Below are 56,527 nucleotides of genomic sequence, written 5' to 3'. Positions count from 1 at the left end.
TTTTGCCGTGGTTGCCGGTGAGGTACGTAACCTGGCAAGCCGCAGCGCGCAGGCGGCCAAAGAGATCAAAGGCCTGATTGAAGACTCGGTTAGCCGCGTCGATATGGGCTCGGTGCTGGTGGAAAGCGCCGGTGAAACCATGGGCGATATCGTCAATGCCGTCACCCGTGTCACCGACATCATGGGTGAAATTGCTTCGGCCTCCGACGAGCAGAGCCGTGGTATCGATCAGGTTGGCCAGGCGGTTGCCGAAATGGATCGCGTCACCCAACAGAACGCCTCTTTGGTCGAAGAATCGGCCTCTGCAGCGGCAGCTCTGGAAGAGCAGGCCAGCCGCTTGACCCAGTCCGTCGCGGTATTCCGACTGAAAGCGGAAGGTCAACACGAGTTCAAGTCATCAGCCAACAGTAAAGTCGTTACCCCGGTAATCAATCATAAAAAAATGAACGCCAGCGATCCGCAGGAGAACTGGGAAACGTTCTAACCGGCATTGGGCTGCGTTCTTCTCGCGAGATCGTGGCCCTTTTTTCCGTCCTAAGTCGTGTTAACCCGCGGCTACCTGGAGGTTTATCGTGTTTAACCGAGTCCGTATCTCTACCAGTCTGTTTTTATTACTGCTGACCTTTTGCCTGATGCAACTGGTTAGCACTGGCTTGTCGTATACCGCTTCCCGCTCCGATAACCACAATCTTAATCTGATTAGTCTGGGTAGCCAGCAGCGTGATGCCCTCAGCCTGAGCTGGGTTTCCCTGCTACAGGCACGCAACACCTTGAACCGGGCCGGCACCCGTGCAGCGCTGAAAGTGCCGCAAGAACAGGTCGACGCCCTGATGGGCAACGCCCACAGTTCCTTGCAGAAAGCCGATCTCTATTTTAATCAGTTCCTGGCCGTCTCGCGTAACAGCGACCAGGAGCAGCAACTGACAGAAACCACCGCAGCCAGCTATGAGCGGCTACGCGGTGCGTTGCGTGAGCTGGTCGTCTTCCTGGAGGGCGGCAACCTGCAGGGCTTTATGGCTCAACCTACGCAGAAAATGCAGGACCTGTTTGAAGCCGACTTCGTCCAGTACCTGCAGTTGGTCAACGAAAATATCGCCCAGGCCAATGCGGCCAACCAGCGATCCTTCACGCTGGCCGGTTGGCTGGTGTGCGGCGCGGTACTGATGCTGATCCTGGTGACCGCCAGCGCCATGTGGTGGTTGCGTAATATGCTGGTTCAGCCGCTGAATATTATGCGCAGCCACTTTGACCGTATCGCCGACGGCGACCTGGCCACGCCGATCCAGGTGTATGGCCGCAACGAAATCAGCAAGCTGTTTGCCAGCCTGCACCGTATGCAGCACTCGTTGATTGGCACCGTTGGCGCGGTGCGCGAAGGTGCCGAGTCGATCCTGCTCGGGCTACAGGAGATCTCGGAAGGTAATAACGATCTCTCGTCCCGCACCGAACAGCAGGCCGCCTCGCTGGAAGAGTCCGCCGCCAGCATGGAGCAGTTGACCGCCACGGTGAAACAGAACGCCGACAATGCCCGCCAGGCCTCAAAGCTGGCGCGTGATGCCTCTGTCACCGCTGCCAAGGGCGGGGAAATGGCCGACGATGTGGTCACCACCATGCACGATATTGCCAGTAGCTCGCAGAAAATTGGCGCCATTACCAGCGTGATCGACGGTATTGCCTTCCAGACCAATATCCTGGCATTGAACGCGGCGGTTGAAGCGGCGCGCGCGGGTGAACAAGGGCGTGGCTTTGCCGTGGTGGCCGCTGAGGTGCGCAATCTGGCACAGCGTAGCGCCCAGGCAGCGAAAGAAATCAAAATGCTGATCGATGAGTCGGTTAGCCGTGTTAAGCAGGGGTCGGTGCTGGTCGAAGACTCCGGTGCCACCATGAAGGATATCGTGCGTTCAGTGACCCGCGTTACTGACATCATGGGCGAAATTTCTTCGGCCTCCGATGAGCAAAGCCGTGGTATCGAGCAGGTTACTCAAGCCGTGACCCAGATGGATCAGGTGACGCAACAGAACGCCGCGTTGGTGGAACAGGCCGCCTCGGCTGCGGCGGCATTGGAAGAACAGGCTATTACGCTGGCCGATGCGGTAGCGGTATTCCGCCTGGCGGACGACAACATCACCTTGTCAGAAAGTCTTAACAACGGAGTTTTATCAGTGGCTAAGGAAGCAACTAGTGACAAATTATACAGAGTGTAACAGCGAATTGGGTGAAGGGTTATGAGTAGCTCATCCTCACCCACCAAAAAAGAGCCTGCGTCTTTGCTGACACAGATGGTGCAACGGCTGCCTTTGTCGGATGTGCATTTCCGACGGATCAGCCAGTTGATCTACCAACGTGCCGGGATTGTGCTGGCCGAGCACAAACGCGAGATGGTTTACAACCGTCTGGTACGTCGCCTGCGTCTGCTGGGGATAGCTGATTTTGGTAGCTATTTGGTGCTACTGGAAAGCGACCCCAACAGCGCCGAGTGGCAGGCATTCGTCAACGCGCTGACCACCAACCTGACGGCGTTTTTCCGTGAGGCGCACCATTTCCCGATCCTGGCGGAACATGCGCGCTCGCGGCCCAACGGTTACTGCGTGTGGAGTACTGCCGCCTCGACCGGTGAAGAGCCTTACTCGATCGCCATTACCTTGAATGAGGCTCTGGGGCAGCGGGCGACGGGGACCCAGGTATGGGCCAGCGATATCGATACTCAGGTATTGGAAAAGGCCGAAGCGGGAGTGTATCGCCAGGAAGATCTGCGCACTCTGGCACCGGCGCAGATGCAGCGTTATTTCCTGCGGGGTACCGGGCCTCACCATGGTCTGGTAAGGGTTCGGCCAGAACTGGCGGCACAGGTGCATTTCCAGCCGCTCAATCTGCTGGCCCCTGAATGGGCGTTGCCGGGGCAATTTGATGCGATATTTTGCCGTAACGTCATGATCTATTTCGACAAAGAAACACAAGAGCGCATTTTGCGGCGCTTTGTGCCGCTGCTTAAACCTGGGGGCCTGATGTTTGCCGGCCATTCCGAAAACTTTAGCCAGCTCAGCCGGGATTTCTACTTGCGTGGGCAGACCGTGTATGGCCTGACCAAGGAGAGGTAATGAATAAAATCAGCGTATTAAGCGTAGACGACTCTGCCCTGATGCGGCAGTTGATGACCGAGATTGTCAATAGCCATCCCGATATGGAGATGGTGGCGACCGCCCCTGATCCACTGGTGGCGCGCGATCTGATCAAAAAATTCAACCCGCAGGTGCTGACACTGGACGTCGAAATGCCGCGTATGGACGGGCTGGATTTTCTGGAAAAACTGATGCGCCTGCGGCCTATGCCGGTAGTGATGGTGTCGTCGCTGACCGGACAGGGCTCGGAGATCACCCTGCGGGCGCTGGAGCTGGGCGCGGTGGACTTTGTCACCAAGCCGCAACTGGGGATCCGCGAAGGCATGCTGGCCTACAGCGAGCTGATTGCCGAAAAGATCCGCACGGCGGCCAAGGCGCGCCTGCCACAGCGTTCAACGGCACCAGCGCCGGAGATCCTCAGCCATACGCCGTTGTTGAGCAGTGAGAAGTTGATCGCTATTGGGGCGTCTACCGGCGGTACCGAGGCAATCCGTCATGTCTTGCAGCCGTTACCGGCTACCAGCCCGGCGTTATTGATCACTCAGCATATGCCGCCAGGTTTTACCCGTTCGTTTGCCGAGCGGCTTAACAAGCTGTGCCAGATCACGGTGAAAGAGGCGGAAGACGGCGAGCGTGTATTGCCGGGCCATGCCTATATCGCGCCGGGAGATCGTCATCTGGAGCTGGCACGTAGCGGCGCCAACTATCAGGTTCGGCTGCATGATGGCCCGCCGGTGAACCGGCATCGTCCTTCGGTCGATGTGCTGTTCCGTTCGGTGGCCCAGTTTGCCGGGCGCAATGCGGTAGGGGTGATCCTCACCGGTATGGGGAATGACGGTGCGGCAGGAATGCTGGAAATGCACCGTGCCGGGGCGTATACCCTGGCGCAGAACGAAGCCAGCTGTGTAGTGTTTGGTATGCCGCGTGAGGCTATTGCCACTGGCGGAGTGAATGAAGTCGTGGAGTTGGAGCGCATGAGCCAACGCATGTTGGCGCAGATCGCGGGTGGTCAGGCGCTGCGTATTTGATGTTATGCCCCGAACCACGGGGCAAAAACGATTAACCTTAGGAGTAATAATGGCAGACAAAAACCTTAAATTTCTGGTGGTGGATGATTTTTCCACCATGCGCCGCATCGTCAGAAATTTGCTGAAAGAATTGGGTTTTAACAACGTCGAGGAGGCGGAAGACGGGGCAGATGCGTTGAACAAACTGCGTGTCGGCGACTTCGATTTCGTGGTATCGGACTGGAATATGCCGAACATGGATGGCCTTGAACTGCTGCAAACCATCCGCGCCGACGGCGCGCTGGCGTCAATGCCGGTGCTGATGGTGACGGCAGAAGCCAAGAAAGAGAACATCATTGCTGCCGCTCAGGCGGGGGCCAGCGGCTACGTAGTGAAACCCTTCACGGCGGCGACGCTGGAAGAGAAGCTCAACAAGATCTTTGAAAAACTGGGCATGTAAAAAAGGAGAGGGCGATGAGAGATATTCCAATGCCTGTCAGCGATGCAGCGACAGCGGGTGAGATCATCTCCCGCATCGGTCAACTGACCCGCATGTTGCGTGACAGCATGCGTGAGCTGGGGCTAGATCAGGCTATCGCTCAGGCTGCCGAAGCGATCCCGGACGCACGTGACCGTCTTGATTATGTTGTCACCATGACGGCGCAGGCGGCGGAACGGGCACTCAACTGCGTGGAGGCGGCACAGCCTCGCCAGGCGGAGTTGGAGTCGCAGGCCAATACGCTAAAAGGGCGCTGGGACGAGTGGTTTGCCAACCCGATCGAGTTGGCAGATGCCCGTTCACTGGTGACGGATACCCGCCAGTATCTGGATCGGGTGCCGGAGTATACCGCATTCACCAACGCCCAGTTGCTGGAGATCATGATGGCGCAGGATTTCCAGGATCTCACCGGTCAGGTGATCAAGCGTATGATGGACGTGGTGCAGGAGATCGAAAAACAGTTGCTGATGGTGCTGATGGAAAACATCCCGGATCAGCCGGCCAAAGAGAAAAAACCGAACGACAGTCTGCTCAATGGCCCGCAGCTGGATCAGAATGGGGTTGGCGTGATCGCCAATCAGGCCCAGGTGGACGATCTGCTCGACAGCCTGGGTTTTTGATCTTATCAGGGCGCACTCCCTTGCACCCTATACCCGTCGTCTTTCGAGCTGTAGCGTTGTTACCTGTATCTAGGCATGTCGTACAGGGATGTACAAATGCCGCAAGCGCATGGATGCGCAGGAGCGGCCAGCTCGAAATCCAGAGGGTAGAAACTCTAATTACTTTGTTATTGGACATGATATCGCTGTCCATCCCCGAAATAACCGACCTTTTTCGCCGTTGTTCCCGCAATGAAATCTGCATTTTTTTGGCATGCTGACGCCAATTCTATTCTTCGCATGCAATGGGAACCCTCGCCTTGGCCGAAGACAGTGATATGGAAAAAACTGAGGCCCCCACACCCCACCGGCTGGAAAAGGCGCGTGAAGAGGGCCAGATTGCGCGCTCGCGCGAGCTGACTTCGATCCTGATGCTGATCGCCGGGTTATCGATCTTGTGGGGCGCGGGTGGCCATATGGCGCAGCAATTGGCGAGGATGTTATCGGAAGGGCTGCATTTCGATCACAACATGGTCAGCAACGATAAGCAGATGCTGCGTCAGTTTGCCATGCTGCTGCGTCAAGCGGTGTGGGCGCTGATGCCGATCCTGGCCGGATTGGTGCTGGTGGCGCTGGCGGCCCCGATGCTGCTGGGCGGTGTGGCCTTCAGCCTCAAGTTTGATGCCAAGCGCATGAACCCGATCTCCGGATTAAAACGGATGTTCTCCACCCAGGTACTGGCAGAATTGCTGAAGGCCATCCTCAAAGCGACGCTGGTGGGCTGGGTGGCCGGTCTGTACCTGTGGCACAACTGGGCGGCGATGCTGCATCTGGTCACGCAGCAGCCGCAGGACGCACTGCGCAATGCGCTACAGATCGTGATCTTCTGCGGCATGCTGATCGTTCTTGGGCTGGTGCCGATGGTGGCCTTCGACGTGTTTTATCAGCTATGGAGCCACTTCAAGAAATTGAAGATGACCAAGCAGGAAATCCGCGACGAACATAAGCAACAGGAGGGCGATCCCCATGTCAAGGGGCGTATTCGCCAGCAACAGCGGGCCATCTCTCGCCGCCGCATGATGGCCGACGTACCGAAGGCCGACGTGATCGTCACCAACCCGACGCATTACGCCGTGGCATTGCAGTACAACGACAAGAACATGAGTGCGCCAAAAGTCCTTGCCAAAGGAGCAGGGGAGATTGCCCTGCGTATTCGTGAGTTGGCGAACGAACACCGTATCCCAACCCTGGAAGCTCCGCCGCTGGCGCGGGCGCTATACCGTCACAGTGAGATTGGGCAACACATTCCGACGACCTTGTATGCCGCCGTGGCCGAGGTCCTGGCCTGGGTCTATCAACTTCGTCGTTGGCAGCGCGAGGGCGGCCTGATCCCGAAAAAACCTCAACGTTTACCGGTGCCGGAAGCACTGGACTTTGCTGGAGAGAATAACTCAGATGGCTAATTTGGCCTCCCTGCTTCGTTTGCCGGGTAATTTTAAAGATACGCAGTGGCAGGTGCTGGCTGGCCCGATACTGATCCTGATGATCCTGTCGATGATGGTGCTGCCGTTGCCGGCATTTATCCTCGACCTGCTGTTTACCTTCAATATTGCCTTGTCGATCATGGTGCTGTTGGTGGCGATGTTTACCCAGCGTACGCTGGAGTTCGCGGCCTTCCCGACCATTCTGCTGTTCTCAACCCTGCTGCGCCTATCGCTGAACGTGGCCTCCACCAGGATCATCCTGCTGGAGGGGCATACCGGTCCGGAGGCTGCGGGACGGGTGGTGGAGGCGTTCGGCCACTTTCTGGTGGGCGGCAACTTCGCCATTGGTATCGTGGTGTTTATCATTCTGGTGCTGATCAACTTTATGGTGATCACCAAGGGGGCCGGGCGTATTGCCGAAGTCGGCGCCCGCTTTGTCCTTGATGGGATGCCGGGCAAGCAGATGGCGATCGATGCCGATCTGAACGCCGGGTTGATCGGCGAAGACGAGGCTAAAAAGCGCCGTTCCGAAGTGACGCAGGAAGCGGATTTTTACGGTTCGATGGACGGTGCCAGCAAGTTTGTGCGCGGTGACGCGGTGGCAGGCTTGATGATCATGGCGATTAACGTGGTAGGCGGCCTGTTGGTGGGTGTGATCCAGCACGGCATGGAGTTGGGTACTGCAGCGGAAACTTATACCCTGCTGACCATCGGTGATGGTCTGGTCGCCCAGATCCCAGCGTTGGTGATCTCGACGGCGGCCGGCGTGATCGTCACCCGCGTTGCTACCGATCAGGACGTTGGCGAGCAGATGGTAGGCCAGTTGTTCAACAACCCGCGCGTGATGGTATTGAGTGCTGCGGTGTTGGGGTTGTTGGGGATGGTTCCCGGCATGCCAAACCTGGTGTTCCTGCTGTTTACGGCGGCGCTGCTGGCGTTGGCCTGGTGGCTGCGCGGGCGCGAACAGCAACCGCCGAAAGTCAAAGAGCAGCCGTTGCCACAGGAAACCCCGCAGGCGGTAGAGGCCAGTTGGTCGGATGTGCAACTGGAAGATCCGTTGGGCATGGAGGTGGGCTACCGCCTGATCCCCATGGTGGACTTTCAACAAAACGGCGAACTGCTGGGGCGTATCCGTGGCATCCGTAAAAAATTCGCTCAGGATACGGGTTATCTGCCGCCGGTGGTACATATTCGCGACAACCTCGAACTGTCGGCGGCCAGTTACCGCATTCTGATGAAAGGGGTGGAGATCGGTAGCGGTGAGGCACATCCGGGTCGCTGGCTGGCGATTAATCCGGGCAATGCCGTGGGTGAGTTGGCCGGTGACAAAACCGTCGATCCGGCCTTCGGGCTCGAGGCGGTGTGGATCGATAGCGCATTGCGTGAACAGGCGCAGATCCAGGGGTTCACGGTGGTGGAAGCCAGCACCGTAGTCGCTACTCATCTCAACCATTTGCTTAGTCAGTTTGCCAGCGAGCTGTTTGGCCGCCAGGAAACCCAGCAGCTGTTGGATCGTGTCTCGCAGGAGATGCCGAAGCTGACGGAGGATTTTGTGCCAGGCGTTGTTTCGCTGACCACGTTGCACAAGGTGCTACAGAATCTGCTGGCCGAGCGAGTGTCGATTCGCGATATGCGCACCATTATAGAAACGCTGGCGGAACATGCGCCAACGCAAAGCGATCCTTTCGAATTGACCTCCGTGGTGCGCGTGGCTCTTGGGCGGGCTATCACCCAGCAGTGGTTCCCGGGTAACGGTGAGATCCAGGTTATTGGTCTGGATACGCCGCTTGAGCGCCTGTTGTTGCAGGCGCTGCAAGGGGGAGGCGGCCTTGAACCGGGGCTGGCCGACCGTTTGCTGGATCAGGCCAGACAGGCGCTGCAACGCCAGGAAATGCTCAGCGCACCGCCGGTGCTGCTGGTAAACCATGCGTTACGTGCCCTGTTGGCGCGCTTCCTGCGCCGCACCTTGCCGCAGTTGGTGGTGTTGTCGAATCTGGAAATCAACGATGAGCGTCAAATCCGCATGACCTCAACCATTGGAGCCGCCTGATGAAAGCTTTCTTTCCTTTGTTGGTGTTGTTCTCTCCGCTGGCAGCGCAGGCGGTGTCTGGCTCTTGGGCTGCCGATGCCAACGGCGTCACGCTGGAAACGGGGAGCGTGCGTGATATCTCCCCCAGCCTGCGGCCGGCTAATCCGCCGGCGGTCGATGCCCGGGTGACCAGCGTAAGCTGGCGTTATCAACTGCTGGCAGGTGCGCCTGCCGGATTGCAGGTGCAGCTTTGTACCTCCTCACGCTGCCTACCGCTCGGCGCGGGCAGCGGCCGAAGTGAGGCGTTCAACGGTATTCCCGCGGACAGCGAGTTCCGCTTCATTTATTACGTGCAGTCTCGCGGCGCGTTAAATCCTCCGCTGCGGGCGATCTCTAATCAGGTGATTGTGAATTATGAGTGAGGGGGATAAGTCATCCCTGGCGTTATTTGCCTTAACAGCCAGTCACGCAACGCAATGATATCCGGGCGTTGCGCGTTTTCTTCCGTGGTAACCAGGTAATAGCGGGCACCGGGTAATGACATCTCGAACGGCGCGGTTATTGTAACAAATCTCGCGCCAGCAACTGGCTGGCAACCACGATAAAGCGATCCTCGTACAGTTAGGTACAGGAGCCAATTCCAGCTGGCGCTAGCTCAGGTGCAAATGAAATTGTGGGAATGGTATGAAATGCAGACTCAGTAGCAGAGTTGTGGCACGTTCTGTCCCCTCTCCTTTTGGGAGAGGGCTAGGGTGAGGGGCCGTGCTCAAACCCCAATCTTACGGCCCAGCAGGCTCCCTGCGCGGGACTGACCATCGGGGCCGTACAGCGATTTATTCTGCTTGTTTAAAATTGCCAGCGCCTGCGTATTGTGCTCAATATGATGATTGAGCAGCATGCCGTTATGGTGATTCTGTTCGCGTAGCTGCAGGCTCAACTGTTGCACTTGCTGCCAACAGGCTGCCAACTGCGGCTGGCCTTCATATGGCGCTTGGCAATGTTGCAGTCGCTCCATCTCCAGCCGCTGTTGGTCCAGATAGTTGACCGTCGCCAGCAGTTGGCTTTTAGCATCGGTCACACGTTGCAAGGCCACGCCTGCCAAGGTATTCGAGCACAGTAATGTGTGCTCTTCCGTTTGCACCGTGCCTAATGCCTGCAAGGTTTCCAGCAGCTTATCCAGCAGTTGTGCCAGGTTTTGCATATCAATGACTCACCCTTAGTGTTAACCCCGATCGGCGCCGGACATCCATTCGCTTTGCACGTCTTGTAACAAGGCGTCGGCAATCTTGCCGGTATCCATCTTCAATTCGCCGTTGCGGATCGCCTGCTTGATGCTTTCCACCCGCTCCAGATCGATATCCTGGCTACCCGGCTGCATCAGGCGCGCCTGTGCCTCGCTCAGCTTAACCTGGGTGCCGTTGACCGTGCTTTCAGAAGATACTTTTTTACGCGCCTGAACTGCGCTTTCTGCCTGTGTTTCTCGCGGTTGCACCGTAGGAACGGGTTGCAACCGTTGGGTACGATCGATACTCATGTTCAATCTCCATCTATATCACCGCCGCCCTGGCAACGGGGGATGTAACGTCTATGACATTCTTATCGGCAAGCTGCGGCAAAGCTTTATTTTTTTATAATGTAATACGAATTGTGCCATCGTCATTGGCAATGCCGCTAACAATCTGCCCGGAGGCCATGCGTACGCGCACGCTGTCTTCGGCAGCGGCGTTGTTCATTGCTTTCCCCGCACCGCTGATATTAAATCCGTCGCCCTGCGCCATCACCTGTACCGCTTGCCCGGCCTTGATCGCCCAGGCCCGTCTTAGCATGATCGGATTCAATGGTTGCCCTGGGCTGATATTGCGCAGGCTGACGGCGCCGATTGCCTTGCCGCTTTCAGTCAGTGTGCGCGCCGGTAAGGTGTCCAGCCGGCCGCTTTTCAGTTTGAGATCCTCTGCGGTCAGCTTACTGCCCGCGCTAATCCCCCGCGCCGCCACCAAATAACTTCCCACCACCTGCACCTGCGCCTGAATAAAACGCCGCTCCTGGCCACAACGGGCCGAGATGCTGATGTTACCCCAGCGGCGAGCATTTTGTGGCATCGAAAGCTGTGGCAATTCGCACTGCGGCCAACGGCTCGCAGGCGTGCGCAGCAGCACCTTAACTTCGGTCACGTTGGCACTATTGGCAAATTGTGACTTGATGAAGCTCTCCACCTGTCCGGCCAGGCCCTCGGCGCGCACGTTCAGGCCGATCAGCAAGCCGACCAACAGCAGGATCCTTTTCATAGCTAGCCTCACAGACGCAGCGACCACAGGGGGACAAGTGTAACCGTATACGCGTGCAGGCTAAGCAGACAAATAGCGACGCATTTTGCCCTTATTCCCACGATAGGCTGACAGGTGGGGCGTTTATGCTGTCGGCTCCAAATTCTAACCTCGCGGAGGGAGCATGCTCGACAAATTGGACGCTGCTCTGCGTTTTGGCCAGGAGGCGCTGAACCTGCGCGCCCAGCGGCAGGAAATCCTGGCGGCCAACATCGCCAACGCAGATACGCCGGGCTATCAGGCTCGTGATATCGATTTCGCCAGCCAACTGAATAAAGTCATGGAGCAGGGGCGCGTCAGCGGCAGCGGTATTGCTCTGAATCTGACCTCAGCGCGCCATATCCCGGCGCAAAATATGCAGCCACCGTCGTTGGATCTCCTGTTCCGCGTGCCGGATCAGCCTTCTATGGACGGCAACACGGTGGATATGGACCGCGAACGCACCAACTTTGCCGATAACAGCCTGAAATATCAAACCGATCTGACGCTGTTGAACGGTCAAATCAAAGGCATGATGTCCGTGCTGCAAGGAGGATAATCCCCATGTCGTTATTGAATATTTTTGATATTTCCGGTTCGGCCCTGTCTGCGCAATCCCAACGTCTGAACGTCAGCGCCAGCAATATGGCCAACGCCGACAGCGCCACCGGCCCGGATGGCCAGCCTTATCGGGCCAAGCAGGTGGTGTTTGAGGTTGCAGCGGCACCGGGCCAGTCAACCGGCGGCGTGCGCGTTTCGCAGGTGGTAGACGATCCCTCACCGGAGCGCCTGGTGTTTCAGCCTGGCAACCCGCTGGCGGATGCCAAAGGCTATGTGCGGATGCCTAACGTCGATGTGGTCGGGGAAATGGTCAACACCATTTCGGCCTCGCGCAGCTACCAGGCCAACGTCGAAGTGTTGAATACCACCAAATCCATGTTGATGAAAACCCTGACGCTGGGTCAGTAACCGGAGCTTTTATTTATGGCCATTGCCGCCACCACCAATGAATCACTCGACAACAGCATTGCCGGGACCGGTGCCAAGAGCGGTCCCGGCAATACCAGCCAGGATCTGAGCAACAGTTTCCTGACGCTGTTGGTGGCCCAGTTGAAAAACCAGGACCCCACCAACCCGATGCAGAATAACGAACTGACCACCCAACTGGCCCAGATCAACACGGTCAGCGGAATTGAGAAGCTCAACACCACGCTTGGCTCAATCTCCGGCCAGATCAGCGGCAACCAGTCAATCCAGGCCAGTTCGCTGATTGGCCACGGCGTGATGGTGCCGGGCAAAGAGATCCTGGTGGGCAATGATGCTGGCAAAGTCAGCACCACGCCGTTTGGCATAGAGCTGGAACGCACCGCTGATGCGGTGACGGCGACCATCAGCGATGCCACCGGCAAAGTGGTACGCACCATCGACCTGGGCGGGCTGACCGCCGGTGTGCATTCCTTCTCCTGGGACGGCTCGCTGGAAGATGGCACCAATGCGCCCGATGGCTCTTACACCGTGGCAATCAACGCCAAAAATGGCAGTGAGCAGTTGGTGGCGCAGCCGCTGCGTTTTGCCATGGTTAACGGCGTCACGCGCGGTACGGACGGGGCAAAACTGGATCTGGGCGTGGCGGGGACCTCGACGCTGGATGACGTGCGCCTGATCCTGTCCAAACTGGGTTCATCAGACTAAGCGCAGTGATTTTCTACGTCGGCAATGGATCGCAGCACCGATCCTGAAGACACCTTTTTAAATGACCTATTTCGGAGAACGACATGGCATTTTCTCAAGCGGTCAGCGGTTTAAACGCGGCTGCAACCAACCTGGATGTGATCGGTAACAACATCGCCAACTCCGCCACCTATGGTTTTAAATCCGGCAGCGTATCCTTTGCCGATATGTTTGCCGGTTCGCAGGTTGGGCTGGGGGTCAAAGTGGCGGGGATCACCCAAAACTTTAATGGTGGCACCACCACCAACACCAACCGGGCAATGGATATCGCCATCAGCCAGAACGGTTTTTTCCGTATGCAAGACGCCGATGGCGGCATCTTCTATACGCGTAATGGCCAGTTCATCATGGATGCCAACCGCAACATCACCAACATGCAGGGGTTGAGCCTGACCGGCTACCCGGCAGCTGGCTCGCCGCCAACCATCCAGCAAGGGGCCGATCCGGTACCGCTGAGCATCCCTGAAGGCATGATGAACGCCAAAGCCAGTACCAACGGCAATATGGTGACCAACTTGAAATCGACCCATCAGCCGCCAAAGGTAACGCCGTTCGATCCCAACAAGACCGACTCGTTTAACTACGTCAACACCATTACCACCTACGATACCCTGGGCAATGCTCACAACATCAATGCCTACTTTGTTAAAACGGCTGATAACAAATGGGACGTTTACACCCAGGATGGCAGCGTCACCGATGCTCCGTCTGCCAAAGCGGGCAGCCTGAACTTTGACAACAGCGGTACGCTGACCGGCACGCTGAATGCGCAGGGCCAGCCAAGTGCCACGCCATTCAACCTGGTGGTGCCAATGTCGGCGAAAGACGGCGCGCTGGCGCAGACCTTTAACCTGAGCTTTGCCGGTAGTCTGCAACAGAACGTCGGCAGCGACTCCGTCAGCAAGATTGCCCAGGACGGCTATGCCACCGGGGAATACCAGGGGTTCCAGATCAACAAAGACGGCACCGTGGTTGGCGTATACAACAACCAGCAGACTCAACTGCTGGGGCAGATCGTGTTGACCAACTTCTCCAACCCGGAAGGGCTGGCCTCGCAGGGTGATAACGTCTGGAAAGAGACCGGTGCTTCAGGTCAGCCGCGTGTGGGCCTGGCGGGTGGTGGCGGCTTCGGTACGCTGACCAGCGGGGCGCTAGAGGCTTCCAACGTCGATCTGAGCCAGGAACTGGTGAACATGATCGTGGCACAGCGTAACTACCAGTCAAACGCGCAAACCATCAAAACCCAGGATTCGATCCTGCAAACGCTGGTCAGCCTGCGCTAATAGGATTGATTTATGGATCACGCGATTTATACCGCGATGGGGGGGGCCAGGCAGACGCTGGAGCAGCAGTCGGTCACGGCCAACAATCTGGCCAACGCCTCGACGCCGGGGTTCCGTGCGCAGCTTTTGGCGCTGCGTGCGGTGCCAGTTGATGGGCCAAGCCTGCAGACGCGTACGCTGGTGGTTGCCTCGACGCCGGGAGCAGACATGAGCCAGGGGCCGCTGAACTACACCGGGCGGCCACTGGATGTAGCATTGCAGCAGGACGGTTTTCTGGCGCTAAGTCTGCCGGACGGTACCGAAGCCTACAGCCGTAACGGCAGCATCCAGATCTCCTCCACCGGGCAGTTGATGGTGCAGGGCGTGCCGTTGATGGGTGATGGCGGGCCGATCGAAGCCCCGCCGCAGGCGGAATTGACGCTGGCGGCGGACGGCACCATCTCGGCGCTAAATCCGGGCGATCCGCCTAACACCATTTCCCAGATTGGCCGTTTGAAGTTGGTGAAGGCCGATGCGCGGGAAGTGGTGCGTGGGGACGACGGCCTGTTCCATTTGACTGCGGAGGCTCAGCAGCAGCGGGGCAACCAACTGCCAAACGATCCCGATGTGCGGATCATGCCGGGGGTATTGGAGGGCAGCAACGTCAAGCCGGTGGAGACGATGGTGGATATGATCGCCAACGCTCGCCGGTTCGAAATGCAAATGAAGGTCATCCACAGCGTGGATGAAAACGCACAGCGCGCCAACTCATTGTTGTCAATGAGCTGAGTGCAGAGGAATAAATCATGATCCCATCCTTATGGATTGCCAAAACCGGTCTGGATGCGCAGCAGACCAATATGGACGTGATCGCCAACAACCTGGCGAACGTCAGTACCAACGGGTTTAAACGCCAGCGTGCGGTGTTTGAAGATCTGCTGTATCAGACCATGCGCCAGCCCGGTGCCCAGTCTTCCGAGCAGACTACGCTGCCTTCCGGTTTGCAGATTGGTACCGGCGTACGTCCGGTGGCGACCGAGCGCATCCACAGCCAGGGCAATCTGTCGCAGACCAACAACAGCAAAGACGTGGCGATCAAAGGGCAGGGCTTCTTCCAGGTAGTGTTGCCGGATGGTACCCAGGCCTATACCCGCGATGGTTCATTCCAGATCGATCAGAATGGCCAATTGGTGACCGCCAGTGGTTTTCAGGTGCAACCGGCGATCACCATTCCGGCCAACGCCCTGAGTATTACCGTGGGCCGTGATGGCATCGTCAGCGTGACCCAGCAGGGCCAGACGGCGGCGCAGCAGGTCGGGCAACTGACGTTGACCACTTTTATCAACGATAGCGGCCTGGAAAGCATGGGTGAAAACCTGTACCAGGAAACCGAAAGCTCCGGTGCGCCCAACGAAAGTACCCCCGGTCTCAACGGGGCCGGCCTGTTGTATCAGGGCTATGTTGAAACCTCTAACGTCAACGTGGCGGAGGAACTGGTCAACATGATCCAGACCCAGCGCGCCTATGAGATCAACAGCAAAGCGGTATCAACGTCCGATCAGATGTTGCAAAAGCTGACGCAACTGTAATCGACGGGCGCAGCCTGCTGCGCCCGTAATCCTAATCCAGAGCAACAAAGGCGATACCCGTGGTAACCACCTTTTTAGCGGCCAGCGTGCCGCAGCAAGGCAAACGCGTCCTGGCCGGGCTGCTGATGCTGACAGTCGGCGGCTGTGCCTATATTCCGCATACCCCCCTGGTTGACGGGGCTACCACGGCTCAGCCCGCTCCGGCAGGCGCTCCGGTGCCAAACGGTTCTATTTTCCAGGCGGCACAGCCGATGAACTATGGCTATCAGCCGCTGTTTGAGGATCGTCGCCCGCGTAATATCGGCGACACTCTGACCATCGTGCTGCAAGAAAACGTCAGCGCCAGCAAGAGCTCATCCGCTAACGCCAGCCGCAACGGGGCCAGCAAATTTGGCGTGGCCACCTCACCGCGTTACCTCGACGGGCTGCTCGGTAATGCGCGCGCCGACATGGATATCTCCGGCGACAGTACCTTCGGCGGCAAGGGCGGGGCCAACGCCAACAACACCTTTAACGGCACCATTACCGTCACGGTCAATCAGGTATTGGCCAACGGCAACCTGCACGTGGTGGGCGAAAAGCAAATTGCCATCAATCAGGGCACCGAATTCATCCGTTTCTCCGGTGTGGTTAATCCCCGCACCATCAGTGGCAATAACTCGGTCACGTCCACCCAGGTGGCGGATGCACGCATTGAATACGTCGGCAACGGCTATATCAATGAAGCGCAGACCATGGGGTGGCTACAGCGCTTCTTCTTAAATGTTTCACCGTTCTAAGGATTGACCGATGTTGAAAAAGTTACTTCTCACACTGTCCATGATGTTGGTTTGCCTGCCGGCGACGGCGGAACGCATCCGCGATCTGGTGACGGTACAGGGCGTACGTGACAACGCGTTGATTGGTTACGGCCTGGTCGTGGGGTTGGACGGCTCTGGCGACCAGACCATGCAAACCCCATTTACCACCCAGAGCCTGAGCAACATGCTGTCGCAACTGGGGATCACCGTACCGCCAGGCACCAACATGCAGTTGAAAAACGTGGCGGCGGTGATGGTAACCGCCAAGCTGCCGCCGTTCTCCCGTGCGGGGCAGAGCATTGACGTGGTGGTGTCCTCAATGGGTAACGCCAAGAGCCTGCGAGGCGGGACATTGCTGATGACGCCGCTTAAAGGCGTCGATAATCAGGTTTATGCTTTGGCGCAGGGTAACGTGCTGGTCGGCGGGGCCGGTGCGTCCTCCGGGGGCAGCAGCGTGCAGGTCAATCAGTTGGCCGGTGGCCGTATCAGCAACGGTGCAACCATCGAACGTGAATTGCCCACCACCTTCGGCCAGGATGGCGTGATCAACCTGCAACTGAACGACGATGATTTCACCCTGGCACAACAGATCAGCGATGCCATCAACCGCCAGCGCGGTGGCGGCACCGCCTCTCCGCTCGATTCCCGTACCGTGCAGGTGCTGGTACCACGCGGCAATAGTTCGCAGGTGCGTTTCCTGGCGGATATTCAGAATATCAGCATTAACGTTGGAGCGATGGATGCCAAGGTTATCATCAACTCCCGTACCGGCTCGGTGGTGATGAACCGCGATGTGGTACTGGATTCCTGTGCGGTGGCGCAAGGGAACCTGTCGGTGGTGGTCGATCGGCAAAACACCGTCAGCCAGCCGGATACGCCATTCGGCGGTGGCCAGACCGTGGTGACGCCGAATACCCAGATTTCCGTGCAGCAGCAGGGCGGTTCACTGCAAAAAGTGAACGCCAGCGCCAACCTCAATAACGTGGTTCGCGCGTTGAATGCGCTGGGGGCGACGCCGATCGACCTGATGTCTATCTTGCAGGCAATGCAGAGCGCCGGTTGCCTGCGTGCCAAACTGGAAATTATCTGATGAGCAGCGATCTGATGGCCATGTCGGGTGCTGCCTATGACACCCAGTCGCTGAACGGCCTCAAGCGCGATGTTGCCGCCGATCCGCAGGGCAATATCAAACAGGTTGCCCAGCAGGTGGAAGGAATGTTCGTGCAGATGATGCTGAAAAGCATGAGGGCAGCGTTGCCGCAGGATGGCGTCTTGAGCAGCGATCAGACGCGGTTGTATACCTCGATGTACGATCAGCAGATTGCCCAACAGATGTCGCAGAAAGGTCTGGGGCTGGCGGACATGATGGTTAAGCAACTCTCTGCGGGGAACAGTCGCCCAAGCGAAACCGCCGGGACGGTCCCCATGGCGCTGGACAATGAGGTATTGCAGACCTTACCGCGTCAGGCATTGGAGCAGATGGTGCGCCGGGCAGTGCCAAAAATGCCGCCGGTGCCTTCCTTGCCACTGAGCAACGGCAACTTTGTGGCGCAGCTGTCCATACCGGCACGAGTTGCCAGCCAGCAAAGCGGTATTCCGCACCAGTTGATCATGGCGCAGGCCGCGCTGGAGTCTGGCTGGGGGCAACGCGAGATCCCAGCGGCGGATGGTTCACGCAGCTACAACCTGTTTGGTATCAAGGCCGGTCGCAGTTGGGACGGCCCGGTGACGGAGATCACCACTACCGAGTTTGAAGAAGGGGTGGCGAAGAAGGTCAAGGCCCGTTTCCGCGTATATGGCTCCTATATGGAAGCGATTGGGGATTACGTCAAGCTGCTGACCAACAACCCGCGCTACGCCAACGTTGCCAGTGCCAGCAGCCCCGAGCAGGCGGCACATGCGCTGCAAAAGGCCGGTTATGCTACCGATCCGCTGTATGCCAAAAAGTTGGTCAGCATGATCCAGCAGATGAAAAATGTCGGGGAGCAGGTAAGCAAAGCCTATACCCACGATTTGCAGGATCTGTTTTAGCCGTTGGGCGCAGCATGCTGCGCCCGTTTTTTTACTCAAGTTTGTCGTCAGATGGCCGATAACCCAAACAGGCTGGATGGCAACGCCCGGCACAATTTTTGACCTCTGTGGGCCGCTGGCACCGCAGCATAAGGAACCTCTATGTCCAACAGCTTAATCAATACCGCGATGAGTGGCCTGAATGCGGCGCAGGTTGCGCTCAGCACCGTCAGTAATAATATTTCCAACTACAACGTGGCGGGCTATAACCGCCAGACTGCGATCCTGGCGCAGAACGGCGGCCTGGGCACCATGAACGGATTTATCGGCAACGGTGCCACTGTGACCACGGTTAATCGTGAGTATAACCAGTTCATCATGACCCAGCTGCGCGGAGCGCAAAGCGAGGCTTCGGCCCAGAGCAGCTACTTTGAGAAAGTCTCCCAGATCGACAACCTGTTGGCGTCCAAAACCAACACCCTGGCATCGGGGATGGAAGATTTCTTCAAAAACCTGCAAAACGTTGTCAGCAATGCCGGGGATGATGCCGCCCGTCAGACCGTGTTAGGCAAGGCCAACGGCCTGGTGAATCAGTTCAACAATGCGGATAAGTATCTGCGCGATATGGATGCGGGCGTCAATCAGCAACTGAGCGACAGCGTCAACCAGATCAATACCTACAGCCAGCAGATCGCCCGTTTGAATAACGAAATCACCCAGATGCGGGCCAGCAGCGGCGGCAGCGAGCCGAACGCATTACTGGATCAGCGCGATCAGTTGGTGACAGAGCTTAACAAGGTGGTCGGGGTTCAGGTTACCCAGCAGGATGGTGATGCCTATACCGTGACCTTCGCCAACGGCCTGACGCTGGTGCAAGGCAACTCCTCCTACCAAGTGACGGCGATGCCTTCCAGCAAAGACCCGTCGCGCCTGACGCTCGGTTACGATCGCGGCAATGGCGCTAGCGAAATTCCGGAAAGCCAGATTGGTAGCGGCAGCGTCAGCGGCGTGCTGAAGTTCCGCAGCGAATCACTGGACAGCGCGCACAACCAATTGGGACAACTGGCCCTGGCGTTGGCCGATAGCTTTAACCAGCAGCATCGCGAAGGTTTTGATATCAACGGCGATCCGGGGGAAGATTTCTTCAGCTTCTCAGGTGGGCGTACGGTCAACAATACCAACAACACCGGTAATGCCTCGCTGTCGGTCTCCTTTACCGATACCAGCAAGGTCAAGGCCAGCGACTATCGCATGGAGTTTGACGGTGCCAACTGGCAGGTCACGCGTCTGTCCGACAACGTCAAAGTGCCTGCCACTGCAGGCACCGATGCGGATGGCAAACCGACGCTGAGCTTTGATGGCCTACAGATCGGTGTGACGGGCAACGCGAAAAAGAATGACAGCTTTACCGTGAAACCGGTTAGCGATGTGGCCGGCACCCTGAAGGTCGCCATCAGCGACTCGGCCAAGTTTGCTGCCGCAGGCGCGGAAGATGGCGGCAAGGGCGATAACGACAACGTCAAGAAACTGCTCGATCTGCAAACCGCCAAAGTGGTGGACGGCAAAGCCACCTTGAGCGGTGCCTATGCGGGATTGGTGAGCAGCGTCGGTAACCAGACCGCCACCGCCAAGGCCAACAGCACCGCACAAACCAATATTGTGACCCAATTGCAAACCCAACAGCAGTCCATATCCGGGGTCAATCTGGATGAAGAGTATGGCGAACTGCTGCGTTTCCAACAGTATTACATGGCCAATGCGCAGGTGATCCAGACCGCCAGCTCGTTGTTTGACGCCATACTGAATATTCGTTGATTTTACCGTTAACCGCAGCCGGTATGCCGGCTGTGGATGCCCTTAGTGAGGAACCCAACCCATGCGCATGAGCACCAGCATGATCTACCAACAGAATCTGTCGGGGGTCACCAATAATCAGTCTCTGTGGATGCAGTCCGGGCAGCAGCTTTCCAGCGGCAAGCGTGTGCTTTACCCTTCGGACGATCCATTAGCGGCGTCACAGGCGGTGATGATCTCGCAGTCGATATCAGAAAACAGCCAGTATGCGTTGGCACGCACTTTTGCCCGTCAGAACATCTCGATGGAAGAAACCGTGCTGCGTAACGCCGCCGACGGCATCAAGGATATGAAAACGCTGATCGTCAACGCCGGTGACGGCACGCTCAGCGACAATGACCGCGACTCTTTGGCCACCCAGTTGCAGGGGCTGAAAGATCAGCTACTCAGCCAGGCCAACAGCACTGACGGTAACGGCCGTTTTATTTTTGCTGGCTTTGCCAATGACAAAGCCCCCTTTGTTGAGCAGGGTGGCAAGGTGGTTTATCAGGGTAGCAGCTCGGCCATTGAGCAGAAAGTAGATGCTAACCGCACCATGACCGTGGGCCACACCGGCAGCTCGATATTTATGTCGCTGACCAGCAATATCAAACCGGAGCCGGACGGCAGCCCTTCCGAAGCTAACGTGTTCGAGAGTATCGACACCGCGCTAAAGGCGCTGAAGACCCCGCTGCAAGGGGCCGATGAGGCTACCCGTACGCAGGTGACGGCGGCGCTCGATAAGGCAACCCGTGGCCTGGATAACAGCTATAACAACGTGCTGAGCACCAATGCGGTACTGGGGACTCAGTTGCAAGAGTTGGACGTGCTGGACAGAATCGGCATTGAAAACAATACGGCTAACCAAAATGAGCTGACCGCGCTGGTTGATGCGGACGTGGTAGAGGCGATCTCGTCTTACTACATGCAGCAGGCAGCCTTACAGGCATCGTATAAGACCTTCAGCGATATGCAGGGTATGTCGCTATTCCAGATGAATCGCTAAGAAATAGATATTCACGCTTGTAGGGCACTGCGCCCTATAACGTGGATATAGAGCGCAGCACCGTTTTTACACAGCCTGATTTAACGGCGGGAAACGTCAGGATATTCAGGCAGGATAAGTGACCTCACTATTTTAACGCTACGCATTAAAAACAGGTTATTTTTTCTTTTTGGCTACGGTCCAAATCTTACCGCAGGCGGAAGGTGTGATCTGCATGCGGTTACTGCTCCAATGCGCCATTCCCAAGGCTCTGCGTGCCTTCCTGTTGGTTTTCGTCTTCATTCCATGCTCCTGGCTGTATTGAGATAAGTCAGTTGAGATAAATAAAATACCGCCGCCTGAAGGCGCGGTGTTTTATTTTCTTGGTTATCAATTTTTAATAAACCGCCAACCAAGCCAATGGTTTAATCCGTGTTTTATACGGCATGGGATTTATTTGATGAGGTCATTCTAAGGGGGGTATTTTATTATTCAAGCCCAGCAGGATAATCGCCGCTAAATCTGGTTAATTTCGCTTTTTCAACTTTTTATCTCGGAAAATATCTTTCGCTGCGAGTTTGTCTTGCGGGTAATCTCAGCGTTAAGGGGACATACCGCCGATCACCGCCGCCAGACGATCGAAAAACTCACCGAACAGATGCTCGCAGAAGGGGGCCAGCATCGGCATCATCATGCCAAGGGTCAACATGCCGATGGTTAACGTCACCGGGAAACCGATCACAAATACCGAAAGCTGTGGGGTAACGCGGTTGAGCAGGCCAAGTGCCAGGTTCAGCGTCAGCAACAGGCAGATCAGCGGCAGGGCCAGCATCATACCGTTAATGAAGATCAGCGTTCCTGCCTGGGTCAGCGCCAGGAAACCGTTACCGTTCAGCGGCCGCGCCTGGATCGGCAGGGTGTGGAAACTGTCTGCCAGCAGCGATATCAACCACAGGTGACCATCGAAGCTGAGGAACAACAACATCGCCAGCAGGTTCAGCAGGCGCGCCAGCAGTGGCGTATTGGGGCCGCCGGAGGGATCGAAGAAGGTAGCAAAGGACAGCCCCATCTGCATGCCGATCACCTCTCCTGCCAAGCGCACCGCAGCGAAAGCGAACTGCATCGTCAAACCGATCGCCACGCCGATCAGGATCTGCTGCACGGTCAGCCACAGGCCGGTGACCGAAAACAGGGGGATATTGCTGGTGGGCAGCGTGGGAGCGATCAGCAAGACGATCAGGCCGCCAAGGCCGATTTTCACCCGCTTGGAGATCTGTTTTTCGCTGAACAGCGGGGCGGTGCTAATCAGCGCCAGGACGCGCAGCAGTGGCCAGAAGAACTGGCTGAGCCAGACGCTGAGCTGGGCGCTGTCAAAGGTCAGCATGGTTAGCCGATCAGGTTCGGCAGGTTGCTGAACAGCATGCGCATGTAGTCCAGCAGCAGGTTGAGCATCCACGGTCCGGCAACGATCAGGGTGGCGACCACGGAGAGAATTTTGGGAATAAACGACAGCGTCATTTCGTTAATCTGCGTGGCGGCCTGCAGCAGGCTGACGATCAGCCCGCTGAACAGCGCGGCCAGCAGCAGCGGGGCGGCCAGCGCCAGCGCCACTTTCATCGCTTCCGTACCCAGCGCCATTACCGATTCAGGTGTCATCTCTTTTCTCCAATATGGGAGGTTGCGTTCTGCCCCTCACCCCAACCCTCTCCCAAAGGGAGAGGGAGCTAATCTGTGCTCCTTCGGAAAGAATATTGTGCTGTCAGTAATTCTTTTCTTTCAGATGGATAACTAAAGTTTCAGCAAACTCGATCGGTCCCCTCTCCTGGGGGAGAGGGTTAGGGTGAGGGCGAGGGGGCCACTCCGATCTAGCTATAAAAACTCTGTGCCAGCGATCCCAACAGCAACTGCCAGCCATCCACCAGCACAAACAACATCAGCTTGAACGGCAGTGAGATAGTCGCGGGCGGTACCATCATCATCCCCAGCGCCATCAGCACGCTGGCCACCACCAGATCGATGATCAGGAATGGAATAAATACGGTAAAGCCAATCTGGAAGGCGGTTTTCAGCTCACTGGTGACGTAGGCGGGCAACAGAATACGCATCGGGACGGCCTCCGGGCCTTCCAACGCGGGCAGGTTAGCCAGCCTGGCGTACAGGGCGAGATCGCTTTCCCGTGTCTGGCGCAGCATAAATTCGCGCAGCGGTTGCGAACCTTTGTCGATCGCTACCTCCATGCTGATCTTGTCCTGGCTGAACGGCAGATAGGCATCCTGGTACACTTTGTCGAACACCGGTGACATGATGAAAAAGGTCAAAAACAGTGCCAGCCCCAGCATCACCTGATTGGGCGGTGCTGACGGGGTGCCGAGGGCGTTACGCAACAGCCCGAGCACGATGATGATGCGGGTGAAGCTGGTCATCATCAGCAGCATTGCAGGCAGGAAGCTGAGCGAGGTGAGCAGTACCAGCGTCTGTACCGGCAGCGTCCAGCTTTGGCCGCCGTTGGCCGTAGGTTGGCTAATCAGCCCCGGCAACTGTGCCAAAGCGGCAGGGCTGAGCAGTAGCAGGCCAGCGGCCAGCAGCGGGCCAAAAGCCCGGCGGTGGGAGGATGGATTCATGCCGATTTATCCGGGCGTTTTAATACGTTTTGCATCAGCTGGCGGAAATCTGCCGGTGATTTATGGTCTGTTGCCTCCTGCGCCGGTGGTGCGGGCAGGGTGTGTAACGGGGTGATCTGCTGAGCCGTAACGCCCAGCACCAGCCAGGTGTTATCCACTTCAACCACCACCACACGTTCGCGTTGGCCAACCGGACAGCTGGCACGTAGGTTGAGCAATTTTTGATTGCCACGGGCCTGCGGGGCAAAACCCAGCCGACGGAACAGCCAGCCAGCGAGCAAGATCAGCAGCAAAACTGCGCCCAGCGCGCTGCTGACCTGCATCAATACCGAGCCGGTTGGCAATGCCGTACTGCTGGGCTGCTGGGTGCTTTGTGTCTGCACGCTGGCGTTGGCGTTCATCAGCGGCTCAGGCGGCGCATGCGCTCGGAAGGCGTGATGATATCGGTGATGCGTACGCCGAACTTGTCGCCGACCACCACCACTTCGCCCTGCGCAATCAGATAGCCGTTAATCAGGATATCCAATGGCTCACCAGCCAGACCATCCAACGCCACCACAGAGCCTTGCGACAGGCGCAGTAACTCTTTGATGGTCATCTTGGTGCGGCCCAATTCCACGGTCAGCTTGACCGGGATATCCAGGATCAGATCGATATCTTGCAGGCTACCCAACGCATCCTGAGCTTCCAGCGACTTGAATACGCCCTCGGTAGAGGCGGATTTCTCGGTCGCCTGTTGCTCGTTAAACGCATCAGCCCACAGATCGTCTACGGAGTCCTTCTCTTCGCCAGACGGTTGTTTAGGATCACTCATTGGGCCGTTCCTCACTCAGGGCATTCAAAATAGGGTTAATCAAATGTTCAACACGCAGGGCGTACTGCCCGTTCAAGGTGCCGTATTGGCTGGTCAAGACCGGGACGCCGTCAACATGGGCAATCAGGCGTTCCGGTTTATCGATCGGTAACACGTCGCCCGGCTGGAGTTTCAGCACTTTCGACAGGCGCATCGGGATATCGACAAAGTTGGCTATCAACTCCAGTTCGGAGTGCTGAACCTGTTTCACCAGCGTTTCCCGCCAGTGGCTGTCTTCCTGGCGTGAGTTCTCCAGCGGTGGGTTAGTCAACAGCTCGCGCAGTGGCTCGATCATGGCGAATGGAATACAGATATTGAACTCGCCGCTCAGTGCCCCGATCTCCACCTGGAACGGCGTGGTCACCACGATATCGTTGGGAGAGGTGGTGATATTAGTGAACTTGACCTGCATTTCGGCACGCACGTATTCCACATCGATCTTGTAGATGGCGCTCCAGGCATCGCCGTAGGCGTCCAGCGCCAACCGCAGCATGCGCTTGATCACCCGCTGTTCGGTCGGCGTAAATTCGCGGCCTTCAACCTTGGTAGGAAAACGGCCATCGCCACCGAACAGGTTATCCACGGCGATAAATACCAGGCTGGGGGCAAACACAAACAGCGCCGTGCCGCGCAGTGGATTCAGGTGTACCAGGTTCAGGTTGGTCGGCACCGGCAGGTTGCGGGCAAACTCATGGTACGGCTGGATCTTGATCGACCCAACGGTGATATCCGGGCTGCGGCGCAACAGGTTAAACAGCCCCATGCGAAACTGGCGGGCAAAACGCTCGTTAATGATCTCTAGCGCGTGCAGGCGCTCACGCACCACGCGGCGTTGAGTCGTGGGATCGTAAGGTTTTATCTCGCTTTCATGACCGATGACGGCGGCGGGTTCATCCCCCGCGCTGTCGCCATTGAGCAGTGCGTCGATCTCGGCCTGTGAAAGAATATTGTCGCCCATGGTTAATTACCGCAGTATGAAGGCAGTGAACAGCACATCGCTGACCACTTGCTTCGGTTGTCCCGTCACCAGCGGTGGGCTGAGCACGTCTTTAATCTGTGCCACCAGTTGCTGTTTCCCTTGCTCGTTGGCCAGTTTGCTTGCTTCCTGGCGTGAAAGCAGCATTAGCAGACGGCTACGTACTTCCGGCAGAAAATCGTTCAACTGGCGGCGTGTTTCTTCATCTGGCAGGCGCAGCGTCAGGCCGATATACAGCACGCGGTCCGGGTTGTTATCTGGGGTCACCAGATTGACGGTAAAGGTATCCAGCGGCATAAACACCGGTGCCGGAGGTGGCTGCTTTTTTTCCTCGGCGGCGGGTTGACCGTTCTTATGCTGCTGCATCAACCACCAGCTATAGCCTGCGGCGCCGCTCGCGCCCAAGGCGATCAGTACCAGCAGGATCACCAGTATCGGACGTTTCTTTGTTGCTGCTGTTGGAAGGGAGTTCTGAGACATTACTAAGCCAAATCCTGTTCTATGCGTGCTGACAAGCTGCACGCAATACATGTAATTCCATTATCCCGCTTATTCTGGGCTGCAATAGCCAGAATAGACGGGGAAAAGCGTGCCAGCTTGGGCGTTTGCACGCCGTCAGGCGAAAATATCAACGCCGTCGACCGAGCGTGCCATCGCCTGCAACGCCGCTGGAGCACTCAGGGCTTCAACGCCGGTTTCGGCGCTGCCGTGCTGTTCACGGTAAGAAGGCTGCCCGCCTTGGTGAGAGGCTTGCTGCTGCGACTGTTGCGGCTGCGGCAGTGACTCACCGCCAACGCTGCTATGGCCAAGGTTGATACCGCTTTCCGCCAACGCATGGCGCAGATGAGGCAGGGCCGCTTCCACCGCAGCCCGCACCTGGCCATGTGCCGAGGCGATATGCAATTGGGCCTGGTTATCGTCGAGCTTCAGGGTGATTTGCAAGGCCCCAAGTTCCTGCGGATGCAGGCGTAATTCGGCGCTCTGCTGGCCGTTGCGGTGGAACATCAGCACCTGCTGCCCCAGCGCCTGCTGCCATTCCGGGCTGCCGAGTTGAGCGTTCAACTGTGGCGTTGCCGGTATGCTTACCGTCGGGCTGACAGGTTGGCTGGCGATGACCGGGCTGGAAACCGGTGCTGGGGCGGCGTGCTGTGGAGTTGCTGAAGGTTGCGCCGATTCAGCCGCCATTTTCAGTGGGGTGGTGCCGCCATCTTGATTGTCATCGGTCTGAGAAGACAGTACCGCCGCCGCGTCGGTTTTGGTGGTCGAGGCGGATTTATCGTCTATGTTCGGCTGCGCTTTTGACGCTGGCAGACCGGTAGGGGATAACGCCGGTTTTTCGCTCAGGGTGGTTAACAGTGATGCCGCTCCCGTCAGCGGCGTTTCGTCTCCGCTTGGTTCAGCGGTGGTCGCTACTCCATTCCCTGGTAACGGCTGCACTACGGCGGCAGGCAGCATGGCAAACAGGGCCTGCAAGCTGGCCAAATCTAAAGTATCGACAGGTTGCAAAGGTTGTTCGTCATCGCTGTTGGTTAACCGGGTTTGGCTATCGTCTGCCGCATCCAGATCCTGCGGAGCGGCCAACAACCGGCCACGATCGCCAAACGAGGTCAGCAATTGGTTAAGTTGTTGGCGGCTAAGGGCGGAGATTTGCGGATCGTCGGCCAGAAGCTTTGCCGCGTCAGGTTTACCCGTTGGCTGCCCATCGGGCGCGAAGCGTTCGCCGAGCAGTTGAGCAAAGCTGGCAGCAAGCCCGGCATCATCCAGCGACAGCGCGGTAAGCCCAATATCCGTGCCATCAGCGGTCGCCGGTAGGCCAGAGAGTACGTTGAGATTCATGGATTCAGATTCCTTTGTGAACTGCGTTGCGCGAACTCATCCATCAGTTTTTGGTCACGCTTGTTTTCCAGCATCAGCTCGGCGCTGAGGGCTCGGGTATTGAGCGTTTCGAAAGCGTTCAGTCGCTGCTGTTTGTCCTGCCACTGCTTGACCGCCCGTTCGACCTTCTCGCCCCACTTTAGCAACTGCTGGCGGTGCTGGTTGATGGCCAGTTCGAGCGTGCCGATAAACTGCTGGTAGTTTTGCCAACTGGCGGAACCCATGCCGCTAGATAGGGTGCTGTTCAGCTTTTGCCGATACTCATCCTGGTAGTTGAGCAGCATGGCAAGCTGTTGCTCCGCCGCCTGTTGCGCCTGACGTGCCTGGCCGAGGTGCTGTGCGGCCTGTTCTACGGCATCCTGCGCCAGATCGCGCAGGATAATCAGCGGTGACTGTGGTTTCATGGTGCTTAGGCTCCGTGGTTAAACAATCAGTTGCTGCAACTGCTGGCAGGCATCGTCGTAGCCGCTGCGCTCGAAAATGCCCTGTTGCAGATAGGCTTCCATTTGCGGATACAGCGCCATGGCTTTGTCCAGCAACGGATCGCTGCCTGCGGCGTAGGCTCCTACACTGATCAGATCGCGGTTACGTTGGTAACTGGCCAGCATCTGTTTGAAGTTACGTACCCGCCGGTAATGCTCCTCATCGATCAGCGAGGTCATGGCACGGCTGATCGAGGCTTCAATATCGATGGCGGGGTAGTGGCCCGCCTCCGCCAATCGCCGGGAGAGCACCACATGGCCATCGAGAATGGCGCGTGCCGAATCGGCAATCGGGTCTTGCTGGTCATCACCCTCGGTCAACACGGTATAAAAAGCGGTGATGGAACCGCCGCCGCTGATGCCGTTACCAGCACGCTCCACCAGTGCGGGCAGTTTGGCGAATACCGAAGGCGGATAGCCTTTGGTAGCCGGGGGTTCGCCGATCGCCAGGGCGATTTCACGTTGCGCCATGGCGTAGCGGGTCAGGGAATCCATAATCAGCAGTACGTGTTGGCCGCGATCGCGGAAGTCTTCGGCGATGCGGGTGGCGTAGGCGGCACCTTGCATACGTAACAGCGGGGAAACGTCTGCCGGTGCGGCGATCACCACCGAACGGGCGCGCCCCTCGGGGCCGAGGATATTTTCGATAAAGTCTTTCACTTCGCGGCCACGTTCGCCGATCAGACCGACGACGATCACATCGGCCTGGGTATAACGCGCCATCATGCCGAGCAGCACGCTTTTACCCACGCCAGAACCGGCGAACAGGCCCATGCGTTGGCCGCGGCCCACGGTAAGCAGCCCGTTAATGGTGCGTACACCCACATCGAGTACCTGTTCGATCGGAGTGCGCTGCAATGGGTTGAATGGTGCGGTGATCAACGGCGCGCGGTAGCCGGTATCTGGTGCTGGTAGACCGTCGAGCGGTTTGGCACCGCCGTCGAGCACTCGACCAAGCAATGCTGGGCCAAGGGGTAACTGTTTGCTGGCGCTTTGCCCTTCGGGGGAGACGCGAGCATAAACCCGAGCGCCGGGCACGATGCCGTCGACCTCTTCCAGCGGCATCAGGAACAGCCGCTGGCCGTTAAAACCGACCACCTCGCTTTCTACCTCCTGCACTACACCGCTGTCATGGCGTTCGATCAGACAGGTGGCCCCCAGCGGTAACTGCAAACCGGTGGCTTCCAGTACCAGCCCGGTGGCTCGGGTCAGGCGGCCATAGCGGCGCACCGCTGGCGCACGGGCTATACGTTTTTCCAGACTGTCCAGCGAGTTCAGCCAGCGGCCAAGACGAACGGTCATCATAGCTCTCCCGGTGCGGCCAGACGGCACAGTTCATGCCAGCGGGTGGCCAGGCTGGCATCCAGATCGCCTTCTTCTGCACTGACCTTGCAGCCGCCTGGATGTAACTGGCCGTCGGCCAGCAGCCGCCAGCCGTGCAGGCTGAGGGTCATGCCAAGCTGCTGCTCCACCCGTTCATAATCATCCGGGTGGACGCGCAGCTGAGGTTTGCCGCTGAACATCGGTTCTTGCTGGATCAACTGTTGGATCTGGCCGAGCAGGGCGGTGCCGTCGCAAACCGGCGCTTGGCCGATCACCTGTTTGGCCGCTGTCAGAGCCAGCTGCATCAGGCGCGAGGCAATCACGCTGTCGAGTGCGTCCAGCGTATGCTGGAACTCGGTGACCAACTGCTGCCAATGTTCCGTGATCGGTTGCTGCTGCTGTTGGCCTGCCAGAATGCCTTGCTGACGGCCTTCCTCCAGCCCTGCCTGGAAACCGGCGTCATAACCTTTCTGCTGGCCCTCGGCAAAGCCTTGTTGCTGACCTTGCTGTTGGGCCTGCAAACGCAGCATCTCGAGGCGTTGCTGTTCGTCGATGCTGTCGTCCTGTGGGATGGTGATCACCTCAGGCGGGCTTTCCGGTTCCAGCACCGGTTTGGGATCCGCCAGATCGTTAAGCGACCAGAGCTGCCAGGGTAGGGTGTTGAGGCGATCAGACATAGGTGTCCTCGCCACCGCCGATGATCATTTCGCCGGTTTCTGCCAGGCGACGTACCACCAACAGGATGGCTTTCTGTTCGTTCTCCACCTGCGACATGCGCACCGGGCCACGGTTGGCCAGATCGTCGCGCAGGATATCGGCGGCGCGTTGCGACATGTTCTTGAGGAACTTCTCGCGCAGCGGCTGTTCGGCCCCTTTCAGGGCGATCAGCAGGGATTCGCTTTCCACGTCCTGCAACAGGCGCTGGATGCTGCGATCGTCCACTTCGACCAGGTTTTCGAACAGGAACATTTCGTCGATGATTTTCTGCGCCAGTTCGCCGTCGTATTCGCGCATGGCACCGATAACCGCCTCTTCCTGCTGAGTTTTCATCAGGTTGATAATCTCGGCGGCGGTACGGACGCCACCCATTTTGCTGCGCTTGAGGTTCTGGCCGTCCAGCAGATTGTTCAGTACTTCGGTCAGCTCTGCCAGGGCATCCGGCTGTACGCCGCCGAAGGTGGCGATACGCAGCATGACGTCGTTGCGTAGGCGCTCCTCGAACTGTGCCAGGATATCTGCCGCCTGGCCACGTTTGAGGTGTACCAGGATGGTGGCGATGATCTGCGGGTGTTCGTCGCGGATCAGGTCGGCCGCGCTTTGCGGCTCCATAAAGTTGAGTGTTTCCATGCCGGAGGTGTCTTCGCGTGATTCGAGAATATCCTCCAGCAGGCTGCTGGCACGTTCTTCACCCAAGGCTTTAACCAGCACCGTGCGCAGGTAGTCGCTGGCATTGACGCTCAGCGCGGCATACTGTTCGGCATCGTCCTCAAACTCGCGGAGGACCTCGCTCAACTGTTTGTGGGATACCTGACGCATGCTGGCCATGGTGCCACTTAACTGCTGCACTTCCCGTGACGAGAGGTGCTTGAAGACTTCGGCGGCGCGATCTTCACCCAGCGTCATCAGCAGGATGGCGCTCTTTTCGGTACCTGTCAGGCTCATAGTTCGTTACTCATCCATTGACGGATCACCAGAGCGACCACGCGTGGATCTTTATCTGCCAGTTCGCGGATCCGCTGGCTCTGGACTTCAGCATTGACGCGTTGCTGTGATTTCTTATGCAGCGCCTGCTCTTCATGACTTGGCTTGTTCACCTCAGCCGGGCGACTGGCTGGCGTATTGGCAGCGGCCACCGCAGCCTGCTGTGCTACCTGACGGCTTTGCAGCTGCGGACGAACCAGCTTGCGCCACAAAATCCAGGCCACCAGCAGCACCAGCAAATAGCGGCCTGCGTTGAACAACTGATCGACAAACGACTGTGATTGCCAGAACGGCAACTCGCCACCGGTCTGCACCACGTCGTTGAACGGGGTATTGACCACGTTGAGCGTATCGCCACGGCTGCTGGAGTAGCCCATTGCTTCACGGACCAGCGACTCCACCTGAGCCAATTGCTCTTTGCTCATCGGCTGCGGTTTGCCGTCTTTATCGGTACCCAGGGTGTTGAGCACCACGGCGACCGACAGGCGTTCCACCGACCCAGACTTGTGCTGGGTATGACGAATGGTGCGATCCACCTCGTAGTTGGTGGTTTCGTCACGGCGACTGTTTTGCGCTACGTTACTGCTAGCTCCGGTACGCGTGTTGTTGCTGGCATTGTTTGCCGTGGCAGGCGTATTAGTATTGCCCGCCGTAGTTTTTGGTGTTTCGATCGGCGCAGTCGGTGGTGTACTGGGTTGGTTGGAAAGGGCACCCGGTACGCCGCCTATCTGTTGTCCACCGTTCTGTTCACTCTGGCTGAGCTGTCTGGAGCGTACCGCGGATTTATCCGGCTGTTGGTTGGGCTGGTACTGTTCGTCGGTTTGCTCGCGGGTGGAGAAATCGATTTGTGCCGTTACCTGTGCACGCACGTTCGCGCTGCCGACAATCGGTGCCAGAATGGCTTCAATACGGCGCTGATAGCGGTTCTCGACCTCGTTGGCGTACTTCAACTGTGCGGCATTGAGATCGCGCCCGGTGCCGTCGGATTGGGTCAGTAAGCGGCCCGCTTGATCGACCACCGTGACGTTGCCCGGTGGTAAACCGGCCACGCTGCTGGACACCATATACACCACGGCATTGATCTGGCCGTCGTCCAGGGCGCGGCCAGGCTGCAGCGTTAGCGTCACGGAAGCCGAAGGATTTTTTTGTTCGCGCACAAACAGCGAAGGCTTAGGCAGCGCCAGATGCACACGGGCGTTCTGCACTGGCCCAAGGGATTCGATAGTGCGTGACAGTTCGCCTTCCAACGCGCGTTGGTAGTTGATCTGCTCGCTGAACTGGCTGATGCCGAATTTTTCCTGATCCAGCAGTTCAAAGCCGACGGCACCTCCCTTAGGCAGTCCCTGTTGCGCCAGACGCAGCCGGGTTTCATGCACTTTATCCGCCGGGATCATCAACGCTGAGCCGTTCTCGGTAAAGCGATAGGGGATGTTCATCTGCGTCAACTGCGTGACGATAGCGCCGCCGTCGCGATCGTTGAGATTACTGTATAGCACGCGGTAATCCGGGCTTTTTGCCCATAGCGTCAGCGCAACCACGATGGCGATCGCCGCTGATGCCGCGATCAGCAGTGGAATTTTAGGGTTGGCGCGCAGGCGATTCCATAGGGCCAGCAGGCCGTTATCACGGCTTTCACCATTCATGCTGGTACCCACTCTGGTGGGTTCGAGGTATGGCTAGCGTTGTTGTGTGATGACAAAACAGACTCCCTGATACACAGTTCTTTACGGCCTAACAAAAGCGCCCCCATTTTTGGGCATGCCATTATTTGCTCTTGGGACCAATTTTGATGGCCCGATAAACCGGTGTTTTTGCAGTTAATTAGCCGCTTTAACCGTAAAACACTGTGGTAGGGTGTGCAGCATCGGGATCATGCAGGCGAATGAAGGCGCGGTTTTCCCGTTGTCTTTCAAGCCACAGCCTGAAATCCATAGTGGATGAATGAAGTGACGAGGTCATGATGGCAATTCAGGGTATTGAAGGAGTGGTGCAGCAGTTGCAAGCCACGGCAGTTCAGGCCGCAGCGCTGCGACCAAACGATCCGGTGCAGGGCGCCAGCTTTGCCAATGAGTTAAAGGCGGCTCTCGGTAAGATCAGTGAGACTCAGCAGACTGCGCGCCAGCAAGCGCAGGATTTTGAATTGGGTGTGCCGGGTATCAGTTTGAACGACGTGATGGTCGATCTGCAGAAGTCTTCGGTTTCTTTGCAACTGGGTGTACAGATGCGTAATAAACTGGTTGCGGCTTATCAAGACATAATGAATATGGCTGTGTAGTGGTAAATATAGGGCGGCTATAGCGCACAACAGATAATCCGTTCTGTATTGACGTAAGCCTCCCTAATGGGGTTTTCGACCCGTTTGTGCAATCAATAAATCATGACGAGTCGGTGTCTTGAGCGTCGACGGTGTTTTTTATGGGGCACCCCAATCTTTTTACTATCAATAACTTTGGCATGTTTATTAAAGGAAAAAAGGCATAAAGCAGCCAGCAATATCACCAAATACTCCATTATTTCATCCTCCTTGAAATTGGTTAATTAAGCTAATATTTATAGACATTATCCTAATAAGTCAATTAACAGGATGTAAATTAGATATATTCTTATTATTACAGGGAAATATCTTATCTTTTGAGTGGGGGATTGATGAATTATATATTTGATTATCAAATGTAACCTGTCACCGATGATAAGGATTGATTGTTAATCATTTAGCCTGGTTTTTTTGAATAGAATCGTTCTCTGTCGTTAGGTAGTGGTTGCTAGCCCACGCAAAAAGATATTGAACAAAATGTATAGGCTGAACGCTGAGGCGACTAAGTCTCATTCAAGCACCAGCGGAAAATATCAGATTATGTAACTTAAAGAAATACCTCTTTTTTATTGAAAATCCAATTCATATTGTCTACGGAAATAATAGCTGTAATAGTATTTACTCAGGAGCGGTGATGAGCACTAAAAGTGAAGTGAGATGGCGTTTTTTCAGTATTATCATGTTAATTGTGTTGGCCGTATTGACCTATGTGTCAGTTAAGCTCAACTGATGTACAGGCCACACTGGGTGGCCTTGGTCACATCCTGAGCTTGTCGTTGTTAAAATCAGCACTTATTTCTCTACCGTATTTAGCCATGGATATGCAGGGGGGGGCACGGCGGTGGGCTGCATAATTCGCTGATGTCCACGGATGGCGGTAGGCGCGAAGCCGAATCGTTTACGAAAGCGCTCGGCAAAACGAGAAGAGCTCTCATAGCTCACATATTGTGCAATGGCGGAAATCGGCCAGTCTGTGGCCTGTAGTAAGAGCAGCGCGCGGCTCATACGTACGTCGATCATCAGGCTGCGCAAGGCGCTATTTTCCGCCGACAGTTTACGCCGCAGCACCACCTCGCTCATCATCAAATTTTCAGCCACTTCGGCGGCGGTCCAAATCCGGTGCGGATCGATTGCCAGCAAGCGGCGCACCTGCTGGGTCAGATCGTTGGCTTCCTGGTGAGTAAAGCGGATCCCCAGATGTGCCAGCCACAGTAGGATTTCGCACATTTTATGGCGAACAATTATCCGGGGAAAACGATCGTGCAGCGTCAGTGCTAGTGCAGTGGTTTCAACACTGTGCAAAAACGGACTGGGCAGTTTCGTCAGCGTGGTGACACCGGTGAAAGGGACGGGCGGCGACGCGATAGGCGGATTGACTAGCGTATCAAACAGCAAGGGGTCGCAAATCAGCAACTGGCAGCTGAACATTCCGCTGTCTGAAAGGCTATTAATCACATCGGCGGTTAGCCCACCCTCTATGATCAACAGCTCCCCAGCGCGAGCTACCACCTCCCGTTGCTGCCACCGTATGCGTGTTTGCCCTTGCTGGATCAACAGCAGATGCGTCTGCTCAAAATAGAGCGACGGAAGTCGTAGTTCAGTATGCTGAATGATGTGTGCTGAGGCACCTATCCCGGGACAAAAATTAATTAAGCGTTCCATCAATATTCATTTCATCGTTATTATCTACGAATATCTTTACGCTTTGCTGGGGGATGGAGCAACATTTTTTCGCCTGTTGCCGATCACAACTTGGTAATTTACTTGTCAAGAATCAGTTTCCTGTTGAACAGAAAACGTCCGTGTCGGGATAAGTGTGATCCATTAAATCAGCAATAATGCCAGTGGTTTGCATTTTCATGCATTACCTGCCATACGAATTATTCAAGTCATATGCATTTATATTATTGTATAACGGGATAATAATAGTGTTTTATCCTATTAATCACTTGGGGAAGACAATTAAACACAAGATTTATCTTGATTGCGGCTCGCCAAGCAGCAACGCGCGATCATGGAATTGACCGTAGGTGCTGTTGACCACGCTCTGGCGGGTAGACTGCCCGATCAAAACCGTTAATTCGTCCATGCGTAGCTGCATCAGTCGCTTCAGCTCGGTTTCGTTGCAGAGTATTTGCTGCAATTTATTGCGTAAAATATCCTGTAAGGCCGGAGGTAGTTCGGGGATACCCGCCAGTTGGGCGGTTTTTTCTACCGCCTGGACGTAGGTGATCTCCATTTCAATCAGCGTATCCCACTGGCCAGCCTGCGCCAGGGTGATCATTTGCTCGCTCAGGGTCTGGATCTGTTGATAGGCTGATAGCAGTTGTTGGTGGTGTTCCATTATACGCCGTCCTGAACGGGTTGATAATTGGGGCCAATTTGACGCCAGGCGTCGGCAATGTTTTCCAGCAGCCCGCTGACTTCGTCAAGGGCCGCGATATCATTGTGCAGGTTGGCCTGCATCAGACGGCGTTTCATATAGTCATATAAGGCGGCGAGATTATCGGCGATCTCTCCGCCCTGTTCATGATTGAGGCCATTTTTTAGCCCGTTATCAATGATATTAATCGCTTTCGAGATAGCCAGCCCCTTGCCGGCTATATTCCCCTGATTCATCAGGATGCGTGCACGAAGCAGGGCGCTGAGCGCCCCGTCGAATAGCATCACGATGAGCTGGTGCGGGCTGGCACCCATCACGCCACTTTCTACACTCACCTGGGCGTAAGCCTGGGTTCCGCTGCGGTTGTACATGCTATTTTTACCTGGTTAACGCGCCTATTTAGGCGCGAACTGTTGGGTTAAATAATTACTGGTACCATTCAGCTTCGACATCATGGTATCCAACTGAACAAATTGCTGTTTGTAACGATCGATGGTGCTTTGAATGCTTTCGGTCACGCGAGTGACTTGGGTATTCAAACGGTCAAGATTGGTGTTGATACTCTTGGTTGAGTTCTCAATCACGCCGCCTGCCTTGATGTAGTTTTGTATCTCGTTGTGGATTTCCGTTGCCATACCGCTTTTCTTGCCATCACCAGAGAAGAAATTGGCAACCTGATCGGGTTTTTCATCAATCGCCTTTTTCAACTTGTCGCTGTCCAATTCCAACTTGCCGGTTTTGGTATTGGTGGTAATGCCGAGGTTGCCCAGGCCCTTTAGCTCCGGGTTATCTTGTGCGGTGCTCAGTGCGCTCTTAATGGACGACTGGATGCCGCGCAGCGTGTTGTCGCCCAGCAATGCCCCGTTATTCGCGTTCTGTGCTTCGCCACTCTTGACCGGGGTGAATTTGGTCAAGGAGTTGAAGGTATCCAGCAGCGAGTTATAGCTATCAACCCATGCCTTGACCTTGTCCGAGGAACCGTTTTTATCGGCGGTGACCACCAGGTTTTGCGGTTCGCCCGGTTTGGTGGTGGTTTTCAGATCCAGCGTCACCCCTTGCAGGGCGTCAGCGATCGAGTTGGTGCTGCGCTTGATGGTGGTGCCATTGATAGTCACCTGTGCATCCTGGCCTTTGACCGTTTCCTTCATCGCGTTGCTGGTGCTGGCGGGATCGTAATTTAAGATCGCCCCCAGTTTGTCGTCATTATTGACCTGCACCTTGACGGTATTGTTTTCGCCAGTGGTGGAGGAACTGATGGCCAACTGATATTCGTTGTCGCCCACGCGCATGATGGTGGCGTTCACCCCGGCCTTGGCGCCGTTAATCGCATCGCGCATTTCCAGCAGTGAGGTTTGATCGTCACCCAGCGGGATTTTTACCTCTTTGGGCGGGTTGCCGGCGGTGATCGAAATCGAACGGTCGCTGGCGCCGCTTGTTCCCAGTTTCTCCGCTTGATCTTTAATCTCCGCCGTTGTCGTCAAGGTTTGCGGCTGTGCCAGGTGCAGCACCTCGACGCTGTAGTTACCTGGGACCGATTTGGCGGTGGTGGTCACTTTAAACTGATCGTGTTCGCTGGCGGTGGTGTTGTTAAAGAATTCAGGCTTGGCCAGCTCCTTGCTCAGGTTATCGAACTTTTCCAGGGAGTTTTTCAACGTACCGTAGGCGGTCAGCTTGGCGTTGTAGCTGGTTTGCTGGGTAGTATAAGGTGTCAGACGTTGTTGTTCCGCTTTGCTCAGCTTGTCCAGCAAGCCGTTGAGGTCCAGCCCTGAGCCGATGCCTAATGAACTAATCGATGCCATTCGTGGTTCTCCTATGGTCAATGACTTTTACGCTCTATGCGTTATCGGCTCAGTATTCAAAAAGTTTACGGATAAATAGAAAAAACGATGGCGCAGTAGAAGAGGGAAAAACAGCGTTATTCGCGCCATTGGCGAAAAGTGAAAAAAACGGAAAAAAAATCTAAAGGTTGCGGGGGGAGCGCCGATACCTGAGGAGACGGTGGTTGAAGCCGTGGGCCAACAAGGTCCGAACCCTTTAATTGTGAATGTGAACATCGCAACTGATTCGTAAGGAAAGCAAATTATGGCACAAGTAATCAATACCAACAGCCTGTCGTTGATGGCGCAGAATAACCTGAACAAATCTCAGTCTTCTCTGGGAACCGCGATCGAGCGTCTGTCTTCCGGTCTGCGTATCAACAGCGCGAAGGATGACGCCGCGGGTCAGGCGATCTCTAACCGTTTCACAGCTAACATCAAGGGCCTGACTCAGGCTTCCCGTAACGCTAACGACGGTATCTCTCTGGCGCAGACCACCGAAGGCGCATTGAACGAAGTTAACGACAACCTGCAGAATATCCGTCGTTTGACCGTACAGGCACAAAACGGTTCCAACTCAGACAGTGATTTGAAATCTATCCAGGATGAAATCACCCAGCGTCTGAGTGAAATCGACCGTATCTCTGAGCAGACTGATTTCAACGGCGTAAAAGTGTTGAGCAAAGATCAGAAACTGACCATTCAGGTTGGCGCTAACGACAGTGAAACCATCGATATCGACCTGCAAAAGATCGATGCTAAACAACTGGGCCTGGAAACCTTCAACGTGACCGATAAAGGTAACCGGGTTGGCTCTAAGATCGCCAACGGTGCCACCATCAAATATGATAATGGTACTGACGTTAAAGAATCCAAGGTTGATTCCTCTGGTATTACTGGTACAGACAAGCTGGTATCTGGTACCGATAAAGATGGCAAAACCACGTATATGGTTGAAACCACTGCTGCTGACGGTAAGAAGACGTATTTCGAAGCCAAAGCGACTGTGACTGCCGGTACTGGTGGCGCACCTGATACTGTTGCATTCACCAAAGACGCTGCTGAAGTTAAGATCGACGATCCATTGGCAACGCTGGATAAAGCGTTGTCACAAGTTGACAACCTGCGTTCTTCTCTGGGTGCGGTACAGAACCGTTTCGATTCTGTTATCAACAACCTGAACAGCACCGTCAACAACCTGTCTGCTTCCCAGTCCCGTATTCAGGATGCCGACTACGCGACCGAAGTGTCCAACATGAGCCGTGCCAACATCCTGCAACAGGCTGGCACCTCGGTTCTGGCCCAGGCTAACCAGTCTACCCAGAACGTACTGACTCTGCTGCGTTAATCGACTTTTCCCGACTCGCCTGTCATCCAAACCCTGCTTCGGCAGGGTTTTTTGTCTTCTGCTGCCGTCAGCGTTTTTACATGGCACAAATAAAGCCCGTTTTGTACGGCTGTTCAGACGATTGGTATTTCGCCTGCTACGGATAATAGCTATGACTCCGATATCCGCAAGGTTAGACATAGTGAGCGATCTGTATACCGCCGAAGGCGTCATGGACAAAAATTCTCTTTGGTTGCGCTACGTTCCGCTAGTGCGCCACGAGGCGTTACGCCTGCAGGTTCGGCTGCCCGCCAGCGTGGAGCTGGACGATCTGCTGCAAGCCGGGGGAATCGGGCTGCTAAACGCCGTTGAGCGTTACGATGCCCTGCAAGGAACGGCCTTCACGACCTATGCCGTGCAGCGTATTCGCGGTGCGATGCTCGACGAGTTGCGTAGCCGCGACTGGGTGCCGCGTAGCGTACGCCGCAATGCTCGGGAAGTGGCGCGCATGATGCAGCAGTTGGAACAGCGGCTTGGCCGCCCGGCTAGCGAAATGGAGGTGGCACAGGGATTGGATGTCTCGCTGGACGAGTATCGCCAGATCCTGCTGGACACCAATAATAGCCAGCTATTTTCCTACGACGAATGGCAGGAAGAGCATGGCGACAGTGGCGAACCGATGCAGGAAGGTCATGAAGCTGCCAATCCGCTGCATCAACTGTTGGAAGGCAATCTGCGCCAGCGGGTGATCGACGCCATTGAGGCGCTGCCGGAACGCGAAAAACTGGTACTGACGTTGTATTACCAGGAGGAGTTGAATCTGAAGGAAATTGGCGCAGTGCTTGATGTGGGTGAGTCGCGAGTCAGCCAGTTGCACAGCCAGGCGATTAAACGCCTGCGGGCACGTCTGGCTCAGGACTCCTGAACCTCAAAGCCTGCTTCCCTAACCAACCTGATTACTGCCGCAATAAATGGACTGCAAATGATGCCAGGAAAACAGTTGAAGAAACGGCCACTCAGCCGCTACCTGAAAGATTATAAACACAGCCAAACCCATTGTTCCCAGTGCGAGAAGGTGCTCGACCGCATGGCGCTGGTGTTCCGTGGCAAGATCATCAATAAGGAAGCCATCGCCCGGATGGATCAGCCGATTGACGATCTGGTCTGGCAAAACGTGCAAAGCGAGTTGATCGCGCTATGCCGGTTTTGTAGTGAAATCTCCTGTAATAGTCACCCCAGCTACTTCGACATCATGGCGTTTAAACAGTATCTGTTTGAACAGACCGAAATGAACCACAGTACCATCCGCGAATATGTCGTGCGCCTGCGACGCCTGGATGAAATGCTGGTGGCACACAACTATCCTGCCGATCAGTTTGCCAACGCGTTCAACCATCAGCGTATTATTGACGATCTGCCACCGGCGGCGAACGATAACTACCGTATCGCGCTACGTAAATACGACCAATACCTGGCCTGGCAAAAAAGCTATTGAGACTGCGGAGCCTTCTCCGCCAACTCACAATGTAGGGGCGCTGCATGCTGCGCCCATTCACCTCATCAGTGGGTTAAATCGAAAACCAGCCATCTTGCCACTTTTTCATCATTCCGTATTGATTAACTCGACCCGGTCGGCCGGGTTGAGCTGCATCCACCTCCACGAATAAAGAGTGATTATTCAGAGCACATCTGATAAATCTATCACTCAAACACCGTTATTTTATTCCCTGGGGGAAGTTGTGGATCTGCAACAGCAACTGGCGCAATTCCCGCGCCTGGATTTGGTTGGCTCTGCCACGCCGCTCGAAAAGTTATCCCGCCTTTCAGACTACCTTGGCCGTGAAATTTACATCAAACGTGACGATGTTACGCCGATGGCGATGGGTGGTAACAAGCTGAGAAAGCTGGAGTTTTTAGTCGCCGATGCGGTACGCCAAGGAGCCGATACCCTGATTACCGCCGGTGCCATTCAATCCAACCACGTTCGCCAGACCGCCGCCGTGGCGGCCAAGCTCGGCCTGCAATGCGTTGCGCTGTTGGAAAACCCGATCGATACCAAAGCGGAAAACTACCTCAGTAACGGTAATCGCCTGTTGCTCGATCTGTTCAATGTTGAAGTGGTGATGTGCGATGCCTTGCACGATCCGCAGGTGCAACTGGCAGATCTGGCTACTCGTTTGGAAGCCCAGGGTTTCCGTCCTTATGTCATCCCCGTTGGCGGCTCCAACGCGCTCGGCTCGCTGGGCTATGTGCAGTGTGCGCTGGAAATTGCCGCGCAAAGCCATGATGTCACCTTCAGTTCGATCGTGGTGGCATCCGGCAGTGCCGGGACTCACGCCGGTCTGGCGGTGGGGCTGCAGCAACTGTTACCGGAGAGCGAACTGATTGGCGTGACCGTTTCCCGCAAGGTGATCGATCAGTTACCTAAGGTTGAACAGTTACAAAAAGCGGTCGCCTGTTCGCTGGATATTGACGCATTGGCCGCTATCACCCTGTGGGATGACTATTTTGCCCCGCAGTACGGTATGCCGAATGACGAAGGGATGGCGGCGGTGAAGCTGTTGGCGCAGCAGGAAGGTGTGCTGCTGGACCCGGTCTATACTGGTAAGGCGATGGCGGGGTTGATTGATGGCATCAGCCAGAAACGTTTTCGTGATGAAGGTCCGATCCTGTTTGTGCATACCGGTGGGGCACCGGCGCTGTTTGCCTATCACCCACAGGTTTAATGCCGAGCAAATTAGTTATTCCATTTAGAACTATAGTTATTAGTTTATATTCCTTTATGAAGTGCTTATGGCTGTTAAAGTCATGAAATCAAAAAGATAAACAACAGATGGGGTGTCTATGGTCTTTTCAAAATTTCGTCGTCAGCTGCTGCTGGGTGTGATGGCCGTGGCGTTGACCACCGGCTTGAACGTGAAAACCTACGCGGCCGATAACCTGCTCGATCAGGTCAAACAACGCGGCACGCTGATCGTTGGGCTGGAAGGCACCTATCCGCCGTTCAGCTTCCAGGGCGAGGATGGCAAACTGACCGGCTTCGAGGTGGATTTCGCCAATGCACTGGCGGAACATCTGGGTGTGAAGGCCAAGCTCAATCCAACCAAATGGGACGGTATGTTGGCCTCGCTGGAGTCCAAGCGTATCGACGTGGTGATCAACCAGGTCACCATCTCCGATGAGCGTAAGAAAAAGTACGATTTCTCTACCCCGTACACCGTTTCCGGTATCCAGGCGCTGGTGAAGAAAGGCAATGAAGGCATTATTGTCAAGGCCGACGATCTGAAGGGTAAAAAGGTTGGCGTGGGTCTGGGCACCAACTACGAACAGTGGCTGCGTGAAAATGTGCAGGGTGTGGATGTGCGTACCTACGACGATGACCCAACCAAGTATCAGGATCTGCGCGTAGGCCGCATTGATGCCATTTTGGTCGACCGTCTGGCGGCGTTGGATCTGGTGAAGAAAACCGGCGATACGCTGGCCGTCGCTGGCCCGGCATTCTCTCGCCAGGAGTCTGGGGTAGCGGTGCGTAAAAACAATCCGGAACTGCTGGCCGCTATCGATCAGGCGATTGCCCAAATGCAGCAAGACGGTACGTTGGCGAAGATCTCTGAAAAATGGTTTGGCGCGGACGTAACTAAATAATGCAAGAGAGTATTCAACTGGCGCTGGATTCAGCGCCATTTTTATTACGGGGTGCGCTATTGACCCTCCAGCTCAGTCTGGGGGGGATGGCGCTCGGTTTGATCCTCGGTTTTCTGTTGGCGCTGATGCGCCTTTCGCCGTTATGGCCGATCTCCTGGCTGTCACGTATCTACGTTTCCCTGTTTCGCGGTACGCCACTGATCGCCCAGCTGTTTATGATCTATTACGGCTTACCGCAGTTTGGCATCGAACTGGATCCGTTCCCGGCGGCATTAATCGGCCTTTCGTTAAACACCGCCGCCTATACGTCGGAAACGCTGCGTGCGGCGATTTCCTCGATTGATAAAGGGCAATGGGAAGCGGCGGCCAGTATCGGCATGACGCCCTGGCAGACCCTGCGCCGGGTGATCCTGCCGCAGGCGGCCCGCACCGCGTTGCCTCCGCTAGGCAACAGCTTTATCGGTTTGGTCAAGGATACCTCGCTGGCGGCGACCATTCAGGTGCCGGAGCTGTTCCGTCAGGCGCAACTGATCACCTCACGTACGCTGGAAGTGTTCGCCATGTATCTGGCGGCATCGCTGATCTACTGGGTGATGGCCACCTTGCTTTCCGCGTTGCAGAACCGCCTGGAAGCGCACGTTAACCGTCAGGATCAGGAGTAGCCGATGAGCGCCATCGAAGTCAGACAGTTGGTTAAAAAGTTCAAAGGGCAGACCGTGTTACACGGCATCGATCTTGAAGTGAACGCGGGTGAAGTGGTGGCGATTATCGGGCCGAGTGGTTCCGGTAAGACGACCTTGCTACGCAGCATCAACCTGCTGGAGGTGCCGGATTCTGGCACTATCCGTGTCGGTGAGATCCTGATCGACAGCGCTCGCCCGCTGAGCAAACAAAAAAATCAGGTGCGGGCCCTGCGCCAGCAGGTAGGCTTTGTGTTTCAGAGCTTCAACCTGTTTCCTCACCGTTCGGTGCTGGAAAACATCATCGAAGGACCGGTGATCGTTAAAGGGGAGGCCAAGGCCAGCGCTGAAAAGCTGGCGCGTGTACTGTTAGCTAAAGTTGGGCTGAGCGGTAAAGAGCAGGCTTACCCTAAACGTTTGTCCGGCGGCCAGCAGCAGCGCGTAGCCATTGCCAGGGCGTTAGCGATGCAGCCCGAGGTCATTTTGTTTGATGAACCGACCTCTGCGCTGGATCCTGAACTGGTTGGTGAAGTGCTCAATACCATTCGCGCCTTGGCAGAAGAGAAACGCACCATGGTGATTGTCACCCACGAAATGAGCTTTGCCCGTGACGTGGCCGATCGCGCCATTTTTATGGATCATGGCCGTATTGTTGAGCAGGGACCCGCGAAAGCGTTGTTCGCGAACCCGCAGCATCAGCGCACCAAGCAGTTTCTGGATAAGTTTCTCAATCAGTGAGCTTGTCAGGGGGCGATGCCCCCTTAACTTCGTTAACCTGCCTTTAATAACTCATTACGCGCTGCGGCGGCGAGAAATGCGCTGCGGCTGCCATAGCCCGGATGTTGCTGCACTAGCGAATCAATTCGGTTAAGCAGCCTGTGGGGCAACGTGATATTGATGCGTTCTGCCCGGCCATCGAACTTGTCCATATTGATATCCACCAGTAACCACTGGCCGCCATTAAGGGCGTCGTTGCCCTGAGCCAGATGGAAGGACACTGCCTGTGGGCGTGGAATGGCCTGATTCTCTTCGCTCAATAATTCAAAGTGGGCATCCAGCGCGCTTTTGGCATCCTGGAAGGTCTGATCGAGACTGTCTCCGGCAAAGTAGCAGCCTGGCACATCGGGAAAAAAGCCGCTGGCGCTGCCATCTGGCTCGGCATGTATATAAGCGGGATAAAACATAGTGTTACCTCGTCATTGCGAAATGGTCTAGGAATTAAGCAACCCTGCATCCTTCATGATTTGCCGCAGCGTTCCCAATTTCACATCCTTATTGGGATGAGGCACGGTGATCACCAACGGTGAGTTGGGGTGTTTGAATTGATGGTGGCTGCCTTTGATCCGTTGTAAAACCCAACCATGGCTTTCGAGTCGTTTAATCAGTTCTGAACTTTTCACCTGTTCATTCCTGATAATACACACCATACACATTTATTGGCAAGGAGATGAATACGGTATCGGCTGACTTTTATGCAGGCAATAAAAAACCCCGTGTCAATGCTAGGTTTGCGAAGAGGCTCGCAACGTAGATGCTGACAAACTTCAACCGGTGTAAAACGTAGAGGTGCTGCATGCTGCGTCCCCTTCGGTTGGAATTGGAGATGGTGGGGGTTGCATGGGGCGTGTTTAGCGTGACAGAAAAAAGGGCGCAGTTCATATGATGCTGCGCCCTTTTGGGGGGAGAAATACGGCTGTTGTTAACCGATCGTCATCAGGCTGGCGTTCCCCCCGGCGGCAGCGGTGTTGACGCTTAGTGAACGTTCGATCAACAGGCGCTCCAACAGGATATTGGTTTCACCGCGAGCGAAGCCCTGCACCGAGACAATGGCACCGCTACGTTGAGCAATCTGCTCACACAGGGTGCGTAGCTGATCGGCGTCGCCGTGATAGATGGCCGCATCAAACTCGACTTTATCCTGCGCCCAATCCTTGGTGAAACCGATCCGTGCCTGTACGGCGGCTGGCAAGCTGCGATACAGCGTGCGCTGCAATTCCGCCTCCGGCCACAGCGCCTGGCTGCCAACTGCCAGCACGGCGGCCAACTGGTTGAGCGCATCGGCGTTGTTGTCTGCCAGGCACAGCACGCGTTCGCGTGGCAGCAGGGCGTAGGTGTTGCGTTCCCCGGTTGGGCCTGGCAGCGGACGTACGGTGCCACCCTGGCCCAGTTCGGCGTATTGTTGCGCCAGGACTGCCAACTCGCGATGGTTCTCCGCCACGGCCCACTGTTCCAGGGCCTGATGCGGTGCGAGCAGCGTAGGGCGCACGGAGGCTTCCAGAGGGCGCTCGTTATCCTGGCGGTTCAGCGTGCGCTGCACGGCATCCTGCGGGCGGCTGGCCAGCAGGCGATACAGATAGAGCGGGCCACCGGCTTTTGGCCCGGTGCCAGATAATCCCTCGCCGCCAAACGGCTGCACGCCTACCACCGCACCTACCATATTGCGGTTAACATACAGATTACCGACCTTGGCATGATCGGTGACTCTGGCGATGGTTTCATCGATACGCGTATGGATACCCAGCGTCAGGCCATAGCCTGACGCATTGATCTGATCGACCAGCGCGCCCAGGTTGGCACGCTGGAAGCGAACGACGTGCAGCACCGGGCCAAAGATCTCTTTTTGCAGCTCGTCAAAGCTTTCCAGTTCGATCAGCGTTGGCTTCACAAAGGTGCCGCGAGCCCACTCTTTCTCATCATCTCCCAGGCTTTTTGCCGCCTGATAAACCTTGCGGCCTTTCGCACGCATCGCCTGGATATGGCGTTCAATGCCGGTCTTGGCTTCGGCGTCGATCACCGGACCAATGTCGGTAGACAGGCGTTCCGGGTTGCCCATCCGGCATTCGGCCATCGCCCCGCGCAGCATTTTCAGGGTGTGTTCTGCCACGTCTTCCTGCACACACAGGATGCGCAGGGCAGAGCAACGCTGTCCGGCACTGTCGAAGGCGGAGGCCACGACGTCGGTCACCACCTGTTCGGTCAGGGCAGAAGAGTCGACGATCATTGCGTTCATACCGCCGGTTTCGGCAATCAACGGGGTCGGGCGGCCTTGAGGATCCAATCGGCCTGCGATATTGCGTTGCAGAATGCCAGCAACGTCGGTAGAGCCGGTGAACATCACGCCGCGCACCCGGGCATCATTGACCAATAGGGAACCGACGGTTTCACCCTGGCCAGGCAACAGTTGCAGCACACCCTGAGGAATGCCAGCCTCCAGCAGGATGCGTACCGCCTGGGCGGCGACTAACGGCGTCTGTTCCGCCGGTTTAGCCAGCACACTGTTACCGGCGGCAAGGGCGGCGGCAACCTGGCCGGTGAAGATGGCCAGCGGGAAATTCCACGGGCTGATACAGACTACCGGGCCTAACGGGCGGTGGCTGTCGTTGGCGAAGTCGTCACGCACCTGGCCTGCGTAGTAATGCAGAAAATCAACCGCTTCACGGACTTCTGAGATGGCGTTATTGAAGGTTTTACCCGCTTCACGCACCAGGATCCCCAGCAGGCTTTGCAGCTGGCTTTCCATCAGTTCTGCTGCACGCTCTAAAATGGCAGCACGTTCGGAAGGTGGGGTGGCAAACCAGATCGGCCCGGCAGCGGCAGCGGAGTCTAATGCCCGGCTGACTTCACCTTCGGTGGCCTCACGCACATAGCCGACGATATCACCCGGTTCGGCAGGGTTGATCACCGGTTGTTCAACGCCTTGATCCAACGGAGCATCGATAATCGGTTCAGCACGCCATTGCTGGCTTGCGCTGGTGAGCAGGGCGCTGGACAGCGAAGCCAGTCGCTGTTCGTTGGCGAGATCCAGGCCGCTGGAGTTAACGCGTTTTTCACCATATAGCTCACGCGGCAACGGAATGCGCGGATGTGGTAAACCTATGCGGCCTTCGCTAGCCGCCATGGCCTCGACCGCGCTGACCGGATCGGCTACCAGTTCGTCGAGCGGCAGGGTGGCATCGGCGATACGGTTAACGAATGAGGTATTGGCCCCGTTTTCCAACAGGCGGCGTACCAGATAGGCCAACAGCGTTTCGTGCGTGCCGACCGGCGCATAAATACGGCAAGGGCGGTTCAGCTTGCCGTCGGCCACTTTGCCTACCACCTGTTCGTACAGCGGTTCGCCCATGCCGTGCAGGCATTGGAATTCGTATTGGCCAGGATAGTAGTTATTGCCCGCCAGGTGATAGATGGCGCTCAGCGTGTGAGCGTTGTGGGTGGCAAACTGCGGATAAATCAGGTTCGGCACTGCCAGCAGCTTGCGGGCGCAGGCCAGATAGGAAACGTCGGTATACACTTTGCGGGTATACACCGGGTAGCCCTCCAGGCCATCCATCTGGGCGCGCTTGATTTCGCTGTCCCAGTAAGCGCCTTTGACCAGGCGGATCATCAGGCGACGGCGGCTGCGGCTGGCCATGTCGATCACGGCATCAATGGCAAACGGGCAGCGCTTCTGGTAAGCCTGAATAACAAAGCCGATGCCGTTCCAACCGGCCAACTGCGGCTCAAAGCACAGCTTTTCCAGCAGATCGAGGGAGATTTCCAGGCGATCGGCCTCTTCGGCGTCGATATTGATGCCGATATCGTATTGGCGTGCCTGCAATGTCAGCGACAGCAAGCGTGGGTACAACTCTTCCATCACGCGATCGTACTGGGCGCGGCTGTAACGTGGATGCAGCGCCGAGAGTTTGATCGAGATACCAGGGCCTTCATAAATGCCACGGCCATTGGAGGCTTTGCCGATAGCATGGATTGCTTGCTGATAGGAAACCAGGTAAGCCTGCGCATCGGCTTCGGTCAGCGCGGCTTCACCCAGCATGTCGTAAGAGTAACGGAAGCCTTTGTCTTCCAGCTTGCGCGCATTGGCCAGCGCTTCGGCGATGGTTTCACCGGTAACAAACTGCTCGCCCATCAGGCGCATCGCCATATCGACCCCTTTGCGGATCAACGGCTCGCCGCGCTTACCGATGATGCGGTTCAGTGCGCTGGAGAGATTGGCTTCATTATGAGTAGACACCAGCTTGCCGGTAAACAGCAGGCCCCAGGTTGCAGCGTTGACAAACAGCGAAGGGCTGCGGCCAAGGTGGGAGTGCCAATTACCGTTGCTGATTTTGTCGCGGATTAACGCATCGCGCGTTGGTTTGTCAGGAATACGCAGCAACGCTTCGGCCAGACACATCAGAGCCACCCCTTCCTGAGAAGAGAGCGAGAACTCCTGTAGCAATCCTTGCACCATACCGGCGCGACCGTTGGCACTCTTCTGGTTACGCAATTTTTCGGCAATGCCATAGGCCAGTTTATGGGTGGCCTGCGCCAGATCGGCGGGTAAGCGCGCCTGTTCGAGCAGCATCGGCACCGCTTCGGTTTCCGGGCGGCGGTAGGCGGCTGTGATAGCCGCACGAGTGACGGACTGCGGCAGGATCTGTTCGGCAAACTCAAGGAAGGGCTGATGAGACTCTTCAGTCACCTGCGGCGTGACATCATCCGCTTCTGCCTGGCCGCCAGCGGCCAACGTCGGAATTTCTGGCAGATCGGCACCGCTCTCCAGACGTTCAAGATAATTGAAAATAGCCTGCTTGATTAACCAGTGTGGCGTGCGGTCAATCCGTTGTGCCGCGCTCTTGATGCGATCGCGGGTTGCTTCATCGAGCTTCACGCCCATTGTGGTAGTGCCCATGCCAATCCAGCTCCTGTTTTTGGAGCCCCTCCCAACCGGCCAGATTAGGGGCGCCCCGTAACGTAATGAGGTTATTGATGCTGACAATATCCTGCATGTTGCAACTTTGTGCAACCTTGTTAAATACGCTCCGTAACGAAGTGTGACTCCAATCGATTTTTTAACATCTTGAGCGCTACGGATTACGGGCAGATAAATGGGGTTGCGGTGTGAGACTAGGTTATTTCCCTGTATTAATCAGGGTTAAGTAAGAGGTGCAACTCATTTTGGCTATGACGAGTGCAACCTTGACAGCGAATAAATGTGACCTGGCGTGAGTTTCGTGTGACTTTTTTGTTAAATCTCTTGTTGGTTGTTGACTGCCTCATCTAGGATAACCAGCGTTCAGACCATGATGGGTATAAACGCTGTTCGCCCGCCACCATCGCAATGCGCCCCGTTCCGGCGCCTGGCGGGTGAAATTACTGACATAAAAATACCCGATAACTTTCAATAGTTCGCTAACATACGGCGGCTTGAAAGTGAGAAGGGAGTAAAAATGGAGAGTTTAAGATAATGAACACACCTATGCTGGTGACCTTCGTGGTCTACATTATTGGGATGGTGGTGATCGGCCTGCTGGCCTATCGCGCGACCAACAACTTTGACGACTACATTCTGGGTGGCCGCAGTCTGGGCAGCGTGGTGACCGCGCTCTCCGCCGGGGCATCCGATATGAGCGGCTGGCTGCTGATGGGGTTACCGGGCGCAATTTTCCTTTCCGGCATTTCGGAAAGCTGGATCGCCATCGGGCTGACCATTGGTGCCTACCTGAACTGGAAGCTGGTGGCAGGCCGTTTGCGCGTCCACACCGAAGCCAACAACAACGCCCTGACGCTGCCGGACTACTTCACCAGCCGTTTTGAGGATAACAGCAAACTGCTGCGGGTGATTTCCGCCATCGTGATCCTGGTGTTCTTCACCATCTATTGTGCTTCCGGCATCGTGGCCGGTGCGCGCCTGTTTGAAAGCACCTTCGGTATGACCTATGCCACCGCGCTGTGGGCCGGGGCGGCGGCTACCATCCTGTATACCTTTATCGGTGGTTTCCTGGCGGTCAGTTGGACCGATACCGTGCAGGCCAGCCTGATGATTTTTGCGCTGATCCTTACGCCGGTGATTGTGATCTTCGCTGTGGGCGGCATCGATACTTCGATGCTGGTGATCGCGGCTAAAAACCCGGCCAATCTGGATATGATGAAAGGGCTGAATCTGGTGGCGATCCTGTCGTTGCTGGGCTGGGGCCTGGGTTACTTTGGTCAGCCGCATATTCTGGCGCGCTTTATGGCGGCGGACTCCCACCGCACCATCCGTAGCGCTCGCCGCATCAGCATGACCTGGATGATCCTCTGCCTGGCGGGAACCATTGCGGTTGGCTTCTTCGGCATCGCCTACTTTGCCAATAACCCGGATCAAGCGGGCAATGTGACGCAAAACGGCGAGCGGGTCTTTATCGAACTGGCCATGCTGCTGTTTAACCCATGGATTGCCGGGATCCTGCTGTCGGCGATTCTGGCGGCGGTGATGAGCACCCTGAGCTGTCAACTGTTGGTCTGTTCGAGTGCGATCACCGAAGACCTGTACAAAGCCTTCCTGCGCAAAGGGGCCAGCCAGCGTGAGCTGGTATGGGTAGGGCGCGCGATGGTGCTGGTGGTGGCGCTGGTGGCGATTGCCCTGGCGGCTGACCCGGAGAACCGCGTACTGGGTCTGGTAAGCTATGCCTGGGCCGGCTTTGGTGCCGCATTTGGCCCGGTGGTGCTGATCTCGGTGATGTGGTCGCGTATGACCCGTAACGGCGCGCTGGCCGGTATGCTGGTGGGGGCGATCACCGTGATCGTCTGGAAGCAGTACGCCTGGCTGGATCTGTATGAAATCATTCCTGGCTTTGTGTTTGGCTGTATCGCCATCGTGGTGGTTAGCCTGATGGGGCGCCAACCTTCGGCAACCATCACCAAGCGTTTTTATCTGGCAGAGGCCGAGTTCAAAACGGTCTAAATCCGCCTTGATCTCTCCCCGGCAAGCGGGGAGGGATCTGCTTTCCTCATCACTACTCTCACCAAGCTGTAACAACTAGCGACATTTGATTAATAAAAATCACACTTCCGCCTCTTGTTTTTCTTTTCAGTAGAATGATAATCACTATCGTTCTGGTTTACTTTTCTTTACATTGCCGCCCCCCTGGTCGACCAGGTGCCCGCGGCTGACTACAAACGCCTTTTCAGGGGTTAAAATTCTATGTTTGTTCCTTTCCTTATCATGTTCCGTGAGGGGTTGGAGGCTGCGCTGATCGTCAGTTTGATCGCCAGCTATCTGAAGCGGACTCAACGCGGTCAATGGCTTGGTGTGGTATGGATTGGGGTGATCGTCGCCGTTGCTCTGTGCCTGGCGTTAGGTATCTTCATTAATGAAACCACCGGCGAGTTTCCACAAAAACAGCAAGAGCTGTTCGAAGGGCTGGTAGCGGTGGTGGCGGTGTGCATCCTCACCTATATGGTGTTCTGGATGCGCAAGGTTTCCCGCTCGGTGAAGGTACATCTTGAAGGGGCCATCGATAACGCCCTCAACTCGAGTAAAAGCCAAGGCTGGGCATTGGTGGCGATGGTGTTTTTTGCCGTTGCCCGCGAAGGGCTGGAGTCGGTGTTCTTTCTGTTGGCCGCGTTTCAGCAGGATGTGGGCATTGCTGCGCCAATCGGTGCGATGCTCGGCCTGGCATGTGCCATCGTGGTGGGCATGCTGATCTATTGGGGCGGCATCAAACTGCATCTGGCCAAGTTCTTCAAATGGACCAGCCTGTTTATTCTGTTCGTGGCTGCGGGCCTGGCCGCCGGGGCGATCCGTGCCTTTCACGAGGCCGGATTGTGGAACCATTTTCAGGATATCGCGTTCGACCTCAGCAACCAGCTCTCCACGCATTCACTGCTGGGCACCCTGTTAGAAGGAGTGTTCGGCTATCAGGAAGCGCCATCGGTCAGCGAAGTGGCGGTCTATTTCCTGTATCTGATCCCTGCTCTGATTTTCTTTTTCCTGCCGCAGCGTACGGAGTCCTCTGCGATCCCGGCGCAACGCAAGACACATCACTAATTTAATAGGGAATTCGTATGTCTACTCCGTTATTTCGCCGTAAGGCATTGCATGCCGCATTACTGGCCGTTCCTGCTTTCGCGCTGAGCCTCAACGCGCTGGCGGCGGATATCCCGCGGGTTTTGGTGACCGTTAACGACAAACAGTGTGAGCCGATGCAGTTGACCCTGCCCGCCGGTAAAACCCAGTTTGTGGTGCATAACACCAGCCAAAAAAACCTGGAGTGGGAAATCCTCAAAGGCGTGATGGTGGTGGAAGAGCGCGAAAATATTGCGCCAGGTTTCACCCAGAAAATGACGGCAAACCTGGAAGCGGGCGAATACGATATGACCTGTGGGCTGCTGAGCAACCCTAAAGGCAAGCTTGTTGTCACGGCTGTGGGGGCGGTAAACGATGGCAAGCCGAATGTGATGGATCTGGTAGGGCCGATTGCCGAATATAAAGTCTATGTCACCAAGGAGGTTGAAGGGCTGGTCAGGCAGACCAAGCTGTTCACCGAGGCGATCAAAGCCGGTGATGTGGCCCAGGCACGCAAGCTTTATGCGCCAACCCGTCAGCACTACGAGCGTATCGAACCTATTGCCGAGCTGTTCTCCGATCTGGATGGCAGCATCGACGCCCGTGAAGACGACTATGAGAAAAAAGCCGAAGATCCGAAATTCACCGGCTTCCACCGTCTGGAGAAAGCGCTGTTTGCCGACAACACCACCAAGGGCATGAATGAGTATGCCGATGGTCTGTATAAAGACACGCTGGAATTGCAAAAACGCATCGGTGAACTGACCTTCCCGCCAAGCAAAGTGGTGGGGGGTGCTGCTGGCCTGATCGAAGAAGTGGCGGCCAGCAAGATCAGCGGTGAAGAGGATCGCTACAGCCGTACCGATTTGTGGGATTTCCAGGCCAACGTCGATGGAGCCCAGAAGATTGTCAACCTGCTGCGTCCGCTGTTGGAAAAGGCCAATCAGCCATTATTGGCGAAGATCGACGCCAACTTTAAAACCGTCGATACCATCCTGGCTAAATACAAGACCCCAGAGGGCTATGAATCTTACGAGAAGCTGACCACCGCGGATCGTAATGCGATGAAAGGGCCGATCACTACGCTGGCAGAAGACCTGTCACAGTTGCGTGGCGTACTGGGTCTGGATTAAGGCGAAAATGATGAACCATAAGACCGGCCCGCATAACGGGCCGTTTCCTCAGGATAAGCAGGCCGCTTCGCCCTCGCGCAGGCGGCTGTTGCAAGGTTTGGGCATGATGGGCGGTGCTTTGGCATTGTCGGGGCCATCTCTGGCACGGGCTGCAGAAGAGCCGCTGGCTACCTCGCAGGATGAACGCTGGCAAAAACAACCGTTCTACGGCCAGCATCAGTCAGGTATCTTGACGCCACAACAGGCGGCCATGATGCTGGTGGCTTTCGACGTGCTGGCGACCAATAAGCAGGATCTCGAACGGCTATTTCGTCTGTTGACCAGCCGTATCGCGTTCCTCACCAGCGGCGGTAAGGCACCGGAGGTCGATCCCAAGCTGCCACCGTTGGATTCGGGCATCATGGGGCCGGAAATTTACCCTGATAACCTGACCATCACCGTTTCCGTTGGCACCTCGCTGTTTGATGAGCGCTTTGGCTTACAGGCGCAGAAACCGCTGCATCTGCAAACCATGACGCGCTTCCCCAACGATTCACTTGATGCTGCCTTGTGTCATGGTGACTTGTTGCTGCAAATCTGTGCCAATACTAATGAAACGGTGATCCACGCGTTGCGCGATATCATCAAGCATTCGCCAGACTTGCTCAGCGTGCGTTGGAAGCGGGAAGGTTTTATTTCGGCACATGCGGCCCGCAGCCGGGGCAAAGAGACGCCGATTAACCTGCTGGGCTTCAAAGACGGCACCGCCAATCCAAAAACCAGCGATAAGCCGTTGATGGATAAGGTGGTGTGGGTCGGTGATAAAGCGGGGGAACCTGCCTGGGCCGTTGGCGGCAGCTATCAGGCCGCGCGTATCATTCGTTTCCACGTCGAATTTTGGGATCGTACGCCGTTGCAGGAGCAGCAAACCATCTTTGGCCGTGAGAAACACAGCGGTGCGCCGTTGGGGATGAAGCATGAGCACGACGAACCTGACTATGCCAAAGACCCGGAAGGTAAGCTGATCCCCCTGGATGCCCATATTCGGCTGGCCAACCCGCGCACGCCGCAAACCCAGAGCAGCCTGATGCTGCGCCGGGGTTACAGCTATTCGCTGGGCGTTTCCAATTCGGGCCAACTGGAGATGGGCCTGCTGTTCGTTTGTTATCAGGCTGATTTGGAGCAGGGCTTCCTGACGGTGCAGAAACGGTTGAACGGCGAAGCGCTGGAGGAATACGTCAAGCCTATTGGCGGTGGCTATTTCTTTGTGTTACCGGGCGTCAAGACGAGTGGCGATTATTTGGCCAGCGGCTTGCTGTAGGTGTGAACAGCTAAGTTTTTCAGCAAAACAGAGAAGCGCAGCGCAAAAGCTGCGCTTTTTTTATGTGCTCAATTTTTAATCCGGCAACCTAAATGTCATTCAGCGGGATTAATATTAATGCATTGATATTTAACATTAAAATAATTTAATGCCAAGTCGTTTTCGCTTTGATATAGTGGTGTTGCAGCGGGTTAAAACAAAAAATATTAAATTTTTTTACATTTTAGTAACGCAGCGCGGTTGAATGTCATTATACTGTAATCATCTGGCGGTAGTTTTCACACGGTGCACAGCTCAATGCTGTAAATATCACTGCGGGGATCGCTAATGGTAAAGTCCTTGGTTGGGCTGCAAACAACAAATAACATACCTTCCCTGATTTCTCGTTGTAACGAGGGCTCTCTCTACGACTCTCAATTTCTGACCGACTCTTGGCTTTCCTTTCGCATTAATCCGGCTGACACACACTCCTGTTTTGTACCAACCTCGTTGTTCTGTGAAAAAGAGCCGCGCCTTTTGGCGGTTAGGTGTTCACGTCATTCAATGGCTTTAAAGGGGGCCACAACCTGATACGTGTGTAACATAATCGCTCGGTGTTAGCTGCCCTGCGGTAGGTGAAACAAACTGTAAGGTGCCACTATGGGAAGACAGAAAGCAGTGATCAAAGCACGTCGTGAAGCCAAACGCGTCATTCGTCGTGACGCTCGTAGTCATCGCCAGCGTGAAGAAGAAAGCGTGACCTCGCTGGTACAAATGGGTGGTGTGGAATCTATCGGCATGGCACGTGACAGCCGGGATTCTTCTACCATCGAGGCTAGAACCGAAGCTCAAGGTCATTACTTATCAGCCATAGAAAACAAGCTGTTGATATTTGCCACTGGTGAGGCCGGTTGCGGTAAAACCTTCATCAGTGCTGCCAAGGCAGCTGAAGCCCTGATACATAAAGAGGTGGATCGGATTATCGTTACTCGTCCGGTTCTGCAGGCGGATGAAGATCTCGGCTTTTTGCCGGGGGATATCTCTGAGAAGTTCGCCCCTTATTTCCGACCGGTGTATGACATTCTGCTACGCCGTTTAGGATCGTCGTTCTTGCAATACTGCCTGCGCCCGGAAATTGGCAAGGTAGAGATCGCGCCTTTCGCCTATATGCGCGGGCGTACCTTCGAAAATGCGGTAGTCATCCTGGACGAGGCCCAGAACGTGACGGCCAGCCAGATGAAGATGTTTTTGACCCGCCTGGGCGAGAACGTCACGGTGATCGTGAACGGTGATATTACCCAGTGCGATTTGCCACGCGGCGTGAAATCCGGCCTTAGCGACGCGCTGGAGCGCTTCGAAGAGGATGAGATGGTCGGCATCATTCGTTTCGACAAACAGGACTGTGTGCGCTCTGCCTTGTGCCAACGCACGCTTAATGCTTACGATTAATTTATCTGAAAGCTTGCAAAAGGCCACTTCGGTGGCCTTTTTTATGCTTATACATCTCGTAATCCGTAGGTGGCTGATGAAACGAAATTTATATTTGACTGAGCCTTCTTGGGGACGGTGAAACCCACAGATAAAGGCCAAGGCATAAGCTGGCGTATCGTCCGCCAGTGTGGATTTTTACCGTTTAGGGGCGTGTAATCGATAGCGAATAAAATGAACGCCGTCATATTCAATGTCACCATCAAACTGAAATCCCAGACGAAATATTGCTTTAATTTTCAATCGTGTTGGGGGCAGCAGGATTGTGATTGACTTGAACCCCATCTCACTGAAAGCATAAGATAAAATTTTGTCATAGATTTTTTTTCCGAGCCCCCAATGGTCAGGGTGGAGCACTAAAGCCAAGTCAGCATCTCCGTTTTCGTATTGCAGGCCTCCCCAACCGACAAACTTGTCGCTTACTGTAAAAGCCCAAGGCCCATATCCGTATTCATCCCATTGGGATTCTTTGCTTGTTACCCATTTCAGACATTCAGCATCGCCAAAACTCGAATCACCCAAGGGCATCTGGCGTAAAACCATTGGGTTAGTGTTGAGGGCAATAATTTCG

At 55.9% G+C, this 56,527-nt stretch carries 58 protein-coding genes and 1 pseudogene (2 of these 59 only partly in view); 33 read left to right on the top strand and 26 right to left on the bottom strand.

What is annotated here, in order from left to right; genetic code table 11:
* The 9 genes from tsr to ABIE29_RS12770 all read left to right on the top strand — a co-directional run.
* Positions 1-484, top strand: the 3' end of a protein-coding gene (gene tsr / locus ABIE29_RS12810; protein WP_429619158.1) for a methyl-accepting chemotaxis protein. It extends 1,184 nt beyond the left edge of the window; the window shows 484 of its 1,668 coding nt (coding positions 1,185-1,668); its start codon lies beyond the left edge, outside the window; the stop codon is at positions 482-484.
* 88 nt (positions 485-572) lie between these two features.
* Positions 573-2,204 carry a methyl-accepting chemotaxis protein gene (locus ABIE29_RS12805; protein ID WP_429619157.1) on the top strand — a complete coding sequence of 544 codons (1,632 nt, stop codon included), beginning with the start codon at positions 573-575 and terminating at the stop codon, positions 2,202-2,204.
* Between the two features lie 21 nt (positions 2,205-2,225).
* Positions 2,226-3,098: a protein-glutamate O-methyltransferase CheR gene (gene cheR / locus ABIE29_RS12800; protein WP_429619156.1), complete on the top strand. Its 873-nt coding sequence runs from the start codon at positions 2,226-2,228 to the stop codon at positions 3,096-3,098.
* Positions 3,098-4,147 carry a protein-glutamate methylesterase/protein-glutamine glutaminase gene (locus ABIE29_RS12795; protein WP_429619155.1) on the top strand — a complete coding sequence of 350 codons (1,050 nt, stop codon included), beginning with the start codon at positions 3,098-3,100 and terminating at the stop codon, positions 4,145-4,147. Before cheR ends, ABIE29_RS12795 begins: the two co-directional genes overlap by 1 nt.
* Before the next feature lie 49 nt (positions 4,148-4,196).
* Positions 4,197-4,586 carry a chemotaxis response regulator CheY gene (cheY, locus tag ABIE29_RS12790; protein ID WP_429619154.1) on the top strand — a complete coding sequence of 130 codons (390 nt, stop codon included), beginning with the start codon at positions 4,197-4,199 and terminating at the stop codon, positions 4,584-4,586.
* A gap of 14 nt (positions 4,587-4,600) precedes the next feature.
* Complete coding sequence (gene cheZ / locus ABIE29_RS12785; RefSeq protein ID WP_429619153.1) at positions 4,601-5,245, top strand: protein phosphatase CheZ; 645 nt, start codon at positions 4,601-4,603, stop codon at positions 5,243-5,245.
* Between the two features lie 299 nt (positions 5,246-5,544).
* Positions 5,545-6,687 carry a flagellar biosynthesis protein FlhB gene (flhB, locus tag ABIE29_RS12780; RefSeq protein ID WP_429619152.1) on the top strand — a complete coding sequence of 381 codons (1,143 nt, stop codon included), beginning with the start codon at positions 5,545-5,547 and terminating at the stop codon, positions 6,685-6,687.
* Positions 6,680-8,758, top strand: a complete 2,079-nt coding sequence (flhA, locus tag ABIE29_RS12775; RefSeq protein ID WP_429619151.1) for a flagellar biosynthesis protein FlhA — start codon at positions 6,680-6,682, stop codon at positions 8,756-8,758. The genes flhB and flhA overlap by 8 nt, the downstream gene beginning before the upstream one ends.
* A complete protein-coding gene (locus ABIE29_RS12770; protein WP_429619150.1) occupies positions 8,758-9,159 on the top strand; it encodes a flagellar protein FlhE in 402 nt (133 codons plus the stop codon). Before flhA ends, ABIE29_RS12770 begins: the two co-directional genes overlap by 1 nt.
* Here the strand turns inward: ABIE29_RS12770 and ABIE29_RS12765 are convergent.
* The 4 genes and pseudogenes from ABIE29_RS12765 to flgA all read right to left on the bottom strand — a co-directional run.
* Positions 9,150-9,340, bottom strand: a pseudogene (locus ABIE29_RS12765) (LysR substrate-binding domain-containing protein); the annotation flags it as partial. The gene ABIE29_RS12770 and the pseudogene ABIE29_RS12765 overlap by 10 nt on opposite strands.
* A gap of 163 nt (positions 9,341-9,503) precedes the next feature.
* Entirely contained in the window at positions 9,504-9,938 is a 435-nt protein-coding gene (locus tag ABIE29_RS12760) for a flagella synthesis protein FlgN (RefSeq protein ID WP_429619149.1), read from the bottom strand.
* 21 nt (positions 9,939-9,959) lie between these two features.
* A complete protein-coding gene (flgM, locus tag ABIE29_RS12755; protein WP_429619148.1) occupies positions 9,960-10,271 on the bottom strand; it encodes a flagellar biosynthesis anti-sigma factor FlgM in 312 nt (103 codons plus the stop codon).
* Positions 10,272-10,365: 94 nt separating this feature from the next.
* The gene (flgA, locus tag ABIE29_RS12750; RefSeq protein WP_429619147.1) at positions 10,366-11,022 is read right to left on the bottom strand and encodes a flagellar basal body P-ring formation chaperone FlgA; all 657 of its coding nucleotides are present in this window, start codon (positions 11,020-11,022) and stop codon (positions 10,366-10,368) included.
* Between the two features lie 163 nt (positions 11,023-11,185).
* Here flgA and flgB point away from each other — a divergent pair, with 163 nt between their 5' ends.
* The 11 genes from flgB (at position 11,186) to flgL (ending at position 21,271) form a co-directional block, all read left to right on the top strand.
* A complete protein-coding gene (gene flgB, locus ABIE29_RS12745) occupies positions 11,186-11,599 on the top strand; it encodes a flagellar basal body rod protein FlgB (protein ID WP_429619146.1) in 414 nt (137 codons plus the stop codon).
* Between the two features lie 5 nt (positions 11,600-11,604).
* Complete coding sequence (gene flgC / locus ABIE29_RS12740; protein ID WP_429619145.1) at positions 11,605-12,009, top strand: flagellar basal body rod protein FlgC; 405 nt, start codon at positions 11,605-11,607, stop codon at positions 12,007-12,009.
* Between the two features lie 15 nt (positions 12,010-12,024).
* The gene (gene flgD / locus ABIE29_RS12735; protein ID WP_429619144.1) at positions 12,025-12,732 is read left to right on the top strand and encodes a flagellar hook assembly protein FlgD; all 708 of its coding nucleotides are present in this window, start codon (positions 12,025-12,027) and stop codon (positions 12,730-12,732) included.
* An 83-nt stretch (positions 12,733-12,815) separates the two neighbouring features.
* On the top strand, positions 12,816-14,054 hold the full coding sequence (gene flgE, locus ABIE29_RS12730; protein ID WP_429619143.1) for a flagellar hook protein FlgE: 1,239 nt from the start codon (positions 12,816-12,818) through the stop codon (positions 14,052-14,054).
* Positions 14,055-14,066: 12 nt separating this feature from the next.
* Positions 14,067-14,822, top strand: coding sequence for a flagellar basal body rod protein FlgF (locus ABIE29_RS12725; protein ID WP_429619142.1), 756 nt, complete (start codon positions 14,067-14,069; stop codon positions 14,820-14,822).
* A gap of 17 nt (positions 14,823-14,839) precedes the next feature.
* Entirely contained in the window at positions 14,840-15,622 is a 783-nt protein-coding gene (gene flgG, locus ABIE29_RS12720; protein ID WP_021180943.1) for a flagellar basal-body rod protein FlgG, read from the top strand.
* Between the two features lie 125 nt (positions 15,623-15,747).
* Entirely contained in the window at positions 15,748-16,401 is a 654-nt protein-coding gene (locus ABIE29_RS12715) for a flagellar basal body L-ring protein FlgH (protein WP_248944543.1), read from the top strand.
* A 10-nt stretch (positions 16,402-16,411) separates the two neighbouring features.
* Positions 16,412-17,512, top strand: a complete 1,101-nt coding sequence (locus ABIE29_RS12710) for a flagellar basal body P-ring protein FlgI (protein ID WP_429619141.1) — start codon at positions 16,412-16,414, stop codon at positions 17,510-17,512.
* On the top strand, positions 17,512-18,453 hold the full coding sequence (flgJ, locus tag ABIE29_RS12705; protein ID WP_429619140.1) for a flagellar assembly peptidoglycan hydrolase FlgJ: 942 nt from the start codon (positions 17,512-17,514) through the stop codon (positions 18,451-18,453). Before ABIE29_RS12710 ends, flgJ begins: the two co-directional genes overlap by 1 nt.
* A 141-nt stretch (positions 18,454-18,594) precedes the next feature.
* Complete coding sequence (gene flgK / locus ABIE29_RS12700; RefSeq protein ID WP_429619139.1) at positions 18,595-20,247, top strand: flagellar hook-associated protein FlgK; 1,653 nt, start codon at positions 18,595-18,597, stop codon at positions 20,245-20,247.
* A gap of 61 nt (positions 20,248-20,308) precedes the next feature.
* Entirely contained in the window at positions 20,309-21,271 is a 963-nt protein-coding gene (gene flgL, locus ABIE29_RS12695) for a flagellar hook-associated protein FlgL (RefSeq protein WP_429619138.1), read from the top strand.
* Between the two features lie 156 nt (positions 21,272-21,427).
* Here flgL and sra read toward each other — a convergent pair whose 3' ends face one another.
* The 14 genes from sra to fliF all read right to left on the bottom strand — a co-directional run bounded on the left by sra (position 21,428) and on the right by fliF (position 32,724).
* Positions 21,428-21,553: a stationary-phase-induced ribosome-associated protein gene (sra, locus tag ABIE29_RS12690; RefSeq protein WP_429619137.1), complete on the bottom strand. Its 126-nt coding sequence runs from the start codon at positions 21,551-21,553 to the stop codon at positions 21,428-21,430.
* A 298-nt stretch (positions 21,554-21,851) separates the two neighbouring features.
* Positions 21,852-22,634: a flagellar biosynthetic protein FliR gene (fliR, locus tag ABIE29_RS12685; RefSeq protein WP_429619136.1), complete on the bottom strand. Its 783-nt coding sequence runs from the start codon at positions 22,632-22,634 to the stop codon at positions 21,852-21,854.
* Between the two features lie 2 nt (positions 22,635-22,636).
* Positions 22,637-22,906: a flagellar biosynthesis protein FliQ gene (gene fliQ / locus ABIE29_RS12680; protein ID WP_021180950.1), complete on the bottom strand. Its 270-nt coding sequence runs from the start codon at positions 22,904-22,906 to the stop codon at positions 22,637-22,639.
* A gap of 209 nt (positions 22,907-23,115) precedes the next feature.
* Positions 23,116-23,871: a flagellar type III secretion system pore protein FliP gene (gene fliP, locus ABIE29_RS12675; RefSeq protein ID WP_429619135.1), complete on the bottom strand. Its 756-nt coding sequence runs from the start codon at positions 23,869-23,871 to the stop codon at positions 23,116-23,118.
* A complete protein-coding gene (gene fliO / locus ABIE29_RS12670; RefSeq protein ID WP_429619134.1) occupies positions 23,868-24,272 on the bottom strand; it encodes a flagellar biosynthetic protein FliO in 405 nt (134 codons plus the stop codon). The genes fliP and fliO overlap by 4 nt, the downstream gene beginning before the upstream one ends.
* A complete protein-coding gene (fliN, locus tag ABIE29_RS12665) occupies positions 24,272-24,685 on the bottom strand; it encodes a flagellar motor switch protein FliN (RefSeq protein ID WP_021180953.1) in 414 nt (137 codons plus the stop codon). Before fliN ends, fliO begins: the two co-directional genes overlap by 1 nt.
* On the bottom strand, positions 24,678-25,682 hold the full coding sequence (gene fliM, locus ABIE29_RS12660; protein ID WP_429619133.1) for a flagellar motor switch protein FliM: 1,005 nt from the start codon (positions 25,680-25,682) through the stop codon (positions 24,678-24,680). The genes fliN and fliM overlap by 8 nt, the downstream gene beginning before the upstream one ends.
* 6 nt (positions 25,683-25,688) lie before the next feature.
* A complete protein-coding gene (gene fliL, locus ABIE29_RS12655; protein WP_429619132.1) occupies positions 25,689-26,180 on the bottom strand; it encodes a flagellar basal body-associated protein FliL in 492 nt (163 codons plus the stop codon).
* Positions 26,181-26,315: 135 nt separating this feature from the next.
* Positions 26,316-27,536 carry a flagellar hook-length control protein FliK gene (locus ABIE29_RS12650; RefSeq protein WP_429619131.1) on the bottom strand — a complete coding sequence of 407 codons (1,221 nt, stop codon included), beginning with the start codon at positions 27,534-27,536 and terminating at the stop codon, positions 26,316-26,318.
* Positions 27,533-27,979, bottom strand: a complete 447-nt coding sequence (gene fliJ / locus ABIE29_RS12645) for a flagellar export protein FliJ (RefSeq protein ID WP_429619130.1) — start codon at positions 27,977-27,979, stop codon at positions 27,533-27,535. Before fliJ ends, ABIE29_RS12650 begins: the two co-directional genes overlap by 4 nt.
* 18 nt (positions 27,980-27,997) lie before the next feature.
* Positions 27,998-29,359 carry a flagellar protein export ATPase FliI gene (gene fliI / locus ABIE29_RS12640; protein ID WP_429619305.1) on the bottom strand — a complete coding sequence of 454 codons (1,362 nt, stop codon included), beginning with the start codon at positions 29,357-29,359 and terminating at the stop codon, positions 27,998-28,000.
* A complete protein-coding gene (gene fliH, locus ABIE29_RS12635; RefSeq protein ID WP_429619129.1) occupies positions 29,359-30,057 on the bottom strand; it encodes a flagellar assembly protein FliH in 699 nt (232 codons plus the stop codon). Before fliH ends, fliI begins: the two co-directional genes overlap by 1 nt.
* Positions 30,050-31,042, bottom strand: a complete 993-nt coding sequence (gene fliG, locus ABIE29_RS12630; RefSeq protein ID WP_429619128.1) for a flagellar motor switch protein FliG — start codon at positions 31,040-31,042, stop codon at positions 30,050-30,052. The genes fliH and fliG overlap by 8 nt, the downstream gene beginning before the upstream one ends.
* The gene (gene fliF / locus ABIE29_RS12625) at positions 31,039-32,724 is read right to left on the bottom strand and encodes a flagellar basal-body MS-ring/collar protein FliF (protein WP_429619127.1); all 1,686 of its coding nucleotides are present in this window, start codon (positions 32,722-32,724) and stop codon (positions 31,039-31,041) included. Before fliF ends, fliG begins: the two co-directional genes overlap by 4 nt.
* Positions 32,725-33,041: 317 nt before the next feature.
* Here fliF and fliE point away from each other — a divergent pair, with 317 nt between their 5' ends.
* The gene (gene fliE, locus ABIE29_RS12620) at positions 33,042-33,356 is read left to right on the top strand and encodes a flagellar hook-basal body complex protein FliE (RefSeq protein ID WP_429619304.1); all 315 of its coding nucleotides are present in this window, start codon (positions 33,042-33,044) and stop codon (positions 33,354-33,356) included.
* Positions 33,357-34,187: 831 nt separating this feature from the next.
* On the opposite strand, the gene ABIE29_RS12615 is transcribed toward fliE, so the two are convergent.
* From ABIE29_RS12615 to fliD, 4 genes are all read right to left on the bottom strand, one after another.
* Positions 34,188-35,057, bottom strand: a complete 870-nt coding sequence (locus tag ABIE29_RS12615; RefSeq protein WP_429619126.1) for a helix-turn-helix transcriptional regulator — start codon at positions 35,055-35,057, stop codon at positions 34,188-34,190.
* A 313-nt stretch (positions 35,058-35,370) separates the two neighbouring features.
* Positions 35,371-35,739, bottom strand: a complete 369-nt coding sequence (fliT, locus tag ABIE29_RS12610) for a flagella biosynthesis regulatory protein FliT (RefSeq protein ID WP_429619125.1) — start codon at positions 35,737-35,739, stop codon at positions 35,371-35,373.
* Positions 35,739-36,149, bottom strand: coding sequence for a flagellar export chaperone FliS (gene fliS / locus ABIE29_RS12605; RefSeq protein ID WP_429619124.1), 411 nt, complete (start codon positions 36,147-36,149; stop codon positions 35,739-35,741). The genes fliT and fliS overlap by 1 nt, the downstream gene beginning before the upstream one ends.
* 24 nt (positions 36,150-36,173) lie before the next feature.
* The gene (gene fliD, locus ABIE29_RS12600; RefSeq protein ID WP_429619123.1) at positions 36,174-37,577 is read right to left on the bottom strand and encodes a flagellar filament capping protein FliD; all 1,404 of its coding nucleotides are present in this window, start codon (positions 37,575-37,577) and stop codon (positions 36,174-36,176) included.
* Positions 37,578-37,860: 283 nt separating this feature from the next.
* Between fliD and ABIE29_RS12595 the strand changes: the two genes are divergently transcribed.
* From ABIE29_RS12595 to tcyN, 7 genes are all read left to right on the top strand, one after another.
* Positions 37,861-38,943 carry a FliC/FljB family flagellin gene (locus ABIE29_RS12595; protein WP_429619122.1) on the top strand — a complete coding sequence of 361 codons (1,083 nt, stop codon included), beginning with the start codon at positions 37,861-37,863 and terminating at the stop codon, positions 38,941-38,943.
* Between the two features lie 181 nt (positions 38,944-39,124).
* On the top strand, positions 39,125-39,847 hold the full coding sequence (locus ABIE29_RS12590; protein ID WP_429619121.1) for an RNA polymerase sigma factor FliA: 723 nt from the start codon (positions 39,125-39,127) through the stop codon (positions 39,845-39,847).
* A gap of 60 nt (positions 39,848-39,907) precedes the next feature.
* Positions 39,908-40,417 (top strand): flagella biosynthesis regulatory protein FliZ, encoded by a 510-nt coding sequence (gene fliZ, locus ABIE29_RS12585; RefSeq protein WP_429619303.1) that lies wholly within the window; start codon positions 39,908-39,910, stop codon positions 40,415-40,417.
* A 244-nt stretch (positions 40,418-40,661) separates the two neighbouring features.
* A complete protein-coding gene (locus ABIE29_RS12580) occupies positions 40,662-41,648 on the top strand; it encodes a D-cysteine desulfhydrase (RefSeq protein WP_429619120.1) in 987 nt (328 codons plus the stop codon).
* Between the two features lie 118 nt (positions 41,649-41,766).
* Positions 41,767-42,567: a cystine ABC transporter substrate-binding protein gene (gene tcyJ, locus ABIE29_RS12575; RefSeq protein ID WP_429619119.1), complete on the top strand. Its 801-nt coding sequence runs from the start codon at positions 41,767-41,769 to the stop codon at positions 42,565-42,567.
* Positions 42,567-43,229: a cystine ABC transporter permease gene (gene tcyL, locus ABIE29_RS12570; RefSeq protein WP_021180972.1), complete on the top strand. Its 663-nt coding sequence runs from the start codon at positions 42,567-42,569 to the stop codon at positions 43,227-43,229. The genes tcyJ and tcyL overlap by 1 nt, the downstream gene beginning before the upstream one ends.
* Positions 43,230-43,232: 3 nt before the next feature.
* Positions 43,233-43,985: an L-cystine ABC transporter ATP-binding protein TcyN gene (tcyN, locus tag ABIE29_RS12565; protein ID WP_429619118.1), complete on the top strand. Its 753-nt coding sequence runs from the start codon at positions 43,233-43,235 to the stop codon at positions 43,983-43,985.
* A gap of 32 nt (positions 43,986-44,017) precedes the next feature.
* On the opposite strand, the gene ABIE29_RS12560 is transcribed toward tcyN, so the two are convergent.
* The 3 genes from ABIE29_RS12560 to putA form a co-directional block, all read right to left on the bottom strand.
* Positions 44,018-44,431, bottom strand: a complete 414-nt coding sequence (locus tag ABIE29_RS12560; protein WP_065684215.1) for a type II toxin-antitoxin system HicB family antitoxin — start codon at positions 44,429-44,431, stop codon at positions 44,018-44,020.
* A gap of 27 nt (positions 44,432-44,458) precedes the next feature.
* The gene (locus ABIE29_RS12555; protein WP_121607152.1) at positions 44,459-44,647 is read right to left on the bottom strand and encodes a type II toxin-antitoxin system HicA family toxin; all 189 of its coding nucleotides are present in this window, start codon (positions 44,645-44,647) and stop codon (positions 44,459-44,461) included.
* A gap of 299 nt (positions 44,648-44,946) precedes the next feature.
* Complete coding sequence (gene putA / locus ABIE29_RS12550) at positions 44,947-48,918, bottom strand: trifunctional transcriptional regulator/proline dehydrogenase/L-glutamate gamma-semialdehyde dehydrogenase (RefSeq protein WP_429619117.1); 3,972 nt, start codon at positions 48,916-48,918, stop codon at positions 44,947-44,949.
* A gap of 555 nt (positions 48,919-49,473) precedes the next feature.
* Between putA and putP the strand changes: the two genes are divergently transcribed.
* The 5 genes from putP to phoH all read left to right on the top strand — a co-directional run bounded on the left by putP (position 49,474) and on the right by phoH (position 55,917).
* Entirely contained in the window at positions 49,474-50,952 is a 1,479-nt protein-coding gene (putP, locus tag ABIE29_RS12545; RefSeq protein WP_429619116.1) for a sodium/proline symporter PutP, read from the top strand.
* A gap of 240 nt (positions 50,953-51,192) precedes the next feature.
* On the top strand, positions 51,193-52,038 hold the full coding sequence (efeU, locus tag ABIE29_RS12540) for an iron uptake transporter permease EfeU (protein WP_429619115.1): 846 nt from the start codon (positions 51,193-51,195) through the stop codon (positions 52,036-52,038).
* 17 nt (positions 52,039-52,055) lie between these two features.
* On the top strand, positions 52,056-53,189 hold the full coding sequence (gene efeO, locus ABIE29_RS12535) for an iron uptake system protein EfeO (protein WP_429619114.1): 1,134 nt from the start codon (positions 52,056-52,058) through the stop codon (positions 53,187-53,189).
* Between the two features lie 10 nt (positions 53,190-53,199).
* Complete coding sequence (gene efeB / locus ABIE29_RS12530; RefSeq protein ID WP_429619302.1) at positions 53,200-54,489, top strand: iron uptake transporter deferrochelatase/peroxidase subunit; 1,290 nt, start codon at positions 53,200-53,202, stop codon at positions 54,487-54,489.
* A 639-nt stretch (positions 54,490-55,128) separates the two neighbouring features.
* Positions 55,129-55,917, top strand: coding sequence for a phosphate starvation-inducible protein PhoH (gene phoH, locus ABIE29_RS12525; protein WP_429619113.1), 789 nt, complete (start codon positions 55,129-55,131; stop codon positions 55,915-55,917).
* Between the two features lie 177 nt (positions 55,918-56,094).
* Here the strand turns inward: phoH and ABIE29_RS12520 are convergent, their stop codons facing one another.
* Positions 56,095-56,527: the 3' portion of a GNAT family N-acetyltransferase gene (locus ABIE29_RS12520; protein WP_161738430.1), read on the bottom strand. It continues 41 nt past the right edge of the window; the window shows 433 of its 474 coding nt (coding positions 42-474); its start codon lies off the right edge, out of view — the gene reads right to left on this strand; its stop codon occupies positions 56,095-56,097.

It is taken from the genome of Serratia sp. 2723, assembly GCF_050434425.1.
Taxonomy (GTDB): Bacteria; Pseudomonadota; Gammaproteobacteria; order Enterobacterales; family Enterobacteriaceae; genus Chania.
This window is presented reverse-complemented; position numbering and strand designations above follow the sequence as displayed.

Excerpts from the sequence above, each read along its gene's own strand:
- cheR (WP_429619156.1), top strand. The coding sequence starts at position 2,226 with ATGAGTAGCTCATCCTCACCCACCAAAAAAGAGCCTGCGTCTTTGCTG.
- ABIE29_RS12795 (WP_429619155.1), top strand. The coding sequence starts at position 3,098 with ATGAATAAAATCAGCGTATTAAGCGTAGACGACTCTGCCCTGATGCGG.
- cheY (WP_429619154.1), top strand. The coding sequence starts at position 4,197 with ATGGCAGACAAAAACCTTAAATTTCTGGTGGTGGATGATTTTTCCACC.
- cheZ (WP_429619153.1), top strand. The coding sequence starts at position 4,601 with ATGAGAGATATTCCAATGCCTGTCAGCGATGCAGCGACAGCGGGTGAG.
- flhA (WP_429619151.1), top strand. The coding sequence starts at position 6,680 with ATGGCTAATTTGGCCTCCCTGCTTCGTTTGCCGGGTAATTTTAAAGAT.
- ABIE29_RS12770 (WP_429619150.1), top strand. The coding sequence starts at position 8,758 with ATGAAAGCTTTCTTTCCTTTGTTGGTGTTGTTCTCTCCGCTGGCAGCG.
- ABIE29_RS12760 (WP_429619149.1), bottom strand. The coding sequence starts at position 9,938 with ATGCAAAACCTGGCACAACTGCTGGATAAGCTGCTGGAAACCTTGCAG.
- flgM (WP_429619148.1), bottom strand. The coding sequence starts at position 10,271 with ATGAGTATCGATCGTACCCAACGGTTGCAACCCGTTCCTACGGTGCAA.
- flgA (WP_429619147.1), bottom strand. The coding sequence starts at position 11,022 with ATGAAAAGGATCCTGCTGTTGGTCGGCTTGCTGATCGGCCTGAACGTG.
- flgB (WP_429619146.1), top strand. The coding sequence starts at position 11,186 with ATGCTCGACAAATTGGACGCTGCTCTGCGTTTTGGCCAGGAGGCGCTG.
- flgC (WP_429619145.1), top strand. The coding sequence starts at position 11,605 with ATGTCGTTATTGAATATTTTTGATATTTCCGGTTCGGCCCTGTCTGCG.
- flgD (WP_429619144.1), top strand. The coding sequence starts at position 12,025 with ATGGCCATTGCCGCCACCACCAATGAATCACTCGACAACAGCATTGCC.
- flgE (WP_429619143.1), top strand. The coding sequence starts at position 12,816 with ATGGCATTTTCTCAAGCGGTCAGCGGTTTAAACGCGGCTGCAACCAAC.
- ABIE29_RS12725 (WP_429619142.1), top strand. The coding sequence starts at position 14,067 with ATGGATCACGCGATTTATACCGCGATGGGGGGGGCCAGGCAGACGCTG.
- flgG (WP_021180943.1), top strand. The coding sequence starts at position 14,840 with ATGATCCCATCCTTATGGATTGCCAAAACCGGTCTGGATGCGCAGCAG.
- ABIE29_RS12715 (WP_248944543.1), top strand. The coding sequence starts at position 15,748 with ATGCTGACAGTCGGCGGCTGTGCCTATATTCCGCATACCCCCCTGGTT.
- ABIE29_RS12710 (WP_429619141.1), top strand. The coding sequence starts at position 16,412 with ATGTTGAAAAAGTTACTTCTCACACTGTCCATGATGTTGGTTTGCCTG.
- flgJ (WP_429619140.1), top strand. The coding sequence starts at position 17,512 with ATGAGCAGCGATCTGATGGCCATGTCGGGTGCTGCCTATGACACCCAG.
- flgK (WP_429619139.1), top strand. The coding sequence starts at position 18,595 with ATGTCCAACAGCTTAATCAATACCGCGATGAGTGGCCTGAATGCGGCG.
- flgL (WP_429619138.1), top strand. The coding sequence starts at position 20,309 with ATGCGCATGAGCACCAGCATGATCTACCAACAGAATCTGTCGGGGGTC.
- sra (WP_429619137.1), bottom strand. The coding sequence starts at position 21,553 with ATGAAGACGAAAACCAACAGGAAGGCACGCAGAGCCTTGGGAATGGCG.
- fliR (WP_429619136.1), bottom strand. The coding sequence starts at position 22,634 with ATGCTGACCTTTGACAGCGCCCAGCTCAGCGTCTGGCTCAGCCAGTTC.
- fliQ (WP_021180950.1), bottom strand. The coding sequence starts at position 22,906 with ATGACACCTGAATCGGTAATGGCGCTGGGTACGGAAGCGATGAAAGTG.
- fliP (WP_429619135.1), bottom strand. The coding sequence starts at position 23,871 with ATGAATCCATCCTCCCACCGCCGGGCTTTTGGCCCGCTGCTGGCCGCT.
- fliO (WP_429619134.1), bottom strand. The coding sequence starts at position 24,272 with ATGAACGCCAACGCCAGCGTGCAGACACAAAGCACCCAGCAGCCCAGC.
- fliN (WP_021180953.1), bottom strand. The coding sequence starts at position 24,685 with ATGAGTGATCCTAAACAACCGTCTGGCGAAGAGAAGGACTCCGTAGAC.
- fliM (WP_429619133.1), bottom strand. The coding sequence starts at position 25,682 with ATGGGCGACAATATTCTTTCACAGGCCGAGATCGACGCACTGCTCAAT.
- fliL (WP_429619132.1), bottom strand. The coding sequence starts at position 26,180 with ATGTCTCAGAACTCCCTTCCAACAGCAGCAACAAAGAAACGTCCGATA.
- ABIE29_RS12650 (WP_429619131.1), bottom strand. The coding sequence starts at position 27,536 with ATGAATCTCAACGTACTCTCTGGCCTACCGGCGACCGCTGATGGCACG.
- fliJ (WP_429619130.1), bottom strand. The coding sequence starts at position 27,979 with ATGAAACCACAGTCACCGCTGATTATCCTGCGCGATCTGGCGCAGGAT.
- fliI (WP_429619305.1), bottom strand. The coding sequence starts at position 29,359 with ATGACCGTTCGTCTTGGCCGCTGGCTGAACTCGCTGGACAGTCTGGAA.
- fliH (WP_429619129.1), bottom strand. The coding sequence starts at position 30,057 with ATGTCTGATCGCCTCAACACCCTACCCTGGCAGCTCTGGTCGCTTAAC.
- fliG (WP_429619128.1), bottom strand. The coding sequence starts at position 31,042 with ATGAGCCTGACAGGTACCGAAAAGAGCGCCATCCTGCTGATGACGCTG.
- fliF (WP_429619127.1), bottom strand. The coding sequence starts at position 32,724 with ATGAATGGTGAAAGCCGTGATAACGGCCTGCTGGCCCTATGGAATCGC.
- fliE (WP_429619304.1), top strand. The coding sequence starts at position 33,042 with ATGGCAATTCAGGGTATTGAAGGAGTGGTGCAGCAGTTGCAAGCCACG.
- ABIE29_RS12615 (WP_429619126.1), bottom strand. The coding sequence starts at position 35,057 with ATGGAACGCTTAATTAATTTTTGTCCCGGGATAGGTGCCTCAGCACAC.
- fliT (WP_429619125.1), bottom strand. The coding sequence starts at position 35,739 with ATGGAACACCACCAACAACTGCTATCAGCCTATCAACAGATCCAGACC.
- fliS (WP_429619124.1), bottom strand. The coding sequence starts at position 36,149 with ATGTACAACCGCAGCGGAACCCAGGCTTACGCCCAGGTGAGTGTAGAA.
- fliD (WP_429619123.1), bottom strand. The coding sequence starts at position 37,577 with ATGGCATCGATTAGTTCATTAGGCATCGGCTCAGGGCTGGACCTCAAC.
- ABIE29_RS12595 (WP_429619122.1), top strand. The coding sequence starts at position 37,861 with ATGGCACAAGTAATCAATACCAACAGCCTGTCGTTGATGGCGCAGAAT.
- fliZ (WP_429619303.1), top strand. The coding sequence starts at position 39,908 with ATGCCAGGAAAACAGTTGAAGAAACGGCCACTCAGCCGCTACCTGAAA.
- tcyJ (WP_429619119.1), top strand. The coding sequence starts at position 41,767 with ATGGTCTTTTCAAAATTTCGTCGTCAGCTGCTGCTGGGTGTGATGGCC.
- tcyL (WP_021180972.1), top strand. The coding sequence starts at position 42,567 with ATGCAAGAGAGTATTCAACTGGCGCTGGATTCAGCGCCATTTTTATTA.
- tcyN (WP_429619118.1), top strand. The coding sequence starts at position 43,233 with ATGAGCGCCATCGAAGTCAGACAGTTGGTTAAAAAGTTCAAAGGGCAG.
- ABIE29_RS12560 (WP_065684215.1), bottom strand. The coding sequence starts at position 44,431 with ATGTTTTATCCCGCTTATATACATGCCGAGCCAGATGGCAGCGCCAGC.
- putA (WP_429619117.1), bottom strand. The coding sequence starts at position 48,918 with ATGGGCACTACCACAATGGGCGTGAAGCTCGATGAAGCAACCCGCGAT.
- putP (WP_429619116.1), top strand. The coding sequence starts at position 49,474 with ATGAACACACCTATGCTGGTGACCTTCGTGGTCTACATTATTGGGATG.
- efeU (WP_429619115.1), top strand. The coding sequence starts at position 51,193 with ATGTTTGTTCCTTTCCTTATCATGTTCCGTGAGGGGTTGGAGGCTGCG.
- efeO (WP_429619114.1), top strand. The coding sequence starts at position 52,056 with ATGTCTACTCCGTTATTTCGCCGTAAGGCATTGCATGCCGCATTACTG.
- efeB (WP_429619302.1), top strand. The coding sequence starts at position 53,200 with ATGAACCATAAGACCGGCCCGCATAACGGGCCGTTTCCTCAGGATAAG.
- phoH (WP_429619113.1), top strand. The coding sequence starts at position 55,129 with ATGGGAAGACAGAAAGCAGTGATCAAAGCACGTCGTGAAGCCAAACGC.